Raw genomic sequence first — 57074 nt, forward strand, 5'->3', positions numbered from 1 at the left:
GCCCAGCCTGCCGCTGGCCCAGTGGCCGGAAGCGCCGCACGTCCATGCCGGACGGGATCTGGAGGCCGGAGGCACCTGGCTCGGCCTCGGCGCCAATGGACGTTTTGCCGCACTGACCAACATCCGTGATCCGCATCAGCCACCGGCCCGGCGCTCCCGGGGCGAGTTGGTGGCGGGGTTTCTGACCGGAAACCTGTCGATCGATGACTATTTGTCCGACGTTGTCGCCCGTTCGCCGGAGTATGCCGGGTTCAATCTGCTGCTGGGCAATGCTCATGAGCTGTGGCATTTCAACGCCCGGTCTTCGGAACCGGTGATGTTGCAGCCGGGCCTCTACGGGCTTTCAAACGCCGGGCTGGATACGCCGTGGCCGAAACTGCTCAAGGCCAAGGCTGCATTGAATGCGGTGCTGGATGATCCACAACCCGAGCAGTTGCTCGCGCTGCTGGGCGATGCTCAGACCGCGCCGTTTGCCGAACTGCCGGACACCGGCGTGGGCCTGGCGACCGAGTCGTTGCTGTCGAGTGTGTTTATTGCCAGCCAGAGCTATGGAACCCGAGCGAGTACGGCGCTGATTGTGCAGGCCGACGGGACGCGGCGGATGGTGGAGCGCAGTTTCGGGCCGTATGGCGGGCACTTGGGGGAAGTGGAAATCAACCTCTGAAGATCGCAGCCCGAAGGCTGCGATCCTGTGCTCAGAGAGGTTTGGCCGCCGCTGGACTGACCATCTTCGCCAATCCGAGGTTCTTCAGCGCCAACTGCAGCGAGCTGTGGATAACTTGCGGGTTATCGATAGTCATCAGTTCCGCCAGCAGATCCTTGGCCTTGCTCAGGTTGATCTGACGCAGCATCCACTTCACCTTCGGCAGGTTGGTGGCGTTCATTGACAGGCTGTCGAAGCCCATCGCCATCAATAGCACCGCGGCCGCCGGGTCACCGGCCATCTCGCCGCAGATGCTCACCGGCTTGCCTTCGGCATGGGCGTCGCGCACCACGGTTTGCAGGGCTTGCAGCACCGCCGGGTGCAGGTAGTCGTAGAGATCGGCCACCCGTGGGTTGTTGCGGTCCACGGCCAGCAGGTACTGGGTCAGGTCGTTGGAGCCGACCGACAGGAAGTCCACCATCCGCGCCAGTTCCTTGGTCTGGTAGACCGCCGCAGGAATTTCAATCATCACGCCCACCGGCGGCATAGGCACGTCGGTGCCTTCGTCGCGCACTTCGCCCCAGGCACGGTGAATCAGGTGCAGCGCCTCTTCGAGCTCGTGGATGCCGGAGATCATCGGCAGCAGGATCCGCAGGTTGTTCAGGCCTTCGCTGGCCTTGAGCATCGCGCGGGTCTGCACCAGGAAGATTTCCGGGTGGTCGAGGGTGACGCGGATCCCGCGCCAGCCGAGGAACGGGTTGTCTTCCTTGATCGGGAAGTACGACAACGACTTGTCGCCACCGATGTCCAGGCTGCGCATGGTCACCGGTTGCGGGTGGAACGCGGCAAGCTGCTCGCGGTAGATCGCCAGTTGTTCCTTCTCGCTCGGGAAACGCTGGTTGATCATGAACGGCACTTCGGTGCGGTACAGACCGACGCCTTCGGCGCCACGTTTCTGCGCCCGCGCCACGTCCGCCAGCAGGCCGGTGTTGACCCACAGCGGCATGCGGTGGCCATCGAGGGTCACGCACGGCAGGTCGCGCAGGGTATCGAGGCCCAGCGCCAGTTGTTTCTCTTCTTCCACCACGTCGGCGAATTGCTTGCGCAACACTTCGCTGGGGTTGGTGTAGACATCGCCCTTGGTGCCATCGACGATCATGTCGATGCCGTCGACCTTGGCATACGGCAGGTCGACCAGACCCATGACCGTCGGGATGCCCATGGCCCGGGCCAGGATCGCGACGTGGGAGTTGCCCGAACCGAGTACCGAGACCAGACCGACCAGCGTGCCTTCCGGCACCTCGCCGAGCATTGCCGGCGTCAGTTCTTCGCTGACCAGAATGGTTTTTTCCGGGTAGACCAGGTTCTGCTGACGCTCCTCCTGCAAGTAGGCGAGCAGACGACGGCCCAGATCCTTGACGTCCGACGCCCGCTCACGCAGGTATTCATCGTCCATCAATTCGAAACGGTTGACGTGATCGGTGACCACCTGACGCAACGCGCCTTGGGCCCACTGGCCGGTCTTGATCACGGTGGTGATTTCGCTGCCCAGCGAGGCATCGTCGAGCATCATCAGGTAGACGTCGAACAGCGCGCGCTCTTCCGGACGCAACTGGGTCGCCAGTTTGGCCGACAAGGCACGCATGTCGGCGCGCACGCCTTCGATGGCGGTCTTGAACAGCTCCAGCTCGGCATCGATGTCGTCGATGTGCTTGTCCGGCACCACGTCCAGATCCGCCGGCGGCAACATGACCACCGCCGTACCGACCGCTGCGCCCGGCGAACCCGGCACGCCGACGAACTTGGCTTCCTGGATGCCCTTGCCCTGACGGCCCAGACCTCGGATCGAACCGGTGGCCTCGGCGTGAGCGATTACGCCAGCGAGCTGCGCGCTCATGGTCACGAGGAAGGCTTCTTCACCTTCATCGAACTGGCGACGTTCTTTCTGCTGGATGACCAACACGCCGACGACGCGGCGGTGATGAATGATCGGCGCCCCGAGGAACGAGGCGTAGCGCTCCTCGCCGGTTTCGGCGAAGTAGCGGTAGCGCGGGTGATCCGCGGCGTTTTCGAGGTTCAGGGGTTCTTCACGCGTGCCGACCAGGCCGACCAGACCTTCGTTGGGTGCCATGCTGACCTTGCCGATCGAGCGCTTGTTCAAGCCCTCGGTGGCCATCAGGACGAAGCGGTTGGTCTCGGGATCAAGCAGGTAGACCGAGCAGACCTGGCTGCCCATGGCCTCTTTGACGCGCAATACAATAATCCCCAACGCCGCCTTGAGATCCTTGGCGGAGTTAACTTCCTGGACGATCTTGCGCAGCGTATTGAGCATGGCTCGGGGTCGAACTCCGTCGTCAGTCGCGCGCTAAAAGGCGCGGGGCAAGCTCTTTGAGAGCGCGGCGATACACCTCGCGCTTGAATGTCACCACCTGGCCCAACGGATACCAATAGCTGACCCAGCGCCAGCCATCGAACTCCGGTTTACCGGTCAAATCCATCCGCACCCGCTGCTCGTTGGAGATCAGGCGCAGGAGAAACCACTTCTGTTTCTGGCCGATGCACAGCGGTTGGCTGTGGGTTCGCACCAGACGTTGCGGCAAACGATAGCGCAACCAGCCCCGGGTACAGGCGAGAATTTCAACATCCTCGCGTTCCAGGCCCACTTCTTCGTTCAACTCGCGGTACAAGGCGTCTTCCGGCGTCTCCTCGGGATTGATCCCTCCTTGCGGAAACTGCCAGGCATCTTGATTGATACGGCGAGCCCATAGCACCTGTCCGGCGTCATTCGTCAGAATGATCCCGACATTAGGACGGAAACCATCGGGGTCGATCACGGCAACAACCTCGCAAACGCATGTCGCCGCATTGTTCCACAAAGATTGTGAAGGCAGCAATGAAGCTTCCTACCTTATGTGCACTCTTGTGAAAAGACCGTATTCTTGTGGCCTTTTTACTGACTTTTCAGCGGGTAACTGCAATGCGCCTGGCTTTATTCGATTTGGACAACACCCTTCTGGGCGGCGACAGCGATCACGCCTGGGGCGATTATCTGTGTGAACGCGGCTTCCTCGACCCGATCGCTTACAAGGCACGCAACGACGAGTTCTATCAGGACTACCTGGCGGGCAAACTGGATAACGCCGCGTACCTGAACTTCTGCCTGGAAATTCTCGGCCGCACCGACATGGCCGTGCTCGAGCAATGGCACAGCGACTTCATGCGCGACTGCATCGAGCCGCTGATGTTGCCAAAAGCGGTCGAGCTGCTGAAAAAGCACCGCGACGCCGGCGACAAACTGGTGATCATCACCGCCACCAACCGCTTCGTCACCGCACCGATTGCCGAGCGCCTGGGCGTTGAAACCCTGATCGCCACCGAGTGCGAGATGCAGGACGGTCGCTACACCGGTCGCAGCACCGACGTGCCGTGCTTCCGTGAAGGCAAGGTGACGCGCCTGAACCGCTGGCTGGAAGAGACCGGGCATTCGCTGCAAGACAGCTATTTCTACAGCGACTCAATGAACGACTTGCCGCTGCTGGAGCAGGTGGTGAACCCGGTCGCTGTTGATCCGGACCCGAATCTGCGGGCCGAAGCCGAGAAACGCGGCTGGTCGGTCATCTCGCTGCGCGATTGATCTCGAGATCGGGTGCCGGGCCTTAAACCGGCTTGGCGCCCATCAACCCGGCAATCGCGACAAAGCAGACAAAACTGAACAGCGCCAGGGCAAAGCTGAACCTGCCGACGCCGCCCGGCGCCTTGCGCAACCGGTTCAAGCGCACCAGCAGCCAGAACCACGCCAGCGCCGCCACGGTGTACAGCACGCTGGAGGCCAGAATCCACGTCTGCCCCAGTGGCCAGCCCACCAGATGCACCATCCACCAACCCGTAAACGGCATGCTCAGCAGCGCCAGGCCCATCAGCAGCCAGACAAACACCCGTGGCCGCTGCAACGTGCGGCTGCCCGCCGTCGCATCACCTTTGCGCCGGGCCAGTAAAACCCAGACGCCCAGTCCCAGCGCACTCGCCAGCAGAACCACGGTGGCGACCATGTGCGCCGTTTTCAGGGCAGTTAACGTTTCCATTGTCCGATTTCCTTAAGGCCTGCCCATCAGCGTAGCCGCTCAGCCAAGAAACAGCTGATAGGCCGGGTTGTCGCTTTCGTCCCAATACGGGTAGCCGATTTCCGCCAGCGCTGCGGGAACCAGGTGACGTTCTTCATGAGGCACTTGCAGACCGGCGACCACACGACCATCTGCCGCGCCGTGGTTGCGGTAGTGGAACATCGAAATGTTCCAGCGCCCGCCGAGCTTGTTGAGGAAGTTGAACAGCGCGCCCGGACGCTCCGGGAACTCGAAGCGCAACACCACTTCATCGACCACCTGCGCCGCGCGCCCACCGACCATGTGGCGGATATGCAGTTTGGCCAGTTCGTTGTCGGTGAGGTCGAGTACCGGGAAACCCTGTTCGGTCAGGCTCGACAGCAAGGCGCTGCGCGGGTCGTTTTCCGGGTGAGTCTGCACGCCGACGAAGATGTGCGCTTCGCTGCCGGTGTTGTAGCGATAGTTGAATTCGGTGATCTGGCGTTTGCCGATGGCTTCGCAGAACGCCTTGAAGCTGCCGGCCTTCTCCGGGATGGTCACGGCGATGATCGCTTCGCGACCCTCGCCCAGCTCGGCGCGCTCGGCGACGTGGCGCAGGCGGTCGAAGTTGACGTTGGCGCCGGAGTCGATGGCGACGAAGGTCTGGCCGCTGACGCCGCGCTGCTCGACATACTTCTTGATCCCGGCCACGCCCAGGGCGCCGGCCGGTTCGGTGATCGAACGGGTGTCGTCGTAGATGTCCTTGATCGCCGCACAGATTTCGTCGGTGCTGACGGTGATCACTTCATCGACGTAATCCTTGCAGATGTCGAACGTGTGCTGGCCGATCTGCGCCACCGCCACGCCGTCGGCGAAGATGCCCACGGTCGGCAGCACGACGCGCTCACCCGCCGCCATCGCCGCTTGCAGGCAGTTGGAGTCGTCGGGCTCGACGCCGATGACCTTGATGTCCGGCCGCAGGTATTTCACGTACGCCGCGATGCCGGCGATCAGACCGCCACCGCCCACCGGTACGAAGATCGCGTCCAGCGGCTGCGGGTGCTGGCGCAGAATTTCCATCGCCACGGTGCCCTGCCCGGCAATGGTGTGCGGATCGTCGTACGGGTGGATGTAGACGTAGCCTTTTTCATCGACCAGTTTCAGCGAGTAGGCCAGGGCTTCCGGGAACGAATCACCGTGCAGCACCACTTTGCCGCCACGGGAGCGCACGCCTTCGACCTTGATCTCCGGGGTGGTCTTGGGCATCACGATGGTTGCCTTCACACCCAGCACTTTCGCCGCCAGGGCCAGGCCCTGCGCGTGGTTGCCCGCCGACGCGGTGACCACACCGCGAGCGCGTTCTTCGTCGCTCAACTGGGTCAGCTTGTTGTAGGCGCCGCGAATCTTGAACGAGAACACCGGCTGCAAGTCTTCGCGCTTGAGCCAGATGTCGTTGCCCAGCCGCTCGGAGAGCTGGCGGGCGTTCTGCAGCGGGGTTTCTACGGCAACGTCATAAACGCGCGAGGTGAGGATCTTCTTGACGTACTGTTCGAGCATCGGAAAGCATCACTGAGCGGGTTGGGCAGGGCCAACGAGTCTAACCCGGCTTTCGGGCGCACGACCACACGAATCCAGAGGTTTTAGCCCGGCTTGAGGCTATAATGCCGGCCTTTCCGTTCTTACCTTGCCCGCTTCCGGAGCCCGCATGACCCAGGATCAACTCAAACAGGCCGTGGCCCAGGCCGCCGTCGACTTCATCCTTCCGAAACTTGACGACAAAAGCATCGTCGGGGTCGGCACCGGCTCCACCGCCAACTGCTTCATCGACGCCCTGGCCCAGCACAAGGGCGCGTTCGATGGCGCGGTCGCCAGTTCCGAAGCCACCGCCGCGCGCCTCAAGGGCCACGGGATTCCGGTGTACGAGCTGAACACGGTCAGCGACCTGGAGTTCTACATCGACGGCGCCGACGAAAGCGACGAGCACCTGAACCTGATCAAGGGCGGCGGCGCAGCCCTGACCCGCGAGAAGATCGTCGCGGCCGTGGCCAAGACCTTCATCTGCATCGCCGACGGCAGCAAACTGGTGCCGGTGCTCGGCGCATTCCCGCTGCCGGTGGAAGTGATCCCGATGGCTCGCAGCCACGTGGCCCGCCAACTGGTGAAACTGGGCGGCGACCCGGTCTACCGCGAAGGCGTGCTGACCGACAACGGCAACATCATCCTCGACGTGCACAACCTGCAGATCACCAACCCGGTGGAGTTGGAAGCGCAGATCAATGCAATCGTCGGTGTGGTCACCAACGGCCTGTTCGCGGCGCGTCCGGCGGATCTGCTGTTGCTGGGCACCAGCGAAGGCGTGAAGACTCTGAAGGCCGAGTAAGCCTGAAGACCCTGTGGGAGCCTGTCCGCTCCCACGGGGGTTCATTGAAGAATGTCAGTTCTGGTCTGACTTTCTGAAGACATAAAACAGATTCGGCTCGCTCACCAGATACAACGTCCCGTCGTCATCCATCGCAATGCCTTCCGCCTGCGGCACGGTTTTCTTCAATCCTTGCCGACCACCGCTCAACGACATCGTGCTCATCGGGCGCCCGTCCACATCCAGTTCCAGAATCAGCCGCGATTCGTCCGACAGCGCCAGTAGATGGCCGCTGCGCTCGTCGTATTGCAGGCTCGACAGGTCACGCACGAACATCCCGGCGTCGCGCTTGGGGTTGTTGATGACATGCACCGCGTAGGACTTTTCCGGGTTGAAGTGGGGAAAGCCATGCACTTCGTAGATCAGCATCGGATCGCGCTCCTTGGCCACGAACAGACGCTTGCCCACTGAATCGTAAGCCAGACCTTCGAAACCCTTGTTGCCGCTCATGTGCACGCCGAGCGTCATCTGCTCGGCGTCCGCCGCATCGAGGAACGTAGTGTCGTGCTCCAGATGGATCTTGATCAGGCGCTGCTGACGCTCGTCGGTGATCACGTAAGTGTCGGCACTGATGAACTCGACCGCCTCCGGATCGCCGAAACCGATCAGCGCGACACGGCGCAGGATCCGGCCCTCCAGCGACAATTCGATCAGCTCGGCATTCTTGTTGGTGACGGTGAACAGGCTTTTGCGCACCGGATCGTAAGTCAGCGCGGAGACGTCATCGTTCAGCCCCTCGATGACCCGAGCCTCGATGCCCACGCGGTACTGATCCAGATTGATCGCCTCAATGCTGTGGGGCTGCCAGTGACTTTGCAGGTTGAACCAGGCGCGCTCGAACAGACGCAGGTATTGGCCGATCGCAATCAATGCGATCAGGGCAATCACCGAGAGGATGATCAGAAGGGGCTTGGGACGGGCAAATCGACGCATGCGGGCTGGGCTCGGGATCAAAACAGGCGGATGAAATATCACGCCTGTCTGAATCGAAGCTTAAAGGCCACTTGCCCCGGACGACAACCTTGCGGCGGCAGGCGGGTTATTTCTGTTTTTCGAAGCGGTAGAACAGGTTCGGCTCGCTGACCATGTACAGCGTGCCCGCCTCGTCCATGGTCACGCCTTCAGCGCGGGGGATGGTCTGCTTCAGACCGTTGAAGCCGCCCAGCAGGGTCATGAAACTGACCTGTTCGCCCTTCTCGTCCAGCTCCAGCAGCAGGTGCGAATCGGCAGACAGCACCAGGGTGTGACCGGTGCGCGGATCGATAGCAAGGGCCGAGAGGTTGCGGATGTCCAGTTCGTCATTCGGCAGTTTCTGTTTGTCGCCGGTGAGGGTCTGGCTGCCGTCGCTTTTCCAGGTGAACAGCGCCGGCGGGCGCTCTTCGCCCAGCAACAGTCGCTGGTTGCGGGCATCCCAGGTGATGGCTTCGAAGGCCTTGTTCTGGTTTTTCGAGGGGCCGAGGTCGTATTTCGGGAAATCGTCGCGCTTCAGCTCGCGGGTATTGGCATCGACCTTGACGATCGACAGCATGTGCTCACGCTCATCGACAATAGCCAGCAAGCCATTGCCCATGACGGTCACGCCTTCCGGGTTGATCCAGCCCACCAGCGGCATCTTGCGCAGCACGTCGCCCTGCAAGGTCAGCTCGACCAGGAACGGATTCTTGCCCATCACCGAAAACAGGGTCTTGCTCTGCGGGTCGTAGGACAGGTCCGAGGCCTCGTCCTTTTCCATCCCCGGCAACAGCTTGGCGTCGATCACCACCCGATAGTCCGGCAACCAGACACTCGCCGTGCGTTCAGCCGGGCTTTCGAAGCGCTCGCGCACCCACAACAGGCCACGGTCATCCCAATGCATCGCATACGCCAGACCGTAACCGGCCGCGACCACCAGCAACAGCCAGTAATACCAGCGCAGGGCGAAACGTGAACGGCGAGCAGTGTTGAGCTGAGTTTGAGATGACATCAGTGGACGCGTTCCGAAAAATTCAGGCTATGGGTAATAGCACAAAGAGGCCGGCTCAGACGCCAGAATGACCGGAATTATCCGGACAGGATGTGAAAAAAACGGCAAATGGCCGGATTGCCCTGCGCCTTTGCAGGCGGGATCACAAAACAGAAATGGGAGATTGCCAGCCTGAGGGCACACCTCAAACCCGCAATCTCCCACTCGGGAACGCGTTGCCCGGATCAGCGAACGCTGCTGGTGAAGCGACTGGCGCCCGGCAGTTCCAGCACGATGTCATCGCCAACGTTCAGCGGACCGACACCCACCGGCGTGCCGGTCAGGATCACGTCACCGGCCTGCAGCGAGAAGCAGCCGGCCATGTGCTGGATCATCGGCACGATCGGGTTGAGCATCGCGCTGCTGTTGCCGTCCTGGCGCACTTCGCCATTGATGGTCAGGCGGATGCCGATGTCGGTCAGATCAGCAAAGGTGCTGCCGACCACGAACGGTGCAATCACCGCCGCGCCGTCGAACGACTTGGCGATTTCCCACGGCAGGCCCTTGGACTTGAGCTCGGCCTGCTTGTCGCGCAGGGTCAGGTCCAGCGCCGGGGCGAATCCGGAGATCGCGTCCAGCACTTCTTCACGGCTGGGCTTGGTCGACAGCGGCTTGCCGATCAACACGGCGATTTCCGCTTCGTAATGCACGGAGCCACGCTCGGTCGGAATGCTGAAACCACCTTCCAGCGGCACCACGCAACTGCCCGGTTTGATGAACAGCAACGGCTCGGTAGGGACCGGGTTGTCCAGTTCCTTGGCGTGTTCGGCGTAGTTACGGCCGATGCACACCACTTTCCCCAGCGGAAAATGAATCCGCGTACCGTCGACATACTGGTGCTGATAGCTCATTACCGACTCCTGCCTTCATTGACTCATCAGGGATTGCAGATCAAACCGCGAAGATCTTGCCCGGGTTCATGATGCCGTTCGGGTCGAACACCGCTTTGACCGCTTTCATGTATTCGATTTCGACCGGCGAGCGGCTGTAGGTCAAGTAGTCGCGTTTGGTCATGCCCACGCCGTGTTCGGCGGAAATCGAACCGTTGTACTTCTCGACGGTTTCGAACACCCACTTGTTGACGGTGGCGCACTTGGCGAAAAACTCGTCCTTGCTCAGGTTGTCCGGTTTGAGGATGTTCAGGTGCAGGTTGCCGTCGCCGATGTGGCCGAACCAGACGATTTCGAAGTCCGGATAATGTTTGCCGACGATCGCGTCGATTTCCCGCAGGAACGCCGGGACTTTCGAGACGGTGACCGAGATGTCGTTCTTGTACGGCGTCCAGTGGGAGATGGTTTCGGAGATGTACTCGCGCAACTTCCACAGGTTCTGCAATTGGGTTTCGCTCTGGCTCATCACGCCGTCCAGCACCCAGCCCTGCTCCACGCAATGCTCGAAGGTTTCCAGGGCGCTGTTGGCCACTTCCTCGGTGGTCGCTTCAAATTCCAGCAACGCATAGAACGGGCAGTCGGTTTCGAACGGTGCCGGGACATCGCCACGGCCCATGACCTTGGCCAGGGCCTTGTCGGAGAAGAACTCGAACGCGGTCAGGTCGAGCTTGCCCTGAAAGGCGTGCAGCACCGGCATGATCGAGTCGAAATCGGCGGTGCCGAGGACCATTGCCGTGAGGTTTTTCGGTGCACGATCCAGGCGCATGGTGGCCTCGACCACAAAACCGAGGGTGCCTTCGGCGCCGATGAACAGCTGCCGCAGGTCATAACCGGTGGCGTTCTTGATCAGGTCCCGGTTCAGTTCCAGCACATCGCCCTTGCCGGTGACCACTTTCATGCCCGCCACCCAGTTGCGGGTCATGCCGTAGCGAATGACCTTGATCCCGCCGGCATTGGTGCCGATATTGCCGCCAATCTGGCTGGAACCGGCCGACGCGAAGTCCACCGGGTAGTACAGATCATGTTCTTCGGCCGCGTTCTGCAATTGCTCGGTGACCACGCCCGGCTGGCACACGGCGGTGCGGTCGGTGAGGTTGATGTCGAGAATCTGGTTCATGTAGTCGAACGACACCACCACTTCGCCATTGGCGGCCACGGCAGCGGCGGAAAGACCGGTACGCCCGCCCGATGGCACCAGCGCCACTTTATGTTCGTTGGCCCAGCGGACGATGGCCTGCACCTGCTCGATGGTCTTGGGGAACACGATGGCGCTGGGCGCCGGGGCGAAGTGCTTGGTCCAATCCTTGCCGTACGCGTTCAGGGAGTCGGCATCGGTCAGGACCTTGCCAGGCTCGACCAGGGTCTTCAGTTCATCAATCAGGGCAGGATTGGTCATCGACGGAACTCTCGAACAATTCATGGTCATCCTGAGAACGCTTCACGTCGCAGGAATGAGTGATTAGCGGGGCGGCTATGCTAGCATACCGACCCCGCAGGCCAGTGCCCAACGGCGGTTCTGCGGTGACGGCATTCTTGTCGTCAAGGTCAATGTCTGTTGACCATTTCCTGCCATTTTTCTCCGGGATACAGGTTTACGCAGATGAGCAAGACTTCTCTCGATAAGAGCAAGATCAAGTTCCTTCTTCTCGAAGGCGTCCACCAATCGGCTGTCGACGTCCTCAAGGCGGCGGGCTACACCAGCATCGAATACCTGACAGGCTCCCTGCCGGAAGCCCAGCTCAAGGAAAAGATCGCTGACGCTCACTTCATCGGCATTCGTTCGCGCACCCAACTGACCGAAGAGATCTTCGATCACGCGAAGAAGCTGGTGGCAGTCGGCTGTTTCTGCATCGGCACCAACCAGGTTGACCTGGAAGCGGCCCGCGAGCGCGGCATCGCCGTGTTCAACGCGCCGTACTCCAACACCCGCTCCGTTGCCGAGCTGGTGCTGGCCGAAGCGATCCTGCTGCTGCGCGGCATCCCTGAGAAAAACGCTTCCTGCCACCGTGGCGGCTGGATCAAGTCGGCGGCCAACTCCTTCGAGATCCGCGGCAAGAAACTGGGCATCGTCGGCTACGGCTCGATCGGTACTCAGCTGTCGGTCCTGGCTGAAGGCCTCGGCATGCAGGTGTTCTTCTACGACACCGTGACCAAGCTGCCACTGGGCAACGCGACCCAGGTCGGCAACCTGCACGAGCTGCTGGGCATGTCCGACATCGTCACCCTGCACGTTCCGGAAACCGCTGCGACCCAGTGGATGATCGGCGAGAAGGAAATCCGCGCCATCAAGAAGGGCGGCATCCTGATCAACGCTGCTCGCGGCACCGTGGTCGAGCTGGACCACCTGGCCGCAGCGATCAAGGACAAGCACCTGATCGGCGCCGCCATCGACGTGTTCCCGGTCGAGCCGCGCTCCAACGATGAAGAGTTCGAAAGCCCGCTGCGTGGCCTGGACAACGTGATCCTGACCCCGCACATCGGTGGTTCCACCGCTGAAGCGCAGGCCAACATCGGTCTGGAAGTGGCAGAGAAACTGGTCAAGTACAGCGACAACGGTACTTCGGTATCGTCCGTGAACTTCCCGGAAGTGGCCCTGCCGGCTCACCCTGGCAAGCACCGCCTGCTGCACATCCACGAGAACATCCCGGGTGTGATGAGCGAGATCAACAAGGTCTTCGCCGAAAACGGCATCAACATCTCCGGTCAGTTCCTGCAGACCAACGAGAAGGTCGGCTACGTGGTGATCGACGTCGACGCCGAGTACTCGGAGCTGGCGCAAGAGAAGCTGCAACACGTCAACGGCACCATCCGTAGCCGCGTGTTGTTCTGATTCCGCGCTGAGCCACAAAAAAGGGAGCCCCTCGGGGCTCCCTTTTTCATGCCGGGGGAAAAGTCATTTCACCGTCACGGTGATCTTTTCCGAAACGATTGGCGGGTCGAAGGCCATGTGACCCTTGTCGCCCAGTTCCAGCTGCAAGGTGTGCTTGCCCGGCGCCAGGGTCAGTTCGGTTTCGGTCTGGGCCTTGCCGAAGTGGAGGTGGTTGGCATCGGTCGGGATCACGCTGCCCGCCGGGACGATTTCCTTGGCATCGACCAGCAGGTGATGGTGCCCGGTGTTCGCGGTCGGGTCGCCGGCCGGTGCCAGGGCAATGCCTTTGACTTCAAACTTGACCTTGAATGTCTTGTCCACAACGGCACCGCTGCTCGGCTCGACAATACTCACTGAAGCACCGGCCGGTGCCGGTGTAGCGGCGCTGGCCATCATCGAAGCACTTAACAGAAGCCCTGCCAAAGCGGCGCGTGACATGAATGTTTTCATTCTCTTCTCCAGTTTTTCCGTAAAATCCGCGCGGTCATGACAACTTCATGACCATTCGTTGTCGAAGGCACTCGACAACCATAGCAAAGCGAGCCTGAACAGCAGGCCGCGACAATGATTTCAAAGGAGTGACCATGCGCTTTCTGCCTGGCCTGATCTGCCTGCTTCCCCTTCTGAGCCCGCTGGCTCATGCCGAACTGATTGATGACATCAACGACCGTGGCGAGTTGCGCATTGCCCTTGAGGCTAATACACCGCCCTTCAATTTCAAGGACGGCGACACACTCACGGGGTTCGAGGTCGAGCTTGGGCAACTGCTGGCCAACGAGCTGGATGTGCGCGCCGACTTCATCGTCACCGACGAAGCCGATCTGCTCCAGGGCGTCGAAAGCGGCAAGTACGACGTCGCGCTCAACCACATAGCACTGACCCCGGAACTCAAAGATCGTTTCGACTTCAGCGAACCTTACACGCAGGTCAATGCGCAGTTATTGGCGAAAAAGGATGAGCAGCCCCGCCCATTGGTGCTGGTACAGACGCTGACTGAGGAAAAACCGAAGGTCGGGCCGCCGGTAGATCTGGCGATTCCGTTTCAGAAGGGCAACCCGGCGTTCCACGCGAGTCTTGAGAATGCGTTGCAACGGATCAGGACGGATGGGCGGCTGGAGGCGTTGTCGCAGAAGTGGTTGAACGCGCAGGCCACTGAACACCTGAAGTGACGGTGTCTAGTCGAGTGCCTTGAGCGCCTGCGCGGCCTGCGGCAGTTCCAGTTCGCTGAAGACCTGCACGCCATGGCGCTTGAGCAAGGCTGCCGTGACACCTTCGCCACTCACCTTCACCCCACTGAACGTCCCGTCATAGGTCAGCAGGTTCCCGCAGGAAGGACTGTTGGCCTTGAGCACCGCCACACGAATCCCGTGTTTCTGCACCAGCTCCAGCGCCTGACGGGCACCGTCGAGAAACTGCGCACTGACATCTTCGCCTTCCGTGGTGATCACCGCCGCGAGGCCATCGAGCACTTCACTGCCCTGCCCACCCGGAATCTCCGCCGCCGCCCGAGGCGTCGGCAGACCACCGGCCACTTCCGGGCACAGCGGCACGACACGCCCTTCGGCAATCCACTGTTCCAGCAGATCGAACGGCCCGCTGGCGCCACCGTCATAACGCACGCGATGGCCCAACAGGCAGCGGCTCACAAGGATCTTCTGCATCTCAGAACGGCTCGTTGCCACGGCGGCGGAACCAGCCAGTCAGCGACAGGCGCTCGCGATGGGCCGGCAACACTTCATGAGGGACTTCACCGGAGAGAAACACCACCAGACAACCGCCGGTAGGTTGCACGTCATGGACGCGGTCGTTCTCCAGGTACATGCGCAGTTGCCCGCCATCCTCCGGCAGCCAGCCGTCATTGAGGTAGATCACCGCCGAGACCATACGCCGGTCATCGTCGCGAAAACGGTCGACATGCCTGCGATAGAACGCACCCGGCGGGTACAGGGCGAAATGGCACTCGAAATCTTCCAGGCCCAGGAACAACCCACGGTTGAGCGCCTCGCGCAGGCTGTCCATCAGGTTCAGATAACGGTCACTGGCCTCGGCCTGGCCGGGATCGATCCACTGGATATGGTCACCACGAATACCCTCGCGGACCTCCGACAACGGGCCACGCCCGACCCCCGCCGGCGCCAGTTCACCTTCGGCGTCACGTTTGCGGCACTCGGCGGCCAGCGCGCGGGTCAGATCCGCAGGCAGGAAAATGTTCTGCTGCGACCAGCCACGCTCGGCCAGGTCGTCGACGATACGTAACAGCAGCGGGTGTTCAGAGGATATTTGCATGGCGCGCATAGTATGCCTGCGCCGGGAATTCCGACAGAGCCACGCGGCGGCTTGATACGAATTCTCGACAAGTACTGGCACCGCACGGAGAATAGTCCGCTGCTGACAGGAGTCCCTATGCGCCGTTTGCTTTTTTCACTGTTGATGTTCTGCGTTTTGCCCGCCTGGGCAGACGGCCACGACCAGTTGTACAAGGTCGCCGGCTGGCCGGAACAACGCGCGCATTTCAATGACGCCCTGAGCGCCGCGCAACAGCGCTACCAGAACAGCCTGCCGCCGGCGGTGTTTCAGGCGCTGGTGAACAACAGCAATCAGCGCTTCGCCCCCCAGGCCGTGGATCAACGGGCCGAAGCGCAATTGCGCAAAAACCTGGCCGACCCGAAACCGGCCCTGTCGTTCTTTCAGTCACCGCTGGGCAAGAAGATCGTCGCCGCCGAACTGCTGGCGACCCGCCGCGATCAATTGGCCAAAAACGCCAAGGGCCTGCCGAAGATGCCGGCCAGCGACAGCCGCCTGCTGATCATCGGCCACCTCGCCCAGGCCCTGCCCGCCCGCGAAGCCGGCGCCGAAGTCAGCCTGGCGATTGCCGGCGTGGCGGCGGACAGCCTGAGTTCGATGATCCCCGGCCTGCTCGGCGGCGGTCAGGCCCAGGGCATGCTGAACGGTCAACGCCAGCGACTGATGGATCAGATCGGCACCGACCTGAACAACACGCTGCTGTACGTCTATCGCGATTTGTCGGATGAAGAACTGGAAGAATTCGCGACCTTCGCCGAATCCACCGAAGGCAAGGCCTACTATCAGGCAGCGCTGGCAGCGATTCGCGCCGGGCTGGCCGTGGGGCAAAGCACCTCGAACCTCAATCAGTGATCTAGGGATTGCGGCCCTTGATCCGCTTGTTCAGGAACTCGAAATATTCCTCGCGCATTTCCGCCGTCTCATTGGCCAGGTGATGCCGCGCCTCCGCCAGCAACAGAATCTGCGGCCGGTCGAACTTCCACTTCAGCACTTGCAGGTTGTGCGGCCAATCCACCGTCATGTCCGCCTGGCCCTGAATGATCAGCGGCCGACGCGGACTTTTCTTCGCGTATTCCACACGGTTGATCCAGCGTGACAACGCACCGACCCACGCCGTCGGCAAGCGTTTCGGCTGCAATGGATCGGCCTGCAGGAATGGCAGGAAATCCGGATCATTGGAGTTCTCGCTGAAACGCCGGGCGATGCCCCGGACGAAGGGCCGGAGCAGGTAATAACTGAACTGCGACCAGCCCCAGGCCCGCGGACGCACCAGCGGCGCCAGCAGAATCAGCTGGCCTTGCGCCGGGCTGTTTTCGCCATGGTTGAGCACGTGATCGACAATGATCGCACCGCCGGTACTTTGCCCGCACAAGTGCCACGGCTGCGGCAGCGCGATCGAATGCGCCTCGGCGAACAGACCTTGCAGCGCATCCTGATACTCGGAGAAATCGCGGATGCTCGCCCGCTCGCCGCTCGACAGACCATGCCCCGGCAGATCGCAGGCAATCACCGCGAACCCCTGATCCAGCGCCCACTCGATCACATGCCGATAGAGACCGGTGTGGTCATAAAAACCATGAACCAGAAACAGCGTGGCCTTGGCCGTTTCCGCCGGCCACCAGCAATGACTGACCAGCTCATATCCATCGACGTCGAACCGACCCATGCCGCGCCAGACATCGCGTTCCGGGAAGTCGGTCTTGTAGAACCGCTGATACGCCTTCGCCTCCTCGGACAACGGCTGCCACTCGGCCAAAGGCTTGAGGCTCGCGCGCAGATGATCGGGATTGAAGGCAGCAGACATGGGCAATTCCAAAACGGTAAACGGACTTTATCGGCCTGCGATATTCATCTGTCGCGGCAAGCATGGCAAGCTAGCCGCCCCTCAAGGACTCAAATCCATGCGATCGCCCTACCGCACCGCACTGTTTGCCAGCCTGCTCGCCATCGTGTGTGTCGGCGTGCTGTGGGCCGCGTACGACTGGTTTCAGGGCCGCTACCTGCGGGCCTTCAGCGAGCACACTGCGGTGTTTTCCGGCGATCCGCTGCGACTGCCCGACGACCTCGCCGGCCCTGGCAACATCCGTCTGGTGCATTTCTGGGACCCGGCCTGCCCGTGCAACGTCGGCAATCAGCAGCACCTGACCGAGATGGTCGAACAGTTCGGCCCCAAGGGTGTGGAGTTCTTTGCCGTGCAGAAGGCCGGCAGCCACGGCCAGTTGCCCGCCACGCTGAGCAATCTCAAGACCATCGCGGTGCTGCCCGGCTCCGAACAGATCCCCGCCAGCCCAGCCGTGGCGATCTGGGACCGCAGCGGCAAACTGGCGTACTTCGGCCCCTATAGCGAAGGCCTGACATGCAACTCCAGCAACAGTTTTATCGAACCGATCTTGCAAGCGTTGAGTGATGATCGCCCGGTCAATGCGACTCATACGTTGGCGGTAGGGTGTTATTGCCCGTGGTTGAGTGGGGAGTGAGAATTTCGCCACACTCCACAACTAAACCACTTTAAAACCAGGCTTGCCGTTGGCCGCCCGCCACGCCTTCACTTCTTCAACCACTGCTGTTGGCCCACTTTTTCCTGGCTCCGGATAAAAGATCAGATCCGAGCCGGATGGATGCTCGCTCAAGGCCTTGAACTCTAAAACAGCATCAATATGCTGTTCCTCAGTATCGTAGTCATCATTATAAACCCTCGTAACAAAGCTCAAAAACTCTGGCTCCGAGAATTCACTTATACGCATATCAATTACCGACACGGCAATACCCCCAATTAAAATCTCAAAACAAAAAGTGCCCTTACCATTACTCGAACAGCAAGGGCACTACCAAAAACCTATTCCGGTTTAAATCCTGACCTACCGCTGGAAGCCCGCCACTCCTTAACTTCCTTAACGACTCCCTCTGGACTATCCTCCCTACCATCGCGAGGATAGTAGATCAAATCTGAACCATCTGGATGCTGAGTTAAACGCTCAAACTCGAAAACAGCTTCTATTTGCTGCTCTTCAGTCGAATACGAAGAATTATAGATTTTTTTAACAAACAACAAAAAATCCTCCTCGGTGTAGTCCTCGAACTCTTTTGCGCTCATATCAATCCCCCTCCGAATGTATCGCGTCGTGCTGTTTAGGAGTAACTACTCGAACGTTATCTACATCCATAACCTCCCCTCCTCTAGATATATAGACGGAATGATGAAGCTCAAACTTCACTTGCCCTCCCACCCTATCAATTTTTCGAACAAACGGTGCTCGGCCATTTTTCATTTCAAAAGCACTACTATTATTAAATTGACTTACTAGCTCAGAATCATCGGCCACCGCCTTCCAAAACGCCTCCCGAAACGCCCGAAAATTCCTGAACTCCCGCCCTCGCAACTGATCGGCAATCTGCGCCGGCACCGGTGCGCCTTTGCCCTGCGATGCGCTCCCGAGCCAGTTGCCCGATACCACCTGCCCAACACCTGACGCGACACCCGGATCCTCCCGCCGATCCCGAAACATCGTGTAGTTCGACGGCAGCCCGGAGTCCTGCGGGAACACCAGGACATAGTCATCGAATCCGGCTTCTAAAACGGCCGGGAACGAATCGAGGCGTCCCTCGACCGGGACTACCGTCGCCCCAGTATAGGCAGGCACATCCGGCTGCCCGGCCGGTGAGGTTGTCGAGCTGTTGCCCGGATTGACGATCGGGGTCCACGTCAGGGTGCGTGGCGGAACGTCGGCGGTAGTCGCGGTGTAGACGTTGCGTTCGGCGTCGTAAGAGGCCGCCACCACCCTGACCGCCGACGGAATATTCCGCCCATCCGTCTTGACGACAAAAACCTCTGACTGCCCGTTCGCGTCGGTCTTTGAACTGACACGGTAAGGCAGATCAACCGTTCCGCCAGCCGCCGCGATGGCGTGCAGGTCTGGTGCAAAATCTGGTGTCAGGTCCGACAGCGGCGTACTGAACGCGTAACGGTCCGGCAACTCCCCGTTGCCCAGCTTCGACGAGTAGACCAACGCTGAAACACCGACGACAGCGCCAGCCCCGACACTCGCAGCAAGATTGCCCAAGCCCGCGATGGCGCTGCGAACAGCCGCTTGCAGACTGGCCGAAGCGGCCTCGGCAACTGCCAGGACTCCCGCCGAAGTCATGAACAGCGGCCCAGCCGCAGAAGTGACACCCGGCGCGCGGAAGGTGTGGGCGGAACGAAGAGCCTCTGCCGCTACCCGCGTTTGCTCATCCGCTATTCGCCTTGCTTCTGCCTCAGCGGCAATTCGCGCCTCTTCCCGAATGCGAGCCTGCTCCTCGGCAACACGCCGGGCCTCAGCCTCCGCGGCAATACGCGCCTGCTCCTGCAAATGCCGGGCTTCCTGTTCCTTGGCAATGCGTATCTGCTCTTGCAACTGCTCCGCATCCTGGGCACGGGCGATCAGACCGGCAAAAGCCTCCGCAGCCGCAGCCATATGCCGGGCACTTTCCGAGTGCAGGAGTGAAGCGTGATAGTCCTGCCAGCGCTTGCCCAGATCCGTAGTGGCCTGCAGGTCCACCAGATTCTTCAGCGCCTCAAGTTCAGGCTTGCTCAACGGAGCGTTGATGGCCGGGTTGGCGATTGCATAGGACCGGACAGCTGCCTGCTCTGAAGCGCTGACGCTATCCGCTGCGAATTTATAGTTCGTGAGCGTTTGAGAGAGACTGCCTCCGGTTGAACCCGCTGCTGCAGCGATTCTTTCAACGAGAAAGCCCGGCAAAATATGCAACCGGATATTCGTTTCCAGATTGACCACGGATAGCCTTTCGGCAGACAGAATCTGCTGGGCATGCCTGGTGGTTTGAGTCGCCGCCTCAACCTGGATTCTTCTCGTGGCCAGTCCCGGAAGTTGATTGGCGATAATTGCAATCACCCACGAAAGTCGCCGCAGCTCCATTGCCGAGCGATAGGCCCTGTCGACGGCGGCATAAGCGACGGAAACGTCCGGCACGGGCAACGTCAGACTTTCCCGGATTTTCCTGAAGGACAAATCCTTCATCAGAAAAAACGGATTATGGCCATATAACGAATAAGCACCCTCGGTGTGGACCCGATACTCCAACAACTTCGCATGAATAACCTGAATGGTTATTTCCTGATCAGCCTTTACTTTCCGTTCTGGAGGAAGCCCTGCGCCGGCCGTTTGCCGGGCCTGTTCAACTTCGTTGTTTGAAGTCGCTCCTATATTGCTGAATATTCCAGCGTACTCGAGATCAATATGTGCCTGAGCATTCTGCTGCTCATGCATCAAGTCATCCCAAATGAATGGGGTTAACGGATCGAGTTTGCCGGAACCTTGACCGGTGCCTCTATGCGGCCCTTCATTCAACCCCCAGCTTCCCGAGAAAAACCCACCCTGACCCAATCGAACTGGCTTCACTCCCTTGACGGGTATTGGCGCCAGTTCATATTTACCCGGCCCGGTCTGCTTGTGAGGTCCAAGATAATTTTCAATATCACTCATACGACTTCTCCATGTCAGTTATTCCATGTATTGAATTCGCGAACTTCGTTTTCGTCCTTTGCTTTTTCTCGAGGTCTTTTATAGGGCCACGCCGTTAAACACCGCAATAACAAACTTGTAGTGCACTTCCCGAAAACCTGAAGGAAACTTCCTATTCAGGAAATACTGTGTTATGAAATCCCGGTTGCGATCTTCAACTAGATCAGCACCATCAATGCCTTCATATAAATAGAACGACAGGGAGCAGATTTTTCATGAAAAAAGGCCTGACCGTACTTGCGTTGCTGATCGCCATTCCCGCCATCGGGGTCGGCGGTTACCTCTACAGCAAGCAACCGACGCGTCAGGGCCAGGTGGAGTTGCGCAACCTGCAAGGCTCGGTGACCGTGCGTTACGACGAACGCGGCGTGCCGCACATCCGTGCTGAAAACGAAACTGACCTCTATCGTGCCCTCGGTTACGTGCACGCTCAGGACCGGCTGTTCCAGATGGAAGCCATGCGCCGCCTGGCTCGGGGCGAACTGGCCGAAGTGCTCGGGCCGAAACTGCTCGATACCGACAAACTGTTCCGCAGCCTGCGCATCCGCGAACGCGCTGCCACTTACGTGGCCAGCCTCGACAAGCAGTCGCCGGCCTGGAAGGCCCTGCAAGCCTATCTGGACGGCATCAATCAATATCAGGACTCGCACGCCGCCCCCGTCGAGTTCGACGTGCTGGGCATCCCCAAGCGGCCGTTCACCGCCGAAGACACCATCAGCGTCGCCGGCTACATGGCCTACAGCTTCGCCGCCGCGTTTCGCACCGAACCGTTGCTGACCTACGTGCGCGATCAGCTCGGCGCCGATTACCTCAACGTCTTCGACCTCGAGTGGCAGCCCAAGGGCGTGCTCGCCAAGGGCCACGCCGGCAAAGCACCGGCACTCGCCGCCGAAGACTGGAAAGACCTGAACGCCCTCGCCCGCCTCAGCGAACAGGCGCTGATCGAAAACGGCCTGCCGCAGTACGAAGGCAGCAACGCCTGGGTGATTGCCGGCAGCCGCAGCAAGGGCGGCAAGGCATTACTGGCCGGCGATCCGCACATCCGTTTCTCGGTGCCGTCGGTGTGGTACGAAGCGCAGTTGTCGGCGCCGGGTTTTGAACTCTACGGCCATCATCAGGCGCTGGTGCCGTTTGCGTTCCTGGGTCACAACCTGGACTTCGGCTGGAGCCTGACCATGTTCCAGAACGATGACCTGGACCTGATCGCCGAGAAGGTCAATCCGGACAACCCGAATCAGGTCTGGTATCACGGTCAGTGGACCGACATGGTCAGCACCGAGCAGCAGATTGCGGTGAAAGGCCAGGCGCCGGTGACCATCACCCTGCGCCAGTCGCCCCACGGGCCGATCGTCAACGACGCCCTCGGCACCGCCGCCGGGAAAACCCCGATTGCGATGTGGTGGGCATTCCTCGAAACGCCGAACCCGATTCTCGAAGGTTTCTACCAGCTCAACCGCGCCGACACCCTGACCAAGGCCCGCGCCGCAGCGGCCAAGGTGCAGGCGCCGGGGCTGAACATTGTCTATGCCAACGCCAAGGGCGATATCGCCTGGTGGGCCTCGGCGCTGCTGCCCAAGCGTCCGGCCGGGGTCAAACCCGAGTTCATCCTCGATGGCAGCGGCAATCAGGCGGACAAGGACGGCTACTTCCCGTTCAGCGCCAACCCGCAGGAAGAGAACCCGGCGCGGGGCTATATCGTCTCGGCCAACTTCCAGCCCGTGTCGCCGACCGGCATGGAGATCCCCGGTTACTACAATCTCGCCGACCGTGGCCAGCAGCTCAACCGCCAGCTCGCCGACAAGAACGTGAAGTGGGACAACGAAGCCAACCAGAAGCTGCAACTGGGCACCACCACCGGTTACGGCCCGCGCGTGCTGGCGCCATTGCTGCCGGTATTGCGTGAAGTGGTGACTGACCCGGCGCAGCTGAAACTGGTCGAGCAACTGGCCCAGTGGCAGGGCGACTATCCACTGGATTCGGTCAGCGCGACGGTGTTCAACCAGTTCCTCTACAACCTGGCCGACGCGGCGATGCGCGATGAACTGGGCAACGACATGTTCGAGACTCTGCTGTCGACCCGCGTGCTCGATGTGGCACTGCCACGACTGGCAGCCAACGCCGATTCACCGTGGTGGGACAACCGCAACACGCCAGGCAAGGAGACCCGCGCCGACACCGTGCGCACCGCGTGGCAGGCGAGCATGGCGCACCTGAAACAGATCCTCGGCGACGATGCTTCCGGCTGGCAATGGGGCAAGGCGCACACGCTGACCCATGGTCATCCGTTGGGGCAGCAGAAGCCGCTGGACCGCATCTTCAATGTCGGCCCGTTTGCCGCACCGGGCACCCATGAAGTGCCGAACAACCTCTCGGCGAAGATCGGCCCGGCCCCGTGGCCGGTGACCTACGGCCCGTCGACGCGACGACTGGTGGACTTCGCCGACCCTGCCCACAGCCTGACCATCAACCCGGTCGGCCAGAGCGGCGTGCCGTTCGACAGTCACTATGACGATCAGGCGGAAGCGTATGTGGACGGGCTGTATGTGCAGGCGCATTTCAGTGAGGAAGAGGTTACGGCGAATACGCGCAGTACCTTGAAGCTGTTACCGGCACGGGCGTCGCAATAAGCGAAGTTCAAACCATCGCCGCAAAGTTCAGCCGAAACTGCTGCGGCGTCACCCCCAGCCGGCGGTTGAACACGCTGCGCATGTGTTGCGCATCGCGAAACCCGCATTGATACGCCACCGTCTTCAGTGGCGCCGTGGTGCTTTCGAGCATCACCCGCGCCGCATCCACCCGCGCCCGCTCGACGAATTCCGCCGGGGTGACCTTGGCTTCCCGGGCAAACACCCGGGAGAAATTCCGTGCGCTCATGTTGGCGGCATTCGCCAGGTCGGCGATGGTCAGGTCGCCGGTGAGATTGGCCAGCACGTACAGTTGCACCATCGCCACCGCCGACGTCGGTTCGGCGTGGGGCGTGAGAAACGGGCTGAACTGCGACTGCCCGCCCGAGCGCTGGGTAAACACCACCAGCCGCTTGGCCACGCTCAGCGCCACCTCGGCACCGTAGTCACGCGCCAGCAGGTACAGCGACAGATCGATCCCCGCCGTCACCCCCGCCGAGGTGTAGAGCTGACCATCCTCGACGTACAGCCGATCGGCCTCGACCCGGCTCGACGGGCACAACTGCGCCAGCGCCTCGGCGTCATTCCAATGAGTGGTAACCGTACGCCCGTCCAGCAATCCCGCACGCGCCAGCATGAACGCACCGTTGCAGATCGAGCCAAAACGCCGCGCCCGCCCACAGGCCTCACGCAACCAGACGTCGAACGCCTCGCCGAAATCCAGGAACGGCAACTGCGGCCCACCGGCCACCAGCAGCAAATCGCAAGCTTCCTGCACGTCGCTGAAATGCCGGTGAGCACTCAGGGTCAGCCCGTTGGAACACGCCATCGGTCCGCGCTCGACGCCGATCACTTCGAGCCGGTAATGATCCTCCGGCGCCAGAAAACGGTTGGCCTCGGCGAACACGTCCATGGGCCCGCTGACGTCCAGCGCCTGCACGCCGGGGAACACCACGATGGCAACGGTTCTGTTCATGGCGATATCGGCTCCCGGGGAATGGCGGATCAGCGCCAACCCTAGCCAATCCACGCCGCAGAAGCGAGCTGGCACGATTTGCAGGTGGAATGGCAAGGATCGCAGCCATGGATCGATTGTCCGGCTCTGCCCCCGAGAACAGACTTTCTCCATCAGCGCCGTGACGGCGTTTTCGACGAGGAAGCTCAACATGACCACGACCATCGCCGGTATCCAGATCCCCGACAGCGCCCTCGCCCGGGCCACCACCGAATACATCCGCGACATCGAATCCGACCTGCTCTACCACCATTCGCGCCGGGTGTTTCTGTTCGGTGCCTTGAGCGGCGAACGCCAGCAACTGGCCTACGATCCGGAGCTGTTGTACGTCGGCGCGATGTTCCACGACCTGGGGCTGGTCGAAGGTCACCGCAGCGACGACGAACGTTTCGAAGTCGATGGCGCTAACGCCGCGGCGGCGTTTCTCAAGCCTTACGGGTTGAGTGATGACGACATCGAGCAGGTCTGGCTATCGATCGCCCTGCACACCACACCGGGCGTACCGAAGCATCTGCGTCCGACCGTGGCGCTGGTGACGGCAGGCGTCGAGATGGATGTGCTGGGCATGGATTACGCCGCGTTCACCACCGTGCAGCGCGAGGCAGTGGTGCATGCGCATCCACGGGGCGAGGGTTTCAAGGAGTGCATCATCTGCGCGTTCGCCGATGGCTTGCGTCATCGCCCGCAGACGACGTTCGGCAATGTGAAGACCGATGTGCTGAAGGATCAGGCGGCGGGGTTCAAGCCGATGAACTTTGTCGATGTCATCCGCCAATCGCCCTGGGTGTCCTGACCGGGCATAAAAAACCTCGCGGCCGGTAACGATCGCGAGGTTTTTTTGTGTCGGAAGACTTAAGCCGCTTCCGGCGTCTGCGCCCGGCGCACGTCCGGTTGTTTCCACGAATCGGCAGCGCCTTCTTCGATGGCTTGCTGGATCGCCTTGCGGCGCGACTCTTCGGCACGGCGGCTGAAGAACCAGACCATGAAGGTCACCAGCGACACCGCCAACAGAATCAGGCTGGCCACGGCGTTGATCTCAGGCTTCACGCCCAGACGCACCGCCGAGAACACTTCCATCGGCAGGGTCGTCGAACCCGGGCCGGAGACGAAGCTCGCCAGTACCAGGTCGTCCAGCGACAGGGCGAACGACATCATGCCGCCCGCCGCCAGCGACGGCGCGATCATCGGGATGGTGATCAGGAAGAACACCTTCCACGGCCGCGCACCCAGGTCCATCGCTGCTTCTTCGATGGACAGATCCAGCTCACGCAGACGCGCCGACACCACCACCGCCACATACGCCGCACAGAACGTGGTGTGAGCGATCCAGATGGTGACGATGCCACGCTCCTGTGGCCAGCCGATCATCTGCGCCATGGCCACGAACAGCAGCAACAGCGACAGACCGGTAATCACCTCAGGCATTACCAGCGGCGCAGTGACCAGGCCGCCGAACAGCGTACGGCCCTTGAAACGCGTGATGCGGGTCAGGACGAACGCCGCCAGCGTACCCAGCGCCACTGCCGCGACGGCGGTGTAGCAGGCGATTTCCAGCGAGCGCACCACCGAGCCCATCAGTTGGGTGTTGTCGAGCAGGCCGACGTACCACTTGATCGACCAGCCGCCCCACACCGTCACCAGTTTCGAGGCGTTGAACGAGTAGATCACCAGGATCAGCATCGGCAGGTAGATGAACAACAGGCCGAGCACCAGCATCAGGCTGGAGAAACGGAAGCGCTTCATTCTTTACCCTCCATTTCCTTGGCCTGACTGCGGTTGAACAGGATGATCGGCACGATCAGGATCGCCAGCATCACCACCGCCAGGGCGGACGCCACCGGCCAGTCACGGTTGTTGAAGAACTCTTGCCAGAGCACTTTACCGATCATCAGGGTTTCCGGACCGCCGAGCAGTTCCGGGATCACGAACTCGCCCACCACCGGGATGAACACCAGCATGCAGCCGGCGATGATCCCGTTCTTGGACAGCGGAATAGTGATTTTCCAGAAGCTGTTGAACGTGCTCGAACCCAGATCGGACGCCGCTTCCAGCAAGCTGTTGTCGTGCTTCACCAGGTTGGCGTACAGCGGCAGGATCATGAACGGCAGGTAGGAGTAGACGACGCCGATGTACACCGCGAGGTTGGTGTTGAGGATCTGCAGCGGCTCATCGATGAAGCCCATGCTCATCAGGAAACCGTTGAGCAGGCCGTTGTTGCTGAGGATGCCCATCCACGCATAGACGCGGATCAGGATCGCGGTCCAGGTCGGCATCATGATCAGCAGCACCAGCACCGTCTGCACTTCCTTGCGGGCACTGGCGATGGCATAGGCCATCGGGTAGCCGATCAGCAGGCACAACAGCGTGCTGAAGAACGCCATCTTCAGCGAACCGAGGTACGCCGAGATGTAGAGTTCGTCGTCGCCGAGCATCGCGTAGTTGCCCAGGTTCAGCAGCACTTGCAGCTTCTGGTCAACGAAGCTGTAGATCTCGGTGTACGGCGGGATGGCCACGTCTGCTTCGGCAAAGCTGATCTTCAGAACGATGAAGAACGGCAGCATGAAGAACAGGAACAGCCAGATGAACGGAACCCCGATGACCAGTTGGCGGCCACCGGGAATTATTCGATTGAGCCGGCGTTTGAATTTGCGCATGTTCATGAGCGAAGTACCACGCCGCTGTCATCTTCCCAGTACACGTACACCTGATCGCCCCAGGTCGGACGTGCGCCACGGCGTTCGGCGTTGGCCACGAACGACTGCACCAGCTTGCCGCTCGGCAATTCGACGTAGAACACCGAATGCCCGCCGAGGTAGGCAATGTCGTGCACCTTGCCGCTGGACCAGTTGTATTCGCAGGTCGGCATTTCGGCGGTGACCAGCAGTTTTTCCGGACGGATCGCGTAGGTCACGGACTTGTCCTGCACCGAGGTGCTGATGCCGTGGCCGACGTAGATCTGCCGGTCGAGGTCCTTGCAGGTGATGGTCGCGTGGCCTTCGGCGTCGTCGATCACTTCGCCTTCGAAGATGTTCACGTTACCGATGAATTCACAGACCAGGCGGCTGGTCGGGGTTTCGTAGATATCGATCGGGCTGCCGATCTGGGCGATCCAGCCCAGGTGCATGATCGCGATGCGCTCGGCCATGGTCATGGCCTCTTCCTGGTCGTGGGTCACCATCACGCAGGTCACACCCACGCGCTCGATGATTTCCACCAGTTCCAGCTGCATCTGCGAACGCAGTTTCTTGTCCAGTGCGCCCATCGGTTCGTCGAGCAGCAACAGCTTCGGCCGCTTGGCCAGCGAACGCGCCAGCGCCACACGCTGACGCTGGCCGCCGGACAACTGGTGCGGCTTGCGCTTGGCGTACTGGCTCATCTGCACCAGCTTGAGCATCTCGGCCACGCGGGCGTCGATCTCGGCCTTGGGAATCTTGTCCTGCTGCAGGCCGAACGCGATGTTCTGCGCCACGGTCATGTGCGGGAACAGAGCGTACGACTGGAACATCATGTTGATCGGTCGCTCGTACGGCGGCATGTCGGTGATGTCGACGCCGTCGAGGAAAATGCGCCCCTCCGTGGGCCGTTCGAACCCTGCCAGCATCCGCAGCAGAGTGGATTTGCCCGATCCCGAACCGCCGAGCAGAGCGAAGATCTCGCCCTTCTTGATTTCCAGGGACACATCGTCCACGGCAACCGTCTCGTCGAACTTCTTCGTGACCCGGTCGATTTTAACCAGCACCTGCTTAGGTGTCTGGTCGCCCTCGAGGGCTTTCTTATAGGCGCCGGAGGCAACTGCCATTTACGAAACTCCCAGAAAAAAAGAGTGCAGTTCGCCCACGCAAGACGAACCCAGGATAGTTTGTACGTTGAAGCTATTTACCCGACTTGACCTTGGTCCAGCTGCGGGTCATCAAACGCTGAATATTCGGCGGCAACTCGATCGACACGTAAGTCTTGTCGAGAACGGCCTGCGGTGGATAAACCGCTTCGTCGGTGCGAATGGACTGCTCCATCAGCTTGTCCGAACCCGGGTTGGGGTTGGCGTAACCGACGTAATCACTGACCTGGGCGATTACCTCAGGTTTCAGCAAATAGTTGATGAAGGCGTGGGCTTCCTTGACGTTGGACGAGTCCTTCGGAATCGCCAGCATGTCGAACCAGAGCGCGCCGCCCTCTTTCGGGATGGCGTAGGCGATGTTCACGCCTTTCTTGGCTTCTTCGGCGCGGTGCTTGGCCTGGAAGATGTCGCCGGAGAAACCGATGGCCACGCAGATGTCGCCGTTGGCCAGATCGCCGATGTATTTCGAGGAGTGGAAGTAGGTCACGTAAGGACGCACCGCCAGCAACTTGGCCGTGGCCTTCTCGTAATCCTTGGGATCGGTGCTGTTGGCGTTCAGGCCCATGTAGTTGAGCACGGTCGGCATCATTTCATCGGCCGAATCGAGGAACGCCACGCCGCAGCTGTGCAGCTTCTTGATGTTCTCAGGCTCGAACAGCACGCTCCAGGAGTCGATCTTGTCGACGCCGAGCACGGCTTTCACTTTATCGACGTTGTAGCCGATGCCGTTGGTGCCCCACAGGTACGGCACGGCGTACAGGTTGCCCGGATCGTTCTGTTCCAGACGCTTGAGCAGCACCGGGTCGAGGTTGGAATAGTTCGGCAGCTGCGCCTTGTCGAGCTTCTGGAACGCGCCCGCCTTGATCTGCTTGCCAAGGAAGTGGTTCGACGGCACGACCACGTCGTAACCGGTACGCCCGGCAAGCAGTTTGCCTTCCAGGGTCTCGTTGGAGTCGAACACGTCGTAGACCGGCTTGATCCCGGTTTCTTTCTGGAAATCGGCCAGGGTGGTCTCGCCGATGTAATCCGACCAGTTATAAATATGCACAGTACCGGCGGCTTGGGCACCGACAGCGAACGTCAGACCGGCAGCGGCCAGCAGGGCATTGCGCAAGGAAGAAAAAATAGGCAAGTGGAGGTCCTCTAATTTAGTTGGGCCCAAGTTGCCCCGCGCTGCATGACAGTCACGGTTGCCCGGCAACAAAACCGGCGCGCAACTTACCCTCGAAAAACCGTTCCAGCAAAACTTTCTGTCATTTAATTGCACCGCTGGCCGTCCTTGCGAACGCGACGGCCAGCGGTTGCTGCGTCAAACCGGCTTATTTACCGGATTTGATCTTGGTCCAGCTGCGAGTCATTTCACGCTGGGTCGCCGCCGGCAGATCGGCGATGGCATACAGCTTGGCCTGCACGTCGGCTGGCGGGTAGATGCCTGGATCGCTGGTGATGTCTTTTTCCACCAGTGCCGTTGCAGCGGCGTTACCGTTCGGGAAACGTACGGCGTTGGTGATGCCGGCCATGACTTCAGGCTTCTGCAGGAAGGTCATGAACTTGTAGGCGCCTTCAACGTTTTCGGCATCCTTCGGAATGGCGACCATGTCGAAGAAGCTGCCAGCACCTTCTTTCGGAATCGCATAGCTGACTTTCACCTTGTCACCGGCCTCGGCGGCACGGGACTTGGCCTGCTGCACGTCACCCGAGTAGCCGACCGCTACGCAGATGTTGCCGTTGGCCAGGTCCGAGATGTACTTGGACGAGTGGAAGTAGGTGATCGAAGGACGAATCTTGAGGAACAGGTCCTCGGCTTTCTTGATGTCTTCTTTCTTCTGGGAGTCGGTTGGCAGGCCCAGGTAGTGCAGCGCGACCGGGAGCATTTCGGTCGGCGAATCGAGGAAGCTCACGCCGCAGCCCTTGAGCTTGGCGATGTTTTCCGGCTTCAGCAGTACGTCCCAGGAATCGATCTTGTCGACGCCCAGCGCAGCCTTGACCTTCTCCGGGTTGTAGCCGATGCCGATCGAACCCCACATGTACGGGAAGGCGTGCTTGTTGCCCGGGTCGCTGACCGACACGGCCTTGAGCAGGTCCTGGTTCAGGTTCTTCCAGTTAGGCAGTTTGGACTGATCCAGCTCCTGGTAGACACCGGCCTTGATCTGCTTGGCCAGGAAGTTGTTCGACGGCACGACCACGTCGTAGCCGGACTTGCCCGCCAGCAGCTTGGCTTCCAGGGTTTCGTTGGAGTCGAACACGTCGTAGACGACCTTGATCCCCGACTCTTTCTCGAAGTTCGCGATGGTGTCCGGAGCAATGTAGTCGGACCAGTTGTAGACGTGCAGCACTTTGTCGTCCGCGTGAACCGCGCCCGCCATCATGCCCGCGACGGACAGGGCCAGAAGAGTCTTGCCAGCAAGCTTTTTACCTAATGCCTTCATGCGTCATGCTCCAAATTTTTCTTTTTTGAACCACTTTGTTCAGCGGCCGAACCCGGACAACTGGAACCGCGGCTAGTCTGGCAAGATACGAGGCGGTCTTTCAAGAAAAGACCAGCCTTTCTGACAGCTCCGAGCGACAGCGCAACAGCTCCATCGCTCAGAGCCTAGCACTTAGCCCTGCAATGCACTGAGGGTCAGGTCCAGGCACTTGCGCGCCTTGGTCACCAGCTCATCGATCTCCGCCTTGCTGATCACCAGCGGCGGCGCGATGATCATGGTGTCGCCTACGGCGCGCATGATCAGCCCGTTGTCGAAGCAGAACTGGCGGCAGATCATGCCCACACCCTTGCCTTCGTAACGCTTGCGAGTGGCCTTGTCCTGCACCAGCTCGATGGCCCCCAGCAGACCGACTCCGCGCACTTCCCCCACCAACGGGTGATCGTTCAGCTCGCGCAGACGTTTCTGCAAATACGGTGCCGTTTCTTCATGGGCGCGTTCGATGATTTTCTCTTCGCGCAGAATCCGGATGTTTTCCAGACCCACCGCCGCCGCCACCGGGTGACCGGAGTAGGTGAAGCCGTGGTTGAAATCGCCGCCCTCGTTGAGCACCGCCACCACTTCGTCGCGCACGATCAGGCCACCCATCGGGATGTAGCCGGACGTCAGGCCTTTGGCGATGGTCATCATGTGTGGCTTGAGATCGTAGAAATCGCTGCCGAACCATTGGCCGGTACGGCCGAAACCGCAGATCACTTCGTCCGCCACGAACAGGATGTCGTACTTGGCGAGGATTTCCTTGATGCGCGGCCAGTAGGTGTCAGGCGGAATGATCACGCCGCCGGCACCCTGGATCGGCTCGGCAATGAAGGCACCGACGTTGTCCACGCCGACTTCCAGAATCTTCTCTTCCAGCTGATTGGCTGCCCAGATCCCGAATTCTTCCGGGGTCATGTCGCCGCCTTCGGCGAACCAGTACGGCTGAGCGATATGGACGATGCCCGGAATCGGCAAGTCGCCCTGCTCGTGCATATACGTCATGCCGCCCAGGCTCGCGCCGGCCACGGTGGAGCCGTGGTAGCCGTTCTTGCGGCTGATGATGACTTTCTTGTTCGGCTGGCCCTTGATCGCCCAGTAGTGGCGAACCATGCGCAGCATGGTGTCGTTGCCTTCGGAGCCGGAACCGGTGAAGAACACATGGTTCATGCCTTCCGGCGCCACATCGGCGATGGCCTTGGCCAGTTCCAGCGCCGGCGGGTGCGCGGTCTGGAAGAACAGGTTGTAGTAAGGCAGTTCGCGCATTTGCTTGGCGGCCGCATCGGCCAGTTCATCGCGCCCATAACCGATCGCCACACACCACAGACCCGCCATGCCATCGAGGATCTTGTTGCCCTCGCTGTCCCACAGGTACACGCCCTTGGCGTTGGTGATGATCCGTGGACCCTTTTCTTTCAGCTGTTTGAAGTCGCTGAACGGGGCCAGGTGGTGATCGCTGCTGAGGGCTTGCCACTCACGGGTTTGCGGGTTGTTGCTGGTCATGCCAATTCTCCTTGTTATCGGTGAAGGCGCGGCGGCTGGCCACCGCGCCCGGCGTATCAGACGGCGAAGAGCAGGTACTCACGCTCCCAGGAACTGATCACGCGCTTGAAGTTTTCATGCTCGGCCCGCTTGACCGCGACGTAGCCGGTGATGAAAGTCTTGCCCAGGTATTTCTCGATGGTTGCGCTGTTTTCCATACGCTCCAGCGCGTCTTCGATGGTCAGCGGCAGGCGCAGGTTGCGGCGCTCGTAACCACGGCCCACGACCGGCGCGCTCGGGTTGAGGCCCTCGACCATGCCGATGTAGCCGCAGAGCAGGCTCGCGGCAATCGCCAGGTACGGGTTGGCGTCGGCGCCCGGCAGGCGGTTTTCCACCCGACGGTTCTGCGGGCCGGCATCCGGTACGCGCAGGCCCACGGTGCGGTTTTCTTCGCCCCACTCCACGTTTACTGGCGCGGAGGTGTCCGGCAGGAAGCGGCGGAACGAGTTGACGTTCGGGGCGAACAGCGGCAGCAATTCCGGGATCAGTTTCTGCAGGCCACCGATGTGGTGCAGGAACAACTGGCTCATGGTCCCGTCTTCGTTGGAGAACACGTTCTTGCCGGTCTCGATGTCGATGATGCTCTGGTGCAGGTGCATCGCACTGCCCGGCTCACCGGTCATCGGCTTGGCCATGAAGGTGGCGGCCACGTTGTGCTTGAGGGCGGCCTCACGCATGGTGCGTTTGAACACCAGGATCTGGTCGGCGAGGGACAAGGCATCGCCGTGACGGAAGTTGATTTCCATCTGCGCGGTGCCGTCCTCGTGGATCAGCGTGTCGAGGTCCAGCTCCTGCAATTCGCACCAGTCGTAGACGTCTTCGAACAGCGGATCGAATTCGTTCGCCGCTTCGATGGAGAACGACTGACGACCGATTTCCGGACGCCCGGAACGGCCGACTGGCGGCTGCAACGGATAGTCAGGGTCGTCGCTGCGCTTGGTCAGGTAGAACTCCATTTCCGGCGCCACGATCGGCTGCCAGCCCTTGTCGGCATAGAGTTTCAGGACTTTCTTGAGGACGTTGCGCGGCGACAGCTCGATCGGGTTGCCTTGCTTGTCGTAGGTGTCGTGGATCACCTGGGCGGTCGGCTCGATGGCCCATGGCACCAGGTACACGGCGTTCTGGTCGGGGCGGCAGATCATGTCGATGTCGGCCGGGTCGAGCAGTTCGTAATAGATGTCGTCTTCGACGTAGTCGCCGGTCACGGTCTGCAACAGAACGCTCTCTGGCAGGCGCATGCCTTTTTCGGCGATGAACTTGTTGGTCGGCGAGATCTTGCCCCGGGTGATACCGGTCAAGTCGCCGATCATGCATTCGACTTCTGTGATCTTGTGGTCTTTCAACCAATCGGTGAGCTGGTCGAGGTTGTTACTCATAAATGCCTCTGGGCTGAGTCTCCTGACGCGTGTCAGGCAAGTTTGACGCACGGGGCGTCGCGTTAAGGGGGCTTGCTTGCGCGCAGTACCGGCTTACGCCTGGCACCGCGCATAGACAATGAAGGAGGAGCTTACCTGCCCTTTACGCTGGCGTTGCATTTCCTGTGCACATTCCGGGCGTGCAGAATCACGGGCACGGCGACGGGCGCGGTGCAGGCCGGAAGAAGGAAAGAGATCTATATTGAAAGGAGAACCGCTAAAGAGGATGCCCCCGCATGCGTCCAGAATATCGGACGCTGTCGCCTGATCTACCGTGGACAGAGACACCGCTGGCAGGCTGCGAGCCTTGCTGGCTGCGCTGCGGACGGACGTGTCGCCACTGATGTGATAAGCATGCAGACCGGACTGCAAGGAGCAGTCGGTGACGCCGATTAACGGCAGGCGAGACATGAAGCACCCCGGTATTATTGCTGTTATGGGTTTGACCCGAGCTTAGCCTTGTTCATTTTTTTACACAACACCCCCGTAAAAAATACAACACGGCCTGCTCAAGCCTGCGGGTGGCGCGTCCTCCATGGATAAAAAAATGCCCCAAAGTGCCCCATAAATGCCCTCATGGCGCTTTTTCAGGGCAAAAAAGGCCTCGCTTGACTTCGGCAGGCCGTTCGGGTTGACTGAAACCAGAAAAGATCAATGATTGATATTTTTAACAACAAAGGTGTTGCATCATGTCGGTACCCCCGCGTGCCGTTCAGCTTAACGAAGCGAACGCGTTCCTTAAGGAACATCCTGAGGTTCTGTACGTTGACCTTCTGATTGCGGATATGAATGGTGTGGTGCGCGGCAAGCGCATCGAACGCACCAGCCTCCACAAGGTTTACGAGAAAGGCATCAACCTGCCGGCCTCTCTATTTGCTCTGGATATCAATGGTTCGACGGTGGAAAGCACCGGTCTGGGCCTGGACATCGGCGACGCCGACCGTATCTGCTATCCAATCCCCGACACCCTGTGCAACGAGCCATGGCAGAAGCGCCCTACCGCGCAACTGTTGATGACCATGCACGAACTCGAAGGTGACCCTTTCTTCGCCGATCCGCGCGAAGTGCTCCGTCAAGTTGTTGCAAAGTTTGACGAGCTGGGCTTGACCATCTGCGCCGCATTCGAACTCGAGTTCTACCTGATCGACCAGGAAAACGTGAACGGCCGCCCTCAGCCGCCACGCTCGCCGATCTCCGGCAAACGCCCGCATTCGACCCAGGTTTACCTGATCGACGACCTCGACGAATACGTCGACTGCCTCCAGGACATTCTGGAAGGTGCAAAAGAGCAAGGCATCCCGGCCGACGCCATCGTCAAGGAAAGTGCCCCGGCGCAGTTCGAAGTGAACCTGCACCACGTCGCCGACCCGATCAAGGCGTGCGACTACGCGGTGCTGCTCAAGCGTCTGATCAAGAACATCGCCTACGACCATGAAATGGACACCACCTTCATGGCCAAGCCGTACCCGGGTCAGGCCGGCAACGGTCTGCACGTCCACATTTCGATTCTGGATAAACAAGGCAAAAACATTTTTGCCAGCGAGGATCCCGAGCAGAACGCCGCACTGCGTCACGCGATCGGCGGTGTGCTCGAGACCCTGCCCGCGCAGATGGCTTTCCTCTGCCCGAACGTCAACTCGTACCGTCGTTTCGGCGCACAGTTCTATGTGCCGAACTCGCCGAGCTGGGGCCTGGACAACCGCACCGTGGCCCTGCGCGTACCGACCGGCTCCGCCGATGCGGTCCGCCTGGAACACCGCGTTGCCGGCGCCGACGCCAACCCGTACCTGCTGATGGCTTCGGTCCTGGCGGGCGTGCACCACGGTCTGGTCAACAAGATCGAACCGGGCGCTCCGGTCGAAGGCAACAGCTACGAGCAGAACGAGCAGAGCCTGCCGAACAACTTGCGCGACGCCCTGCGCGAGCTGGACGACAGCGAGGTGATGGCCAAGTACATCGATCCTAAGTACATCGATATCTTCGTCGCCTGTAAGGAAAGCGAGCTGGAGGAGTTCGAACACTCCATCTCCGACCTTGAGTACAACTGGTACCTGCATACCGTTTAAGCGGATTGCAGCAAAAGAAAACGCCGTTGGCTTCTCAGCCCGCGGCGTTTTTTATTGGCCCCTGTGGCACATGGCCAAGCTCTGCGTACAATGCCCGATGCCCCGCAGGAGACTTTCATGACGCGTCCCGCCCCCGTCCGCAAACCCCGTGCCCGCAGCCAGGCGCGGATCGATTCGATACTCGACGCCGCGCGCACGCTGCTGGCCGCCGAGGGCGTGGCGAGCCTGTCGGTCTACAGCGTCGCCGAGCGCGCGCAGATCCCTCCCTCCTCGGTCTACCATTTCTTCGCCAGCGTCCCGGCCTTGCTGGAAGGCCTGACGGCAGATGTCCACGCAGCCTTCCGCGCCTGCCTGCAAGCGCCGATCGACCACGACGCCCTGCGCGACTGGCGCGACCTGTCACGACTGGTCGAGCAACGGATGCTGGAGATCTACGACGAAGACGCCGCCGCCCGGCAACTGATCCTCGCGCAACACGGCCTCACCGAAGTCACCCAGGCCGACCGCCAGCACGATCTGGAACTGGGCGACCTGATGCACAAGCTGTTCGATCATCACTTCGAACTGCCGAAGCTGCCGGACGACGTCGACGTGTTCGCACTGGCGATGGAACTGGGCGACCGCGTCTACGCCCGCTCGGTGCAGCAGCACGGACAGATCACGCCACGCATGGCCGAGGAAGGGATGCGCGTGTTCGATGCCTACATCGGGCTGTATCTGCCGCCGTACCTGCCCAAGCGGGTTCTCTAGCGCCGCACGACAGACACAAAAAACCCCGAAGGGCTCACACCCTTCGGGGTTGTTTTTTACTCACAGGCTTACAACTTGGCGATGGACACCTCGGTGGATTTCACGAAGGCGATCACTTCGCTGCCGACCTCCAGTTCCAGCTCCTTGACCGAACGGGTGGTGATCACCGACGTGACGATGCCGGAAGCGGTCTGCACGTCGATTTCCGACAGCACGTCGCCGAGAACGATCTCCTTGATCGCGCCTTTGAACTGGTTGCGTACGTTGATGGCTTTGATAGTCATGGCATTGATTCCTGTCGTTTGCTTGAGTTATTGAGCCCAACGCAGTTGCGTAGGCAAGGGTGAAACGGGTTCCGGCGCCGGCGGCTCGCCGGGCAGGGACAACACACGGTTGAGTACTTCGGTTTCCAGCGCTGCCAGTCGATGGGAGCCACGCACCCGAGGGCGCGGCAGCTCCACCTGCAGATCGAGACCGACTTCGCCGTCCTCGATCAGAATCACCCGGTCGGCAATCGCCACCGCTTCGCTGACATCGTGGGTCACCAGCAACACGGTGAAACCATGCTGTTGCCAGAGACGTTCGATCAGTTGCTGCATCTCGATCCGGGTCAGCGCGTCCAGTGCACCCAGCGGTTCGTCGAGCAGCAACAGGCGCGGTTGATGGATCAAGGCGCGCGCCAGTGCCACACGCTGCTTCTGCCCGCCGGACAAGGCCGCCGGCCATTCGTTGGCGCGATCGGCGAGGCCGACCGCATCCAGCGCTTCCAGGGCTTGCGGACGCCAGTTGCCTTTAAGGCCGAGACCGACGTTGTCGATGATCTTTTTCCATGGCAGCAACCGTGCTTCCTGGAACATCAATCGGGTGTCTTCCTGCGCGTCGCTCAGCGGTGCAGCGCCGGCCAGCAGGTCGCCGCCGGTGGGTTGATCAAGACCAGCAAGCAAGCGCAGCAACGTGCTTTTGCCGCATCCGCTGCGTCCGACCACGGCGACGAACTGTCCCGCCGGAATGTGCAGGTCGATACCCCGCAGCACCTGCCGCGAACCGAAGGTCTTTTGCAGATTGCGCACCGCCAGCGGAATGCCGCGCAGCAGGCGTGGAGGTTGTTGAGCGGTCATGCCGCACCTCCTTTCGCCACTTGATACGCCGGATGCCAGCGCAGCCACACACGCTCAAGTCCACGGGCTGCGAGGTCGGCCAGTTTGCCGAGCACCGCGTAAAGCAGAATCGCCAGCACCACCACGTCGGTCTGCAAAAACTCACGGGCATTCATCGCCAGGTAACCGATGCCCGAGCTGGCGGAGATGGTTTCCGCCACGATCAGCGTCAGCCACATGAAGCCCAGCGCAAAACGCACGCCGACCAGAATCGAAGGCAACGCCCCCGGCAGAATCACCTGCCAGAACAGGCTGAAACCGGACAAGCCATAACTGCGGGCCATTTCCACCAGCGCCGGATCGACGTTGCGGATGCCGTGATAGGTGTTGAGGTAGATCGGGAACAGCGTCCCCAGCGCCACCAGAAAAATCTTCGCCGACTCGTCGATGCCGAACCACAGGATCACCAGCGGAATCAGCGCCAGATGCGGCACGTTGCGGATCATCTGCACCGAGCTGTCGAGCAGGCGTTCGCCCCACTTCGACAGGCCGGTGATGAAGCCCAGCACCAGGCCGATGCTGCCACCGATGGTGAAGCCCAGCGCCGCGCGCCAGCCACTGATTGCCAGATGCGTCCAGATTTCGCCGCTGCGCACCAGGCTCACGCCGGCCTCGATCACCGCCACCGGCGCCGGCAGAATCCGCGTCGACAGCCAACCGGCCGACACCGACAACTGCCACACCGCCAGCAACAACACCGGCAACGCCCAGGGCGCGAGGCTGTGGATAAATTTCTTCATGGCGGCGCCTCAGCTCTGGGACGCGGCTTTGGGAAGGATGTCGTTGGCCACCATTTCGCCGAACGGGCTGACGTAACCGGCGCTTTTCGGCAGTTCAGGACGTTCGACGTCGAGGTGCGGGAACAGCAGCTCGGCGACCCGATACGACTCTTCGAGGTGCGGGTAACCGGAGAAGATGAAGGTATCGATGCCCAGATCCGCGTATTCCTTCACGCGTGCAGCTACAGTCGGACCGTCGCCGACCAGCGCTGTACCGGCACCGCCGCGCACCAGGCCGACGCCGGCCCACAGGTTCGGGCTGACTTCGAGGTTGTCACGACTGCCACCGTGCAGCGCGGCCATGCGTTGCTGGCCGACCGAATCGAACCGCGCCAGCGAGGCCTGGGCACGTTTGATGGTGTCGTCGTCCAGATGTGAGATCAGGCGATCCGCCGCTTGCCATGCTTCGGCGTTGGTTTCCCGCACGATCACATGCAGACGGATGCCGAAGCGCACGGTGCGGCCGAGTTTGGCCGCTTTGGCGCGAACCTGTTCGATCTTCTCGGCCACCGCTGCTGGCGGCTCGCCCCAGGTCAGGACCATTTCCACTTGTTCCGCTGCCAGATCCTGCGCCGCTTCCGAAGAGCCACCGAAGTACAACGGCGGACGCGGTTGCTGGATCGGCGGATAGAGCAACTTGGCGCCCTTCACGCTGATGTGCTCGCCGTCGTAATCCACGGTTTCGCCTTCCAGTACACGACGCCAGATCCGGGTGAACTCCACCGAGGCCTGATAGCGCGCTTCGTGATCGAGGAACAGCCCGTCGCCGGCCAACTCTTCCGGATCGCCACCAGTCACCAGGTTGAACAGCGCACGACCACCAGACAACCGATCCAGGGTCGCGGCCTGACGCGCCGCCACCGTCGGGGAAATGATCCCGGGGCGCAGGGCGACCAGAAATTTCAGGCGCTGGGTCACTGGAATCAACGATGCCGCCACCAGCCACGAATCCTCGCAGGAGCGGCCGGTAGGAATCAGCACGCCGCCGAAACCCAGTCGATCCGCCGCTTGCGCGACCTGTTGCAGATAGCCGTGGTCGACGGCGCGGGCGCCTTCGGCGGTGCCAAGGTAATGGCCGTCACCGTGGGTAGGCAGGAACCAGAAGATGTTGAGGCTCATGGAGTGGTCTCCTTGGGAATTCGATTTACCGGGCTTGGGTCGCCGAGCTTTGGGCCACAGCGGCCGGTGGTGTCCAGATCACATCCTTGATGCTCAACGGCTTGGGAATCAGCTTGAGCTGGTAGAAGGTGTCGGCGATTTTCTGTTGCGCGGCGACCACTTCCGGGGTCAGGAACAGCGCGCCGTAGCCCTGGCGCTTCACCGAGGTCAGGGTGATGTCTGCCGGCAGGCCGAGCAGCGGCGACACCTGTTGGGTCACGTCTTCAGGATTGGCCTTGGACCATTCGCCGACGGCGCGCACTTCTTCCACGAGGGTCTTGATCACCTCGGGATTTTTCTGTGCGTAGGGTTTGGTCGCCAGGTAGAACTGGTGGTTGTCGACGATGCCTTTGCCGTCACGCAGGGTGTGCGCTTGCAGTTGCTTCTCGGCGGCGGCCTGGTACGGATCCCAGATGACCCAGGCGTCGACGCTGCCACGTTCGAACGCAGCGCGGGCATCGGCCGGCGGCAAGAATACAGTTTGAATATCGGTGTACTTGAGGCCGGCGTCTTCCAGCGCACGCACCAACAGGTAGTGGACGTTGGAGCCTTTGTTCAGGGCGACTTTCTTGCCCTTCAGATCCGCCACCGATTTGATTGGCGAATCTTTCGGCACGAGGATCGCTTCGCTGTTTGGCGCTGGCGGCTCGTAAGCCACGTAGAGCAGGTCGGCACCGGCCGCCTGGGCGAAGACTGGCGGGGTTTCGCCGGTGACGCCGAAGTCGATCGAGCCGACGTTCAGGCCTTCCAGCAGTTGCGGGCCGCCGGGGAATTCAGTCCATTGCACGTCGACGCCTTGGGCGGCGAGGCGTTTTTCCAGCGTGCCTTTGGCTTTGAGCAGCACCAGCGTGCCGTATTTCTGATAACCGATCCGAAGCGTCTCGGCCTGAGCTTGAGTGATGGCGCCGAAGGACACAGCCGCAGCAAACAGAGCGACCAGACCACGACGCAAAAATACAGTGCGCATAGCGCTCTCCTTTTTGCTGTTGGGTTTTGGCTGCACCTGCTTGCCCGTTGGCGGGCGAGTAAGGCCAGTACTTCAAGTTTCGATGTGGCTCAAATGCTCCAGCGAGCACTCAACAAACGTTCGTTCAACAGCCCCGGCTCCAGTGGCTTCGGCCGGCGGGCCATGGCGCTGACAAACTGGTCCAGCGCTTCATGTAGCCGCTGCTCCAGAGCTGGCGCCAACTGCGCCGCGGCACTGCCTTCGCCGTAGGCGATCTGGCTGTCCTCGGCAAAAATCCCTTGCAGCATTTCCTGGGCCTTCAAGGCCGACAGCACCGGTTTGAGTGCGTAATCGACCACCAGCATGTGGGCGATGCTGCCGCCCGTGGCCATCGGCAAGACAATCTTGTGGTTCAGGGCGCGCTCGGGCAGCAGATCCAGTACGGTCTTCAGTGCGCCGGAGAACGACGCCTTGTAGACCGGAGTCGCGATCAGCAGGCCATCGGCGTTTTCAATCTGTTGCAGCAGGTCGAGCACCTTCGGGCTGTCGAAGCGGGCGTGGAGCAGGTCTTCGGCCGGGAAGTCCCGCACCTGATAACTCACCACTTCCACCCCTTGCTGCTGCAACCAGCGTTGCGAGCGCTCCAGCAACACCCCGGAACGGGAGCGTTGACTGGGACTGCCACCGAGTGAGACGACCAGCATTCAGACAATTCCTTGAGCATTACCGGCGATTCGCGGGTTGCGATCTCGCTTCAATGACACAGACCTTACCAGCTGATTCATATATCCATAAATCATATTTATTCATTTGGTTATTCTTTATGGAGATATACGTTTCACGTTCTTCCGGGCAAAAAAACAGGCCGTGAAAACGGCCTGAAACCCTGCATCGTGGTTCGAACTGATCGCTCCCCATGCAGAGTGTGGGAGCGATCCGAGGACGGTTATTTGTTCGGCTGTGGCGTCAGGCGCAGGTACGGCTTCACCGCGCGGTAGCCCTTCGGAAAGCGTTGCTTGATTTCGTCTTCATCCTTGAGCGAGGGCACGATCACCACTTCATCACCGTCCTGCCAGTTGGCCGGGGTGGCCACCTTGTAGTTGTCGGTGAGTTGCAGCGAGTCGATCACCCGCAGGATCTCGTGGAAGTTGCGCCCGGTGCTCGCCGGGTAGGTGATGGTCAGGCGGATCTTCTTGTTCGGATCGATCACGAACAGCGAACGCACAGTCAGCGTGTCGCTGGCGTTCGGGTGGATCAGGTCATAGAGATCGGACACCTTGCGATCGGCGTCGGCCAGGATCGGGAAGTTGACGATTGCGTGCTGGGTTTCGTTGATGTCTTCGATCCATTTGTGGTGCGAATCCACCGGATCGACCGACAGCGCGATCGCCTTCACGCCGCGTTTGGTGAACTCATCCTTGAGCTTGGCGGTGAAGCCCAGCTCGGTGGTGCAGACCGGGGTGAAGTCCGCCGGGTGGGAAAACAGCACGCCCCAGCTATCGCCCAGCCACTCGTGAAAACGAATCTTGCCGGCGCTGGAATCCTGTTCGAAATCGGGGGCGATATCGCCGAGTCTGAGGCTCATGGTGCTGCTCCTGATGAGTTGTTGGAGACCTCAACTGTAGCTCGGGATTTGCCTATCTGAAAAAGAATAAATAACGAGATATTTATATCGTTTAAGAATATTAAACATCTGTTCACTGGACGCCTGTCGGCAACGCGCCGAACATCGGCCCCAAGGTTCGAGAAGGCCTTGAGTTGCTGCAAAGAGGGAAATGTCGGGAAAGGTCTACGGGGGTGGGCCTGACCCGAAAACACAAAAGCCCCGTCCGGCGCGATGCCGGACGGGGCTTTTTTACATCGGTTTTTTACATCAGTGCAGGAGCGCTATTACAGCAGCGGGATCGAGTAGCTGACGATCAGGCGGTTTTCGTCCTGGGAACGAGTGTTCGCCAGGTCGGTACGCCACATGGCGTTCTTCCAGGCAACGCCGAGGTTCTTCAGCGGGCCTTCCGGAATCACGTAACCAACGGTCAGGTCACGTTCCCACTCGGTGCTGTCGCCCAGAGGGGTATTGATGTTGTTGCCACGCAGGTAGATCACGCCAGCCGTCAGGCCAGGTACGCCGACCTTGGCGAAGTCATAGGCGTAGCGAGCTTGCCAGGTACGTTCGCCGGCACGGGCAAACTTCTGGATCTGCATGTCGGTGATGGTGCTGTTGGACGAGCCGTCACCCTGGTTCAGCCAAGGGAAGTCACTGTCACCCTTGGTGTACTGATAGCCGCCACCGAAGGTGTGACCTTCAACCGAGTACAGCGCCAGGTAGCTGTACAGATCGTTGTCGACCTTGCCCTTGACGGTTTTGCCGCCGTAGAAGCCGCTGGTGTAGTAGGCAGGGGTGTCGCCGTTGTTGCCGTTGTCACGGCTGCGGTAGTAACGCAGGTCGCTTTTCAGTACGCCTGGACCGATTGCCCAGTTGTGTACCAGACCCAGGAAGTTCTGCGAGTAGAACTCCTTCAGCTCGCCGTAGTAGTACGAGGCGGTCAGGTCTTTGGTGATTTTGTAATCAGCACCCGCGTAGTAGAACTTGTTGCTGAACACGCCGGTGTCGTAGTTCGAACCGGCGTTCGCGCCAGCGATCGACATGTTCTCGTTGTTGCTCGAGTTACGACCTTTCACGGCTTCAACCTGACCGGCAGTCAGGGTCAGGTCCTTGATCTCGTTCGACGTGATCGCTTCGCCCTGGAAGGTTTGTGGCAGCAGACGACCATCGTTGTACTTGATGACCGGGTTGTTCGGCAGCAAGGTACCGACCTTCAGCTCGGTCTGGGAGATTTTGACCTTGCCGGTCACACCCAGGCTGGCGAAATCATGTACGGCTTTGTTGCCATCGCTTGGGAAAACGGTGCCGCCCGAAGCAGTGCCGGTGTAGTTGCCGTGTTCTGCACGGCTGGAGTCCAGGCGCACGCCGTACAGGCCGATTGCGTCAACACCGAACTGAACGGTGCCCTGGGTGTAACCGGAGATGAAGCGCAGATCGAAGCCTTGGCCCCACTCGGCGTTCTTGTTGCGAGTGTTCGACGTTGCAGACGGCTGGCCATCGCGGTTGTCGGTGTTGATGTAGTAGTTACGCAGCCCCAATGTGGCCTTGCTGTCTTCGATGAAACCGGCGGCGCCTGCCTGCTGCGCCATAACCCCTACAGCCACGGCCAGGGCCAAGGTGGACTTGTTCATGTATCGCTCCTCTCGTTTCTAATTCTTGTGTTCCTGGTCCGGAGTCTGATGCCCCTGGATCCTAAGATGCGCGATTAGCGCCAGACCGTGACTGACAAGTCAATCGTAACCTTGTGTGTCTACGACCAAGGTCTAATCGCAGTTATTTGGTCCTTGCAGGGTAAAGATTTCCTGATAAACCCAAAAAGAATTTATTCATTCTTTTTCATACCATTCGGGTATATGGCTCTGTAATGGCCATCTGCACCGGGATACAGCGTATCGGCGACTAAGCTCATTCCTAAATGGTATTTATTAGCCTTTTTTTAGATCGTTTAGCTTTGGCGAAACCCCGATTCGTCAAACCCTATCGAAAAGGCGACGCCATCATGGCCAAACGCGCACTATCTAGTCAATTTGTTACAGTTTTTGTATCGGCATTGATTTCTTTCTCAGCCCACGCCGCCAACCTCACTGTCGGCTACCAGACCGGCATCGATCCAAGCAAAGTCCCTCAGGCCGATGGCGTTTACGAGAAGACCATAGGCGAAAAAATCGACTGGCGCCGTTTCAACAGTGGCCCGGAAGTTGTGACAGCCATCGCCTCCGGTGACGTACAGATCGGCAACCTCGGTTCCAGCCCGCTGGCTGCCGCCGCTTCGCGCAACCTGCCGATTGTTGCGTTCATCGTATCGGCACAGATCAATGCCGCCGAAGCCCTGGTCGTTCGCAACGGCAGCGGTATCAACAAGCCCGAGGATCTGATCGGCAAGACCATCGCCACCCCGTTCGTCTCCACCTCCCACTACAGCCTGCTCGGTGCGCTCAAGCACTGGGGCCTGGACACCTCGAAAGTCAAAGTGGTGAACCTGCAACCCGCAGAAATCGCGGCGGCCTGGAAACGCGGTAACATCGACGGCGCCTTTGTCTGGTCGCCGGCGCTGGGCGAGATCCGCAAGACCGGCAAGACCCTGACCGATGCCGCGCAGGTCGGCCAGTGGGGCGCGCCGACCTTCGAAGTCTGGGTAGCGCGCAAGGACTTTGCCGAGAAGCATCCTGAGGTCGTGGCCAAATTTGCCAAGGTGACTCTGGACTCGTTCGCCGACTATGCCGCCCATAAAGACAGCTGGACGGCCGACTCGGTACCGGTGCAGAAAATCGCCAAACTGACCGGTGCCAACGCCGCCGATGTCCCGGAATTGCTCGCAGGTTCGGCGTTCACCGATGCCAAGGCGCAACAGACCACTGCGCTGCTGGACGGCGGCACGGCGAAGGCGATTGGTGAGACGGCGAAATTCCTGAAGGAACAAGGCAAGGTCGAAAGCGTACTGCCCGACTACTCGCCGTATGTCAGTGCGAAGTTTGTTGCTGAGTAAAGGATTTGCCCCCACGAGTCGCATGGGGGCAATCGCCGATCACAGGGCTTTTTCGAAGATCTTCGAGTTGCGCTGATAGTTATAGAGAGAAGCCCGGGCCGCCGGCAGGCGCTCGACGCTGCTCGGCTCGAAGCCGCGCTCGCGGAACCAGTGGGCGGTGCGGGTGGTGAGGACGAAAAGCGTCTTCAGGCCTTGCGCCCGGGCACGAGTCTCGATGCGTTCGAGCAATTCGTCGCCGCGACCGCCATGGCGGTATTCCGGGTTCACCGCCAGGCACGCCAGCTCACCGGCATCCGAATCGGCAATCTGATACAGCGCCGCACAGGCGATGATCATCCCTTCACGCTCGACCACGCTGAACTGCTCGATCTCACGCTCCAGCACTTCGCGCGAACGGCGCACCAGAATTCCCTGCTCTTCCAGCGGACTGATCAGGTCGAGCAAGCCGCCGACGTCTTCAATCGCCGCCTCGCGCACCCGCTCGAATTGCTCCTGGGCCACCAGCGTACCGCCACCGTCACGGGTGAACAGTTCGGTCAGCAGCGCGCCGTCCTCGGCATAACTGACGATATGGCTACGCGCCACGCCGCCACGGCAGGCTTCGGCGGCGGCATCCAGCAATTCCGCCTGATAGTTGCTGCCCAGACGCTGCAAATGTGCCGGCACCTGTTGTGGACGCAGTTCGCGTACCAGTTTGCCGTTTTCGTCGATCAGACCGAGGTCCGCGCCGAACAGCAGCAGCTTGTCAGCGCCCAGATCGATGGCGGCGCGGGTGGCGACGTCTTCACAGGCGAGGTTGAAGATTTCACCGGTCGGCGAGTAACCCAGCGGCGATAGCAGCACGATGGAGCGCTCGTCGAGCAGACGGTTGATGCCCTTGCGGTCGACCCGGCGCACTTCGCCGGTGTGGTGATAATCGACACCTTCCAGCACGCCGATCGGCCGTGCGGTCACCAGATTGCCGCTGGCCACTCGCAGGCGCGAGCCCTGCATCGGCGACGAGGCCATGTCCATCGACAGCCGTGCTTCGATGGCGATGCGCAACTGGCCGACCGCGTCGATCACACACTCCAGCGTCGCGGCATCGGTGATGCGCATCCCGTGGTGGTAATGCGGGGTCAGGCCGCGAGCAGCGAGACGGGTTTCAATCTGTGGACGGGAGCCGTGGACCAGCACCAGCCGCACGCCGAGACTGTGCAGCAGCACGATGTCATGGACGATGTTGCCGAAATTCGGATGCTCCACGCCGTCGCCGGGCAGCATGACGACGAAGGTGCAGTCGCGGTGGGCATTGATATAAGGGGACGCGTGACGAAGCCAATTGACGTATTCGGGCATGAACCTGGGCCTGTAATAAATAGCAGCCGGAAAAAGGGCGAAACGGAAAACGCACAGCGGGCTGATGGTTATCGTCGGAACAGGCTTGGCGACACGCGCGCTCTCCTCATGAATACGGGTTGGCCGGACGGCAATTTATACAGCTTTGAGACAGTAATGTTCGATCAACTGCCGCAATAGATGCACGGTAGGCTGCAAACGTGACATTTCAAGGTACTCGTCCGGCTGGTGGGCGCAGGCGATGTCGCCGGGGCCGAGCACGATGGTTTCGCAGCCAAGGCGCTGAAGATAAGGCGCTTCGGTGCCGAACGCTACCGCTTCGGCCGTGTGGCCGGTGAGTTTTTCGGCAATTCGCACCAGTTCGGCGTCCTCGGCCTGCTCGAACGGCGGCACTTCGGGGAACAACGGTGCGTAGTCGATCTTCACCTGATGCCGTTCGGCGACCGGGTTGAGCTTGCGCAGGATCTCGGCCCGCAGAACCTTCGGGTCCATTCCCGGCAACGGCCGCAGATCAAACTCCAGCGAACACTGACCGCAGATGCGGTTGGGGTTGTCGCCACCATGGATGCAACCGAAGTTCATGGTCGGCTGCGGGACGCTGAACTGCGGGTTGTTGAATTCGCGTTGCCACAGCAGGCGCAGGCCGCGCAGTTCGCCGATGGCGTCGTGCATCGCTTCGAGGGCGCTGTGCCCCAGGCGTGGATCCGACGAATGGCCGCTCTGCCCGAGGATGTCGATGCGCTCCATCATGATGCCCTTGTGCATGCGGATCGGCTTGAGCCCGGTCGGCTCACCGATCACCGCTGCCCGGCCCAGCGGCCGCCCCGCTTCGGCCAGCGCCCGGGCGCCGGACATCGAGCTTTCTTCATCGCAGGTGGCGAGGATCAGCAGCGGTTGCCTGAACGGCTGGTCGAGCAGTGGTTGCACGGCTTCGATGATCAGGGCGAAGAAGCCCTTCATGTCGCAACTGCCGAGGCCGACCCAGCGGCCGTCGACTTCAGTGAGTTTCAGCGGATCGGTTTTCCACAACGCATCGTCGTAGGGCACCGTGTCGCTGTGCCCGGCCAGCACCAGCCCGCCGGGGCCGCTGCCGAAACTGGCGAGCAGGTTGAATTTGCCGGGGCTGACCTGCTGGATATCGCAGCTGAAGCCCAGATCACCGAGCCAACCCGCGAGCAAGTCAATCACTGCCCGGTTGGACTGATCGAGGCTCGGCTGGGTGCAACTGACCGACGGCACGGCGATCAGTGCAGCGAACTGGTCTTGCATGGACGGCAAAGGCATCGCTGACTCCAACTCCCGGATTGAAGTCCATCATAGAACCATCCGGCGCCGAGAATAAACCGCCGCAAGGCGTAGGAAGTTTGAGTCCTGTACACTGCACGGCCTTGGCAGCCACACATTCCCCCGGCTGCGCTCCCGATCCTGGATTTTCCGGCCATGCAGAAAGAAACCGAAATCAAACTCCGCGTCAGCCGCGAAACTCTCGCCGCCCTGCGCGAGCACCCTCTCCTGAAAAAACGCAACAAAAGTGGCTGGGAACGCCGTGAGTTGATGAATCAGTACTTCGACACGCCCGAGCGTGACCTGGCCCGGGCCAAGGTTGCCCTGCGCCTGCGCAAAGACGGCGAAGAAGTGATTCAGACCCTCAAGACCCGTGGCCAGAGTGTTGCCGGTCTGTCCGAGCGTAACGAGTACGACTGGAACCTGCCCAAAGCCAAGCTCGACGTGAAGAAACTCGACGGCGAATGCTGGCCCGAGTCCCTCGCCGAGCTGGACAAGAAAACCCTGAAGCCGATCTTCACCACCGATTTCGTCCGCGAGCGCGCCGAAATCGCCTGGGGCCGTGGCAAGACCAAAGTGGTCATCGAAGCCGCGCTGGACCTGGGCCACGTGGTAGTCGGCAAACAGAAAGAAGAAATCTGCGAGCTGGAACTGGAACTGCGCGAAGGCGAGCCTGCCGCGTTGCTGGAACTGGCCGCCGAACTGGCCGAAACCCTGGCCCTGATGCCGTGCGACATCAGCAAGGCCGAGCGCGGCTATCGCCTGTACGACGCCAACAGCTACTCGCTGAGCCTGCCGGCACCGGCCATCACCGCTGAAACCCCGCTGGACGATGCCTTCGCCTCCCTGAGCTGGCACTTGCTCGGCAGCAGCCAGCGTCTGGCCGAACAGTATCGCTTCAACGGCCACTGGCGCCTGCTGCAGGACTGGGTCGAGAACCTCGCGGAAATGCGCGCCCTGCTCAGCAGCCTCGGCCAGGCCGCACCGCGTCAGTCGACCCACGACCTGCGCGTTGCGCTGGACGCCCTGCTGGAAGACTGGCGTCCACTGGTACAGGTCGGTATTGAAGACGAAGACGTGCGCAAAGCCGCGCCGGAGCAGTTCCTCGAAGAACTGGAAGACCCGCGCTGGGGCCTGTTCTCGCTGAACACGTCGCGCTGGTTGCTGGCCCGCACCTGGGCGGCCAACCGCAACACCCGTGGCAATCGCCAGGGCGCTGCGCAATTGGGCAGCTGGTTGCCGCGCCTGCTGGGCGAAGAAGCCACTTCGCTGCAATTGCAGCGTTATCAGCAGCAGCCGGAAGATCTGGCCGAGCAACTGCCGCGCATCGAGCGCATCCAGGTCTGGCTGCACCACGCGCGCAACGTGCTGGAAATCCCGGAAATGGATCGTCTGTACGGCGAGCTGAACAAACTGGCGCAACTGGCCAACGAGCCGACCATCACGGATGAACTGCTCGATGCGCGCAAGCATCAGGCGATTGCGGTTTACCAGAACCGCGCCTGGAAAATGCTGCTGCGCATGTAATCCTCAGCAACAGAAACTGTGGTGAGGGAGCTTGCTCCCGCTGGAGGCCGAAGGACTCCCAATTCCGGCAGACACCGGTTTGGGACTGCTTCGCAGCCCAACGGGAGCAAGCTCCCTCGCCACAAAAGCACTTAGCGCAATACCGGCAGGCTCGTCGTCGATTTGATCTCCGACAGCGCCACAATCGAGTTCACCTCCTGAATCCCCGGCACCAGCGACAGTTTCTCGAAGAAAAATCGCTCATACGCCTCGATGTCCGCCGCGACAATCCGCAGCAAGAAATCCACCGCCCCCATCAGCACGTAACACTCCAGCACTTCGGGAAAGCCGCGAATCGCCTCGGTGAATTCGGTGAAGTTCGAACGGCCGTGGGCGTTGAGTTTGATTTCGGCGAAGATCTGCGTGTTCAGGCCGATTTTCTTGCGATCGAGCAAAGTCACCTGGCCGCGAATGATCCCCTCCTCCTTCATCCGCTGAATCCGCCGCCAGCAAGGCGACTGCGACAGGCCCACCTGTTCGGCGATCTGTGCGCTGGACAAGGAAGCGTCCTCTTGCAGCAGGGCGAGAATGCGCCGGTCGTAGCTGTCCAGCTCACTGTGCATAAATAATCCTCAAAATCAGCCAACAGCGAATCGATCTGCCTTATCAATCGCCTGATCAGCTCATCTTAGACAAGAAATGCCCGGCATCGGATGTAAAAATTCCTCCACTGATTCCGGAGACCTGCCATGCCACACCTCGAAGCCGTCAACACCCCAGCGCCCCGTGCCGATGTGTGGAACGTCAACAACGCCCATTGCCTTGCGCAGTACCAGATACTGGCCGAGGCCGAGCCGGATTTGCTGGTGCGTGTGTTGAACCTGTTCGCCTTGCAGTTCCTCACCCCGGAACAGGTCAATGTCCAGCGCCTGGACGACCTGCTGTCCATCGACATAGTCATGAGTGGCCTGAGCTGGCATCGCGCCCAGGTGATCGCGGAAAAACTTCGTAACCTGATCAGCGTCTGCTCGGTGAACCTGCAAAACCCCGACGCGGCGTGGGATGCGCCCACTCAGGCGGCAGGCTGACAAAAGCGGAAACGCCTTTGTCGGGTAGTGGCCCAACGGTCTACGGGGCCACGACTATCCTTTGCGAACTGTCGTTCAAAAGGAGCCCGCATGTCCGTTCAACTCGCCACTCAGGACCGCTGGCTGGATCTCAATGATGTATTGCGTGAACTGGTCGCCCAGGGCTTCATCAGCCAGGATTCGGCCGAGCATGCGCTGAATGCGCGCCGCCGCCATGCCACCCATGGGCAGGTGCACCCGCTGGAATTCATCGCCGGCCAGCAACTGGACGACCTCAGCCGGCCGGGCAAACACCTGGACCTGGAAAGCCTGACCCTGTGGCTGGCGCAGCAGGCCGGCCAGCCGTATTTGCGGATCGATCCGCTGAAGATCAACGTCGCCGCCATCACCCCGCTGATGTCCTACGCCTTCGCCCAGCGCCACAGGATCCTTGCGGTGTCGGTCGACCGCGATGCAGTGACCGTCGCCAGCGCCCAGCCCTACGTCAATGGCTGGGAAGCCGACCTGACCCACGTGCTGAAACTGCCGATCAGACGGGTGGTCGCCAACCCGGTGGACATCCAGCGTTTCAGCGTCGAGTTCTTTCGTCTCGCCAAATCGGTCAGCGGCGCCAGCAACGCCGACCAGCCGGGCAGCAACCTCGGCAATTTCGAACAACTGCTCAACCTCGGCGCCAGCGATCAGGAGCCGGACGCCAACGACGCACACATCGTCAACATCGTCGACTGGCTGTTCCAGTACGCCTTCCAGCAACGGGCCAGCGATATCCACATCGAACCACGCCGCGAGCAAGGCACGGTGCGCTTTCGTATCGACGGCGTACTGCACAACGTCTATCAGTTCCCGCCGCAAGTGACGATGGCGATTGTCAGTCGCCTGAAAAGCCTTGGCCGAATGAACGTCGCCGAGAAGCGCAAACCCCAGGACGGCCGGGTCAAGACCAAGACCCCGGACGGTGGCGAGGTCGAGTTGCGCCTGTCGACGCTGCCCACCGCGTTCGGCGAAAAAATGGTGATGCGGATCTTCGACCCGGAAGTACTGCTCAAGGATTTCGATCAGCTCGGGTTTTCCGCCGACGACCTGCGCCGCTGGCAGGACATGACCCGCCAGCCCAACGGCATCATTCTGGTGACCGGGCCGACCGGTTCGGGCAAGACCACCACGCTCTATACCACCCTGAAAAAACTGGCGACCCCGGAAATCAACCTCTGCACCATCGAAGACCCGATCGAGATGGTCGAGCCGGCCTTCAACCAGATGCAGGTGCAGCACAACATCGACCTGACCTTCGCCGCCGGGGTACGGGCGCTGATGCGGCAGGACCCGGACATCATCATGATCGGCGAGATCCGCGACCTGGAGACCGCCGAAATGGCGATCCAGGCTGCATTGACCGGGCACCTGGTGCTATCAACCCTGCACACCAACGATGCACCGAGCGCCATCAGCCGCCTGCTGGAACTCGGCGTGCCGCATTACCTGATCAAGGCCACGGTGCTCGGGGTCATGGCCCAACGGCTGGTGCGTACGCTGTGCCCGCACTGCAAGGTGCCATTGCCCATCGGCGAGGAAGACTGGCAAACCCTGACCCGACCGTGGCAGGCGCCGCTGCCGGGCAACGCACAACGGGCCATCGGTTGCCTGGAATGCCGCGACACCGGATATCACGGTCGCGCCGGGGTCTACGAAATCATGCAACTGACCGACAGCCTCAAAGCGTTGATCAGCCCGGATACCGATCTGACGGCGCTCCGGCGCCAGGCCTTCAAGGAGGGCATGCGCAGCCTGCGATTGTCCGGCGCGCAGAAAGTCGCGGCGGGGCTTACGACTATCGAGGAGGTGTTGCGGGTCACCCCGCAAAGCGAACAGAAATAGCCCGGTTACCGGTCAAACCCCTCAACCTCGGTGCTGGGTTTGATCCATAGCTCAGAGCCGTCCAGCCTATGCTGCTCAATCGACTGGCCGGGCCCCAGCTTCTTGCCGGAGTGCAGGTTTCGTCCGGTGTAGTATTCGTCCGCACTGAATATCAATGTGTGCGGCGCGTTCTGTTGCACTCTCATTCCTTGGGGGTACGTCCACTCGCCAAGGGTCAGCGGGCTCTTCAGGTTCCCATCCCAACGCACGAGCGTGCGCTGCGGATCCAGACGGACGCTCACGTTCGCCAGTTCTATGCCGTCGATGAAGACCGTGGATGTCGAACGAAAATGGGTAACAGCGTAGCCGGTGTCCAGCTTGTAGAGCTGGCTGGAATCCGGCCAGTTCAGCCCGGCGATTTTCGTACCAGCCACCAACTGACAATCGCTGAACTGCCAATGCTCCGGCTGAAACCGGGTATGCTCGGCGAAGCCCAGATGGACCCAACTCCCTCCGCGACAGGGCCAGCCCTCCACCTCTTGATCCCCGACGAGCTTCAAATCTACTGCCAACGGGAGAGTCATCTGCAGGGTAGAAACTCGCATTCCCTTGATGGTATGCGGTACAGCAAACTCGGCACCCCGCAGGTTGGCCAGTCCATAGACCTGAGGCTGGCCGCTCCCGTCCAGCGGTTCGGCTGATCTCAGGTGCAACCGGGTGCCGGCAGGAAAATTCAGACCCTGAACTTGAACGGCATCCTCCAGTTTCGGATTAAGGAGCTTGTTTTCCCGATAACTGACCACCACCTGAAACAAGGTATAGCCAACCACGCAGACACAGATCAGCATCAGGACAGCAAATTTGCGCGGATGGCGCAGCAGCGCCCTGCGCCATGGCGGAACACAGAGCATGATCAAAAGGCCAGGAAGGCCGATGAACGCGCCCATCAGCACCGTCCACATCACCCCGTAAATCAGCGCGATAACACCCACGATTGCATCCCTGCGAAAAAATCAGGGGGCATGGTCTCAAACAAGTGACCGCGCCTCTAGCGCTACTTGAGCCGCCATGGAACTCGACAGGGTAAATGGCGATCCAAGGTCTCAGTTCAACCCCCTGTGGAGTCACCCATCATGCGTCTCAAACTTGCTGTCGCCACCCTCGCCCTGCTGTCCCTTCCCGTTGGTTCAGCGATGGCCGACAGCTTTTGGCGTAACGTCATTTCGTCCGGCGCCACCACTGGCTCGACGTACCTGACCTTCAAGGATCACAAGCTGATCGTCGCCGCCCAGGATGACGCCGGCAGTTTCGTTGCCAGCGATGGCGGCATCCGTGGCCCGTACCTGGAAGCCGCCATGCAGAAAGTCCGCGCCGACAACCCGGGCCTGCAAGCGACGGACATGGAACTGGCGAACGCGATCCTGGCGAAGAACGCCGTAGCATCGGAATAAACCTTTCGCCCAAAAAAATGCCGCTCACATGAGCGGCATTTTTTTGCCCGCCAATCAGCGGTAATCATCCACCGGCACACACGCGCAGAACAGGTTGCGGTCGCCATAGACGTTGTCCACCCGGTTCACCGCCGGCCAGTATTTGTGCGCCTTGGTATGCGCATCCGGCGTGATGCCCTGCTCAATAGTGTAAGGCCGCTCCCAGACGCCGGTGACATCGGCCAGCGTATGCGGCGCACGCTTGAGCGGATTGTCCTCGGCCGGCCAGTTGCCGTTTTGCACTTCGGTGATTTCCGCGCGGATGCTCAACATGGCGCCGATGAAGCGGTCCAGTTCGGCCTTGGACTCACTCTCGGTCGGCTCGACCATCAAGGTACCCGGCACCGGGAACGACATGGTCGGCGCATGGAAGCCGTAATCCATCAGGCGTTTGGCGATGTCTTCCTCACTGATGCCGGTCTGCGCTTTCAGCGGCCGCAGATCCAGAATGCATTCATGGGCCACCCGATCATTGCGCCCGGTGTAGAGCACGGGAAAGGCGCCGGACAGATGCTGCGCCAGGTAATTCGCCGCGAGGATCGCCACTTCGCTGGCGTCCGCCAGTTGCGGCCCCATCATGGCGATGTACATCCAGCTGATCGGCAAAATGCTCGCACTGCCCCAGGGCGCTGCGCTCACCGCACCGTTCTGCGGTTGCGGCCCGTCGATCGGCACCACCGGGTGATTGGCGACGAACGGCGCCAGATGCGCCCGCACACCGATTGGCCCCATGCCCGGCCCGCCTCCGCCGTGGGGAATGCAGAAGGTCTTGTGCAGGTTCATGTGTGAAACGTCGGCGCCGATGTCCGCCGGCCGCGCCAGTCCGACCTGGGCATTGAGGTTGGCGCCGTCCATGTACACCTGGCCGCCGTGCTTGTGGATAACTTCGCAGATTTCGCTGATGCCCTCCTCGTACACGCCGTGGGTCGACGGATACGTCGCCATCAGGCACGACAACTTGTCCCCGGCCTCGGAAGCCTTGGCCTTCAAATCCTCCAGATCGACGTTGCCCGCTTCGTCGCACTCGACGATCACCACCCTCATCCCGGCCATCTGCGCCGAGGCCGGGTTGGTGCCGTGGGCCGAGGACGGAATCAGGCAGATGTCGCGCCCGCCCTGGTGGCGACTTTCGTGGTATTTGCGGATCGCCAGCAACCCGGCGTATTCACCCTGGGCACCGGAGTTGGGCTGCATGCAGATCGCGTCGAACCCGGTGATCGCGCACAACCAGCGCTCCAGCTCTTCGATCATCAGTGTGTAACCGATGGCCTGCTCTCGAGGCACAAACGGGTGAAGGTTGGCGAACTGCGGCCAGGTGATCGGGATCATTTCACTGGTGGCGTTGAGTTTCATGGTGCAGGAGCCGAGCGGAATCATCGACTGGTTGAGCGCCAGATCCTTGTTCTCCAGCTGCTTGAGGTAGCGCAGCATCTCGGTTTCGCTGTGATGGGCGTTGAAAACCGGGTGGCGCAGATAGGGTGAACTGCGCAGCAGATTATCCGGAATCCCGGACACCAGCGTTTCAGCGTCGAGTTCTTCGACGTTCAATCCATGATCGACACCCAACAGCACATCGAACAGTTTGCCGACCGTGCTCTCGTCACAGGTTTCATCGAGGCTCAGGCCCAAATGGCCGCGACCGAGAATCCGCAGGTTGATCTGCGCGGCCTGAGCGCTTTCGATGATCGCGGTCTGCGCGCCGCCGACGTCCAGGGTGAGTGTGTCGAAAAAGTGCTCGTTGATGCGCTTGATGCCATGCCGCTCAAGGCCGGCGGCGAGGATGCAGGTCAGCCGGTGCACGCGCTGGGCGATCCGCTTCAGCCCTTGCGGCCCGTGATAGACCGCGTAAAAACTGGCGATGTTGGCCAGCAAAACCTGGGCGGTGCAGATGTTCGAATTGGCCTTCTCCCGGCGAATATGCTGCTCCCGAGTTTGCAGGGCCATGCGCAGCGCCACGTTGCCGCGCGCGTCTTTCGAGACGCCGATGATCCGCCCGGGAATCGCCCGTTTGTACTCTTCGCGACTGGCGAAAAACGCCGCGTGCGGCCCACCATAACCCATCGGCACACCGAAACGCTGGGACGAGCCGAACACCACATCGGCGCCCAGTTCACCCGGCGGGGTCAGCAGCAACAGACTGAGCAAATCGGCTGCCACACAGGCCAACGCCTGTTGCGCATGCAGGTGATCGATCAACGGACGCAGGTCGCGGACCTCGCCGTGGGTGTCGGGGTATTGCAGCAGCGCGCCGAACACCTGGTGCTGCTTCAAGTTATCCACCGTGTCGACGATCAGCTCGAAGCCGAAGCCTTCGGCGCGGGTCTGCACCACGGAAATGGTTTGCGGATGACAGTTTTCGTCGACGAAAAACAGATTGCTCTTCGACTTCGCCACACGTTTGGCCAGCGCCATGGCCTCGGCGGCCGCAGTCGCCTCATCGAGCAACGAGGCGTTGGCCAGTTCCAGACCGGTGAGATCGATGGTCAGTTGCTGGAAGTTGAGCAACGCTTCGAGCCGGCCTTGGGCGATCTCCGGTTGATAGGGCGTATAGGCGGTGTACCAACCGGGATTTTCCAGCACGTTGCGCAGAATGACCGTCGGCGTGAGGGTGCCGTGGTAGCCCATGCCGATCAGGCTGGTCCAGACCTGGTTCTGTTCGGCGTAACCGCGCAGTTTCGCCAGCGCAGCTTGCTCGTCCAGCGCGGGCGGCAGGTCCAGTTCGCGGTTGAGGCGGATGGCAGGCGGGACGGTCTGTTCGATGAGTTCGATCCGGCTGCCCAGGCCCAGGCTGTCGAGCATCGCCTGCTGCTCGGCGGCATCGGGGCCGAGGTGACGGCGCAGGAAGGCATGGGGGTCGCGTAACTGGCTCAGGGATGGCAACTGGGACATGACGGGCTCTCTCTTGGCTGGCGGCTCGGCGTCAATGCAACACGGTCAAACCAGCATAGCAGTCGATACCGTCGCGGACGGCTTGGCGGCGGGTGGCCTGACGGGGCATGCTGTGGCACCTGTAACACGCGCCCAACCCTCGGATGATCGAATCCTCATGAGCCAACTGCCGTTTCTGCCGTTTTCCAAACCTGTCATCGATGAAGCCACCATTGCCGCCGTCGGCGATGTCCTGCGTTCCGGCTGGATCACCAGCGGGCCGAAGGTCCAGGCCTTCGAGGCGCAACTGTCGGAATATTTCGGCGGGCGCCCGGTACGCACGTTCAACTCCGGCACCTGCACCATGGAAATCGCCCTGCGCATCGCCGGCATCGGCCCGGGGGACGAAGTGATCACCACGCCGATTTCCTGGGTGGCCACGGCCAACGTGATTCTTGAGGTGGGGGCCACACCGGTGTTCGCCGACATCGACCCGGTCACCCGCAACATCGACCTGGATCGACTGGAAGCGGCCATCACCCCGCGCACCAAGGCGATCATCCCGGTCTATCTCGCC

54 protein-coding genes (2 of these 54 only partly in view) are annotated in these 57074 nt (G+C 60.8%); 17 read left to right on the plus strand and 37 right to left on the minus strand.

Annotated elements, in window-relative coordinates; translation table 11 throughout:
• Positions 1-664, plus strand: partial view of an NRDE family protein gene (locus tag IF199_RS28485; RefSeq protein WP_192559230.1) — the 3' portion only. The gene continues 83 nt to the left of window position 1, outside the view; the window shows 664 of its 747 coding nt (coding positions 84-747); its start codon lies off the left edge, out of view; its stop codon occupies positions 662-664.
• A gap of 31 nt (positions 665-695) precedes the next feature.
• On the opposite strand, the gene ptsP is transcribed toward IF199_RS28485, so the two are convergent.
• Positions 696-2975: a phosphoenolpyruvate--protein phosphotransferase gene (gene ptsP, locus IF199_RS28490; protein ID WP_192559231.1), complete on the minus strand. Its 2280-nt coding sequence runs from the start codon at positions 2973-2975 to the stop codon at positions 696-698.
• Positions 2976-2997: 22 nt separating this feature from the next.
• The gene (locus IF199_RS28495; RefSeq protein ID WP_003229203.1) at positions 2998-3477 is read right to left on the minus strand and encodes an RNA pyrophosphohydrolase; all 480 of its coding nucleotides are present in this window, start codon (positions 3475-3477) and stop codon (positions 2998-3000) included.
• A 143-nt stretch (positions 3478-3620) separates the two neighbouring features.
• Between IF199_RS28495 and IF199_RS28500 the strand changes: the two genes are divergently transcribed.
• Entirely contained in the window at positions 3621-4277 is a 657-nt protein-coding gene (locus tag IF199_RS28500) for a histidinol-phosphatase (RefSeq protein ID WP_096817495.1), read from the plus strand.
• A gap of 22 nt (positions 4278-4299) precedes the next feature.
• On the opposite strand, the gene IF199_RS28505 is transcribed toward IF199_RS28500, so the two are convergent.
• A complete protein-coding gene (locus IF199_RS28505) occupies positions 4300-4725 on the minus strand; it encodes a DUF2269 domain-containing protein (protein WP_085709022.1) in 426 nt (141 codons plus the stop codon).
• A gap of 39 nt (positions 4726-4764) precedes the next feature.
• Positions 4765-6279, minus strand: a complete 1515-nt coding sequence (gene ilvA, locus IF199_RS28510) for a threonine ammonia-lyase, biosynthetic (RefSeq protein ID WP_096817493.1) — start codon at positions 6277-6279, stop codon at positions 4765-4767.
• 148 nt (positions 6280-6427) lie between these two features.
• Between ilvA and rpiA the strand changes: the two genes are divergently transcribed.
• Complete coding sequence (gene rpiA, locus IF199_RS28515; RefSeq protein WP_096817491.1) at positions 6428-7102, plus strand: ribose-5-phosphate isomerase RpiA; 675 nt, start codon at positions 6428-6430, stop codon at positions 7100-7102.
• A 54-nt stretch (positions 7103-7156) separates the two neighbouring features.
• On the opposite strand, the gene IF199_RS28520 is transcribed toward rpiA, so the two are convergent.
• From IF199_RS28520 to IF199_RS28535, 4 genes are all read right to left on the minus strand, one after another.
• The gene (locus tag IF199_RS28520; RefSeq protein ID WP_192559232.1) at positions 7157-8074 is read right to left on the minus strand and encodes an SdiA-regulated domain-containing protein; all 918 of its coding nucleotides are present in this window, start codon (positions 8072-8074) and stop codon (positions 7157-7159) included.
• 106 nt (positions 8075-8180) lie between these two features.
• Entirely contained in the window at positions 8181-9104 is a 924-nt protein-coding gene (locus IF199_RS28525) for an SdiA-regulated domain-containing protein (protein WP_192559233.1), read from the minus strand.
• 224 nt (positions 9105-9328) lie between these two features.
• Positions 9329-9994: a fumarylacetoacetate hydrolase family protein gene (locus tag IF199_RS28530; RefSeq protein ID WP_096817485.1), complete on the minus strand. Its 666-nt coding sequence runs from the start codon at positions 9992-9994 to the stop codon at positions 9329-9331.
• A gap of 40 nt (positions 9995-10034) precedes the next feature.
• Entirely contained in the window at positions 10035-11429 is a 1395-nt protein-coding gene (locus tag IF199_RS28535) for an FAD-binding oxidoreductase (RefSeq protein ID WP_096817482.1), read from the minus strand.
• A gap of 204 nt (positions 11430-11633) precedes the next feature.
• Here IF199_RS28535 and serA point away from each other — a divergent pair, with 204 nt between their 5' ends.
• The gene (serA, locus tag IF199_RS28540; RefSeq protein WP_007953487.1) at positions 11634-12863 is read left to right on the plus strand and encodes a phosphoglycerate dehydrogenase; all 1230 of its coding nucleotides are present in this window, start codon (positions 11634-11636) and stop codon (positions 12861-12863) included.
• A 63-nt stretch (positions 12864-12926) separates the two neighbouring features.
• Here the strand turns inward: serA and IF199_RS28545 are convergent, their stop codons facing one another.
• Entirely contained in the window at positions 12927-13352 is a 426-nt protein-coding gene (locus IF199_RS28545; protein ID WP_102619659.1) for a DUF4399 domain-containing protein, read from the minus strand.
• 134 nt (positions 13353-13486) lie between these two features.
• On the opposite strand from IF199_RS28545, the gene IF199_RS28550 reads away from it, so the two are divergent.
• The gene (locus IF199_RS28550) at positions 13487-14071 is read left to right on the plus strand and encodes a transporter substrate-binding domain-containing protein (RefSeq protein WP_102619658.1); all 585 of its coding nucleotides are present in this window, start codon (positions 13487-13489) and stop codon (positions 14069-14071) included.
• A 6-nt stretch (positions 14072-14077) separates the two neighbouring features.
• Here IF199_RS28550 and IF199_RS28555 read toward each other — a convergent pair whose 3' ends face one another.
• Positions 14078-14563, minus strand: coding sequence for a 2-thiouracil desulfurase family protein (locus IF199_RS28555; protein WP_192559234.1), 486 nt, complete (start codon positions 14561-14563; stop codon positions 14078-14080).
• A 1-nt stretch (position 14564) separates the two neighbouring features.
• A complete protein-coding gene (locus IF199_RS28560; RefSeq protein WP_096817474.1) occupies positions 14565-15197 on the minus strand; it encodes a 2OG-Fe(II) oxygenase in 633 nt (210 codons plus the stop codon).
• 108 nt (positions 15198-15305) lie between these two features.
• Here IF199_RS28560 and IF199_RS28565 point away from each other — a divergent pair, with 108 nt between their 5' ends.
• Complete coding sequence (locus IF199_RS28565) at positions 15306-16058, plus strand: DUF2059 domain-containing protein (RefSeq protein WP_192559235.1); 753 nt, start codon at positions 15306-15308, stop codon at positions 16056-16058.
• Between the two features lies 1 nt (position 16059).
• Here IF199_RS28565 and bipL read toward each other — a convergent pair whose 3' ends face one another.
• Complete coding sequence (bipL, locus tag IF199_RS28570) at positions 16060-17010, minus strand: phospholipase BipL (protein ID WP_096817472.1); 951 nt, start codon at positions 17008-17010, stop codon at positions 16060-16062.
• A 97-nt stretch (positions 17011-17107) separates the two neighbouring features.
• Here bipL and IF199_RS28575 point away from each other — a divergent pair, with 97 nt between their 5' ends.
• The gene (locus IF199_RS28575) at positions 17108-17683 is read left to right on the plus strand and encodes a DUF6436 domain-containing protein (protein ID WP_192559236.1); all 576 of its coding nucleotides are present in this window, start codon (positions 17108-17110) and stop codon (positions 17681-17683) included.
• Between the two features lie 21 nt (positions 17684-17704).
• On the opposite strand, the gene IF199_RS28580 is transcribed toward IF199_RS28575, so the two are convergent.
• The 3 genes from IF199_RS28580 to IF199_RS28590 all read right to left on the minus strand — a co-directional run bounded on the left by IF199_RS28580 (position 17705) and on the right by IF199_RS28590 (position 20689).
• Positions 17705-17956: a bacteriocin immunity protein gene (locus IF199_RS28580; RefSeq protein ID WP_244142488.1), complete on the minus strand. Its 252-nt coding sequence runs from the start codon at positions 17954-17956 to the stop codon at positions 17705-17707.
• Positions 17957-18042: 86 nt separating this feature from the next.
• Complete coding sequence (locus IF199_RS28585) at positions 18043-18300, minus strand: bacteriocin immunity protein (RefSeq protein ID WP_192559237.1); 258 nt, start codon at positions 18298-18300, stop codon at positions 18043-18045.
• 1 nt (position 18301) lies between these two features.
• Complete coding sequence (locus IF199_RS28590; RefSeq protein ID WP_192559238.1) at positions 18302-20689, minus strand: S-type pyocin domain-containing protein; 2388 nt, start codon at positions 20687-20689, stop codon at positions 18302-18304.
• 254 nt (positions 20690-20943) lie between these two features.
• Here IF199_RS28590 and IF199_RS28595 point away from each other — a divergent pair, with 254 nt between their 5' ends.
• The gene (locus IF199_RS28595; protein ID WP_192559239.1) at positions 20944-23355 is read left to right on the plus strand and encodes a penicillin acylase family protein; all 2412 of its coding nucleotides are present in this window, start codon (positions 20944-20946) and stop codon (positions 23353-23355) included.
• Between the two features lie 7 nt (positions 23356-23362).
• On the opposite strand, the gene IF199_RS28600 is transcribed toward IF199_RS28595, so the two are convergent.
• Complete coding sequence (locus tag IF199_RS28600) at positions 23363-24328, minus strand: GlxA family transcriptional regulator (RefSeq protein ID WP_192561016.1); 966 nt, start codon at positions 24326-24328, stop codon at positions 23363-23365.
• 190 nt (positions 24329-24518) lie between these two features.
• Here IF199_RS28600 and IF199_RS28605 point away from each other — a divergent pair, with 190 nt between their 5' ends.
• Entirely contained in the window at positions 24519-25160 is a 642-nt protein-coding gene (locus tag IF199_RS28605; RefSeq protein WP_192559240.1) for an HD domain-containing protein, read from the plus strand.
• 59 nt (positions 25161-25219) lie between these two features.
• Here IF199_RS28605 and IF199_RS28610 read toward each other — a convergent pair whose 3' ends face one another.
• From IF199_RS28610 to IF199_RS28645, 8 genes are all read right to left on the minus strand, one after another.
• Positions 25220-26110, minus strand: coding sequence for an ABC transporter permease subunit (locus tag IF199_RS28610; RefSeq protein WP_085709000.1), 891 nt, complete (start codon positions 26108-26110; stop codon positions 25220-25222).
• Positions 26107-26988, minus strand: coding sequence for an ABC transporter permease subunit (locus IF199_RS28615; RefSeq protein WP_244142489.1), 882 nt, complete (start codon positions 26986-26988; stop codon positions 26107-26109). Before IF199_RS28615 ends, IF199_RS28610 begins: the two co-directional genes overlap by 4 nt.
• Before the next feature lie 35 nt (positions 26989-27023).
• On the minus strand, positions 27024-28166 hold the full coding sequence (locus IF199_RS28620) for an ABC transporter ATP-binding protein (RefSeq protein ID WP_096817462.1): 1143 nt from the start codon (positions 28164-28166) through the stop codon (positions 27024-27026).
• A 73-nt stretch (positions 28167-28239) separates the two neighbouring features.
• The gene (locus IF199_RS28625; RefSeq protein WP_096817460.1) at positions 28240-29337 is read right to left on the minus strand and encodes a polyamine ABC transporter substrate-binding protein; all 1098 of its coding nucleotides are present in this window, start codon (positions 29335-29337) and stop codon (positions 28240-28242) included.
• Positions 29338-29524: 187 nt separating this feature from the next.
• Complete coding sequence (locus tag IF199_RS28630; RefSeq protein WP_096817458.1) at positions 29525-30634, minus strand: polyamine ABC transporter substrate-binding protein; 1110 nt, start codon at positions 30632-30634, stop codon at positions 29525-29527.
• Between the two features lie 171 nt (positions 30635-30805).
• Entirely contained in the window at positions 30806-32170 is a 1365-nt protein-coding gene (locus IF199_RS28635; protein ID WP_011336447.1) for an aspartate aminotransferase family protein, read from the minus strand.
• A gap of 56 nt (positions 32171-32226) precedes the next feature.
• Positions 32227-33585 (minus strand): glutamine synthetase family protein, encoded by a 1359-nt coding sequence (locus IF199_RS28640; protein WP_096817456.1) that lies wholly within the window; start codon positions 33583-33585, stop codon positions 32227-32229.
• A gap of 93 nt (positions 33586-33678) precedes the next feature.
• Positions 33679-34035, minus strand: coding sequence for a gamma-glutamyl-gamma-aminobutyrate hydrolase family protein (locus IF199_RS28645; RefSeq protein WP_192559241.1), 357 nt, complete (start codon positions 34033-34035; stop codon positions 33679-33681).
• Positions 34036-34313: 278 nt separating this feature from the next.
• On the opposite strand from IF199_RS28645, the gene IF199_RS28650 reads away from it, so the two are divergent.
• Positions 34314-35690, plus strand: coding sequence for a glutamine synthetase family protein (locus IF199_RS28650; RefSeq protein WP_096817455.1), 1377 nt, complete (start codon positions 34314-34316; stop codon positions 35688-35690).
• 117 nt (positions 35691-35807) lie between these two features.
• Entirely contained in the window at positions 35808-36440 is a 633-nt protein-coding gene (locus tag IF199_RS28655; protein ID WP_102619652.1) for a TetR/AcrR family transcriptional regulator, read from the plus strand.
• A gap of 68 nt (positions 36441-36508) precedes the next feature.
• Here IF199_RS28655 and IF199_RS28660 read toward each other — a convergent pair whose 3' ends face one another.
• From IF199_RS28660 to IF199_RS28695, 8 genes are all read right to left on the minus strand, one after another.
• Complete coding sequence (locus IF199_RS28660) at positions 36509-36724, minus strand: TOBE domain-containing protein (RefSeq protein WP_007953520.1); 216 nt, start codon at positions 36722-36724, stop codon at positions 36509-36511.
• 27 nt (positions 36725-36751) lie between these two features.
• Complete coding sequence (ssuB, locus tag IF199_RS28665; protein ID WP_096817453.1) at positions 36752-37558, minus strand: aliphatic sulfonates ABC transporter ATP-binding protein; 807 nt, start codon at positions 37556-37558, stop codon at positions 36752-36754.
• The gene (ssuC, locus tag IF199_RS28670; protein WP_011336451.1) at positions 37555-38337 is read right to left on the minus strand and encodes an aliphatic sulfonate ABC transporter permease SsuC; all 783 of its coding nucleotides are present in this window, start codon (positions 38335-38337) and stop codon (positions 37555-37557) included. Before ssuC ends, ssuB begins: the two co-directional genes overlap by 4 nt.
• A 9-nt stretch (positions 38338-38346) precedes the next feature.
• On the minus strand, positions 38347-39495 hold the full coding sequence (gene ssuD / locus IF199_RS28675; protein WP_011336452.1) for an FMNH2-dependent alkanesulfonate monooxygenase: 1149 nt from the start codon (positions 39493-39495) through the stop codon (positions 38347-38349).
• A gap of 25 nt (positions 39496-39520) precedes the next feature.
• Positions 39521-40501, minus strand: coding sequence for a sulfonate ABC transporter substrate-binding protein (locus IF199_RS28680; RefSeq protein WP_192559242.1), 981 nt, complete (start codon positions 40499-40501; stop codon positions 39521-39523).
• Between the two features lie 89 nt (positions 40502-40590).
• Positions 40591-41184 (minus strand): NADPH-dependent FMN reductase, encoded by a 594-nt coding sequence (gene ssuE / locus IF199_RS28685; protein WP_085731495.1) that lies wholly within the window; start codon positions 41182-41184, stop codon positions 40591-40593.
• A gap of 242 nt (positions 41185-41426) precedes the next feature.
• Positions 41427-42065 (minus strand): peroxiredoxin, encoded by a 639-nt coding sequence (locus IF199_RS28690; RefSeq protein ID WP_192559243.1) that lies wholly within the window; start codon positions 42063-42065, stop codon positions 41427-41429.
• 305 nt (positions 42066-42370) lie between these two features.
• Entirely contained in the window at positions 42371-43714 is a 1344-nt protein-coding gene (locus IF199_RS28695) for an OprD family porin (RefSeq protein ID WP_096817448.1), read from the minus strand.
• A gap of 365 nt (positions 43715-44079) precedes the next feature.
• Between IF199_RS28695 and tauA the strand changes: the two genes are divergently transcribed.
• The gene (gene tauA / locus IF199_RS28700) at positions 44080-45069 is read left to right on the plus strand and encodes a taurine ABC transporter substrate-binding protein (protein WP_425220396.1); all 990 of its coding nucleotides are present in this window, start codon (positions 44080-44082) and stop codon (positions 45067-45069) included.
• Positions 45070-45108: 39 nt separating this feature from the next.
• On the opposite strand, the gene argA is transcribed toward tauA, so the two are convergent.
• Both argA and argE read right to left on the minus strand, forming a co-directional pair.
• A complete protein-coding gene (gene argA, locus IF199_RS28705) occupies positions 45109-46407 on the minus strand; it encodes an amino-acid N-acetyltransferase (RefSeq protein ID WP_102619648.1) in 1299 nt (432 codons plus the stop codon).
• A gap of 135 nt (positions 46408-46542) precedes the next feature.
• The gene (argE, locus tag IF199_RS28710; RefSeq protein WP_096817444.1) at positions 46543-47691 is read right to left on the minus strand and encodes an acetylornithine deacetylase; all 1149 of its coding nucleotides are present in this window, start codon (positions 47689-47691) and stop codon (positions 46543-46545) included.
• A gap of 156 nt (positions 47692-47847) precedes the next feature.
• On the opposite strand from argE, the gene IF199_RS28715 reads away from it, so the two are divergent.
• A complete protein-coding gene (locus tag IF199_RS28715; RefSeq protein WP_192559245.1) occupies positions 47848-49218 on the plus strand; it encodes a CYTH domain-containing protein in 1371 nt (456 codons plus the stop codon).
• Positions 49219-49349: 131 nt separating this feature from the next.
• Here the strand turns inward: IF199_RS28715 and IF199_RS28720 are convergent, their stop codons facing one another.
• Positions 49350-49820: an Lrp/AsnC family transcriptional regulator gene (locus tag IF199_RS28720; RefSeq protein ID WP_007951785.1), complete on the minus strand. Its 471-nt coding sequence runs from the start codon at positions 49818-49820 to the stop codon at positions 49350-49352.
• A gap of 126 nt (positions 49821-49946) precedes the next feature.
• Here IF199_RS28720 and IF199_RS28725 point away from each other — a divergent pair, with 126 nt between their 5' ends.
• Together IF199_RS28725 and tfpB are read left to right on the plus strand one after the other, a co-directional pair.
• Positions 49947-50285, plus strand: a complete 339-nt coding sequence (locus IF199_RS28725) for a hypothetical protein (RefSeq protein WP_192559246.1) — start codon at positions 49947-49949, stop codon at positions 50283-50285.
• A 90-nt stretch (positions 50286-50375) separates the two neighbouring features.
• A complete protein-coding gene (tfpB, locus tag IF199_RS28730; RefSeq protein ID WP_096817439.1) occupies positions 50376-52160 on the plus strand; it encodes a type IV pilus assembly ATPase TfpB in 1785 nt (594 codons plus the stop codon).
• Between the two features lie 5 nt (positions 52161-52165).
• Here tfpB and IF199_RS28735 read toward each other — a convergent pair whose 3' ends face one another.
• The gene (locus IF199_RS28735; RefSeq protein ID WP_192559247.1) at positions 52166-53131 is read right to left on the minus strand and encodes a hypothetical protein; all 966 of its coding nucleotides are present in this window, start codon (positions 53129-53131) and stop codon (positions 52166-52168) included.
• A gap of 138 nt (positions 53132-53269) precedes the next feature.
• Between IF199_RS28735 and IF199_RS28740 the strand changes: the two genes are divergently transcribed.
• Positions 53270-53590 carry a DUF2388 domain-containing protein gene (locus IF199_RS28740; protein ID WP_169843014.1) on the plus strand — a complete coding sequence of 107 codons (321 nt, stop codon included), beginning with the start codon at positions 53270-53272 and terminating at the stop codon, positions 53588-53590.
• A gap of 54 nt (positions 53591-53644) precedes the next feature.
• On the opposite strand, the gene gcvP is transcribed toward IF199_RS28740, so the two are convergent.
• Positions 53645-56518 (minus strand): aminomethyl-transferring glycine dehydrogenase, encoded by a 2874-nt coding sequence (gcvP, locus tag IF199_RS28745; protein ID WP_192559248.1) that lies wholly within the window; start codon positions 56516-56518, stop codon positions 53645-53647.
• Between the two features lie 157 nt (positions 56519-56675).
• Here gcvP and IF199_RS28750 point away from each other — a divergent pair, with 157 nt between their 5' ends.
• Positions 56676-57074: the 5' portion of a DegT/DnrJ/EryC1/StrS family aminotransferase gene (locus tag IF199_RS28750; protein ID WP_192559249.1), read on the plus strand. It continues 744 nt past the right edge of the window; 399 of the gene's 1143 nt are visible here — the first part of the coding sequence; its start codon is at positions 56676-56678; its stop codon lies off the right edge, out of view.

Origin of the sequence: Pseudomonas allokribbensis (assembly GCF_014863605.1) — a bacterium.
Taxonomy (GTDB): domain Bacteria; phylum Pseudomonadota; class Gammaproteobacteria; order Pseudomonadales; family Pseudomonadaceae; genus Aquipseudomonas; species Aquipseudomonas allokribbensis.

Coding starts and splice junctions, on each gene's coding strand:
- IF199_RS28565 (WP_192559235.1), top strand. CDS start 15,306: ATGCGCCGTTTGCTTTTTTCACTGTTGATGTTCTGCGTTTTGCCCGCC.
- IF199_RS28635 (WP_011336447.1), bottom strand. CDS start 32,170: ATGACCAGCAACAACCCGCAAACCCGTGAGTGGCAAGCCCTCAGCAGC.
- IF199_RS28610 (WP_085709000.1), bottom strand. CDS start 26,110: ATGAAGCGCTTCCGTTTCTCCAGCCTGATGCTGGTGCTCGGCCTGTTG.
- IF199_RS28590 (WP_192559238.1), bottom strand. CDS start 20,689: ATGAGTGATATTGAAAATTATCTTGGACCTCACAAGCAGACCGGGCCG.
- ilvA (WP_096817493.1), bottom strand. CDS start 6,279: ATGCTCGAACAGTACGTCAAGAAGATCCTCACCTCGCGCGTTTATGAC.
- ssuD (WP_011336452.1), bottom strand. CDS start 39,495: ATGAGCCTCAACATCTTCTGGTTCCTGCCTACCCACGGTGACGGCCAT.
- ssuB (WP_096817453.1), bottom strand. CDS start 37,558: ATGACCGCTCAACAACCTCCACGCCTGCTGCGCGGCATTCCGCTGGCG.
- IF199_RS28655 (WP_102619652.1), top strand. CDS start 35,808: ATGACGCGTCCCGCCCCCGTCCGCAAACCCCGTGCCCGCAGCCAGGCG.
- IF199_RS28720 (WP_007951785.1), bottom strand. CDS start 49,820: ATGCACAGTGAGCTGGACAGCTACGACCGGCGCATTCTCGCCCTGCTG.
- IF199_RS28725 (WP_192559246.1), top strand. CDS start 49,947: ATGCCACACCTCGAAGCCGTCAACACCCCAGCGCCCCGTGCCGATGTG.
- IF199_RS28605 (WP_192559240.1), top strand. CDS start 24,519: ATGACCACGACCATCGCCGGTATCCAGATCCCCGACAGCGCCCTCGCC.
- gcvP (WP_192559248.1), bottom strand. CDS start 56,518: ATGTCCCAGTTGCCATCCCTGAGCCAGTTACGCGACCCCCATGCCTTC.
- bipL (WP_096817472.1), bottom strand. CDS start 17,010: ATGTCTGCTGCCTTCAATCCCGATCATCTGCGCGCGAGCCTCAAGCCT.
- IF199_RS28535 (WP_096817482.1), bottom strand. CDS start 11,429: ATGACCAATCCTGCCCTGATTGATGAACTGAAGACCCTGGTCGAGCCT.
- serA (WP_007953487.1), top strand. CDS start 11,634: ATGAGCAAGACTTCTCTCGATAAGAGCAAGATCAAGTTCCTTCTTCTC.
- tfpB (WP_096817439.1), top strand. CDS start 50,376: ATGTCCGTTCAACTCGCCACTCAGGACCGCTGGCTGGATCTCAATGAT.
- IF199_RS28505 (WP_085709022.1), bottom strand. CDS start 4,725: ATGGAAACGTTAACTGCCCTGAAAACGGCGCACATGGTCGCCACCGTG.
- IF199_RS28630 (WP_096817458.1), bottom strand. CDS start 30,634: ATGAAGGCATTAGGTAAAAAGCTTGCTGGCAAGACTCTTCTGGCCCTG.
- argA (WP_102619648.1), bottom strand. CDS start 46,407: ATGCCCGAATACGTCAATTGGCTTCGTCACGCGTCCCCTTATATCAAT.
- IF199_RS28530 (WP_096817485.1), bottom strand. CDS start 9,994: ATGAGCTATCAGCACCAGTATGTCGACGGTACGCGGATTCATTTTCCG.
- IF199_RS28560 (WP_096817474.1), bottom strand. CDS start 15,197: ATGCGCGCCATGCAAATATCCTCTGAACACCCGCTGCTGTTACGTATC.
- IF199_RS28545 (WP_102619659.1), bottom strand. CDS start 13,352: ATGAAAACATTCATGTCACGCGCCGCTTTGGCAGGGCTTCTGTTAAGT.
- IF199_RS28660 (WP_007953520.1), bottom strand. CDS start 36,724: ATGACTATCAAAGCCATCAACGTACGCAACCAGTTCAAAGGCGCGATC.
- IF199_RS28600 (WP_192561016.1), bottom strand. CDS start 24,328: ATGAACAGAACCGTTGCCATCGTGGTGTTCCCCGGCGTGCAGGCGCTG.
- IF199_RS28715 (WP_192559245.1), top strand. CDS start 47,848: ATGCAGAAAGAAACCGAAATCAAACTCCGCGTCAGCCGCGAAACTCTC.
- IF199_RS28680 (WP_192559242.1), bottom strand. CDS start 40,501: ATGCGCACTGTATTTTTGCGTCGTGGTCTGGTCGCTCTGTTTGCTGCG.
- IF199_RS28525 (WP_192559233.1), bottom strand. CDS start 9,104: ATGTCATCTCAAACTCAGCTCAACACTGCTCGCCGTTCACGTTTCGCC.
- IF199_RS28575 (WP_192559236.1), top strand. CDS start 17,108: ATGCGATCGCCCTACCGCACCGCACTGTTTGCCAGCCTGCTCGCCATC.
- ssuE (WP_085731495.1), bottom strand. CDS start 41,184: ATGCTGGTCGTCTCACTCGGTGGCAGTCCCAGTCAACGCTCCCGTTCC.
- IF199_RS28520 (WP_192559232.1), bottom strand. CDS start 8,074: ATGCGTCGATTTGCCCGTCCCAAGCCCCTTCTGATCATCCTCTCGGTG.
- IF199_RS28595 (WP_192559239.1), top strand. CDS start 20,944: ATGAAAAAAGGCCTGACCGTACTTGCGTTGCTGATCGCCATTCCCGCC.
- ssuC (WP_011336451.1), bottom strand. CDS start 38,337: ATGAAGAAATTTATCCACAGCCTCGCGCCCTGGGCGTTGCCGGTGTTG.
- IF199_RS28645 (WP_192559241.1), bottom strand. CDS start 34,035: ATGTCTCGCCTGCCGTTAATCGGCGTCACCGACTGCTCCTTGCAGTCC.
- IF199_RS28555 (WP_192559234.1), bottom strand. CDS start 14,563: ATGCAGAAGATCCTTGTGAGCCGCTGCCTGTTGGGCCATCGCGTGCGT.
- IF199_RS28640 (WP_096817456.1), bottom strand. CDS start 33,585: ATGAGTAACAACCTCGACCAGCTCACCGATTGGTTGAAAGACCACAAG.
- IF199_RS28650 (WP_096817455.1), top strand. CDS start 34,314: ATGTCGGTACCCCCGCGTGCCGTTCAGCTTAACGAAGCGAACGCGTTC.
- IF199_RS28620 (WP_096817462.1), bottom strand. CDS start 28,166: ATGGCAGTTGCCTCCGGCGCCTATAAGAAAGCCCTCGAGGGCGACCAG.
- ptsP (WP_192559231.1), bottom strand. CDS start 2,975: ATGCTCAATACGCTGCGCAAGATCGTCCAGGAAGTTAACTCCGCCAAG.
- IF199_RS28550 (WP_102619658.1), top strand. CDS start 13,487: ATGCGCTTTCTGCCTGGCCTGATCTGCCTGCTTCCCCTTCTGAGCCCG.
- IF199_RS28695 (WP_096817448.1), bottom strand. CDS start 43,714: ATGAACAAGTCCACCTTGGCCCTGGCCGTGGCTGTAGGGGTTATGGCG.
- rpiA (WP_096817491.1), top strand. CDS start 6,428: ATGACCCAGGATCAACTCAAACAGGCCGTGGCCCAGGCCGCCGTCGAC.
- IF199_RS28690 (WP_192559243.1), bottom strand. CDS start 42,065: ATGAGCCTCAGACTCGGCGATATCGCCCCCGATTTCGAACAGGATTCC.
- IF199_RS28585 (WP_192559237.1), bottom strand. CDS start 18,300: ATGAGCGCAAAAGAGTTCGAGGACTACACCGAGGAGGATTTTTTGTTG.
- IF199_RS28500 (WP_096817495.1), top strand. CDS start 3,621: ATGCGCCTGGCTTTATTCGATTTGGACAACACCCTTCTGGGCGGCGAC.
- argE (WP_096817444.1), bottom strand. CDS start 47,691: ATGCCTTTGCCGTCCATGCAAGACCAGTTCGCTGCACTGATCGCCGTG.